We start from the raw sequence: 54979 nt of genomic DNA, 5'->3' as shown, positions 1-54979 counted from the left end.
TGGCCAGCACGACGCAGGAGACCGCTCCCAGCACGGGCAGGGCGGTCGGTGTGCGGAAGTGGTCCGCGGTACCGGGGTCGTGGCGCAGGGCGAGCACGGCGACGTTGACCATGAGGAAGACGACGAGCAGCAGCAACACCAGGGTCGAGGCCAGGGTGGCGACACTTCCGGTGAGTGCCAGGACCAACGACAGGGCCGTGGTGACCGCGATCGCGACCCAGGGGGTGCGGCGCCCCGGCAGCACGGTGGTCAGTGCGGAGGGCAGCAGTCCGTCGCGGGCCATGCCGAAGGCGAGGCGCGAGGACATGATGCCGGTGAGGAGGGCGCCGTTGGCGACGGCGACGAGGGCGATGGCGCTGAACAGGCGGGGAGGCACCTGGCCCGCTGCCTTGACCACCTCCAGCAGGGGCCCGCTCGACGCGGCCAGACGGTCGGTCGGTACGGCGGCGGAGGCGGCGATGCCGACCAGTACGTAGACGGCTCCGGCGGTGGCGAGCGCGCCGAACAGCGCGCGCGGATAGGAGCGCCGGGGGTCGCGGGTCTCCTCGGCGACGTTCACGGACGTCTCGAAGCCGACGAACGAGTAGTAGGCGAGGACGGAGCCGCTGAGCACCGCGCCTGCGGCACTCTTCCCGGGCGTGCCGAGCTGGATGAGCCGCCCGGGGCCGCCGTCCCCCCGCAGCAGCAGCCACGCGCCGAGTACGACGATGACCAGCAGGCCGCTGACCTCGATCACGGTGGCGACCACGTTGGCGCGCGTCGACTCCTCGATGCCCCGTGCGTTCAGCACGGCGAGCAGCAGCAGGAAGACCACGACCACGGCGCCCACGGGCAGGGTGACGAAGGCCGACAGGTAGTCGCCGCCGAACCCGCGGGCGAGCGCGGCGACGGAGACGATGCCGGCCGCGAGCATGCAGGAGCCGGCGATGAAACCCGCGAACGGGCCGAACGCCTTGGTCGTGTAGTGGTTTCCTCGGCTGACGGCATGCACTGTGTGTCCCCCACCTGCCGGGAACCACGCGCCGTCCCGGACGGGCCCCCGTCCGGCTTCGCGGGCCGGCTTCACGGGCCGGCTTCGGGGTAGCCGCTGTGTGAGCGGACGAGGCGCTCGGGGAATGCCCTTGGGGGGAGAGGAGAGAGGCGCATGACTGCCGACGCGAACTCGGCCAGGATCACCGCAAAGGTCCAGGGCAGGGACATCGTCCTGGACGGCCCCCTGACGAAGGACGAGATCCGGGGAAGGGTGTGGTGGTGGCAGGTATCCGGCTCCGGGACGTCCGAGGAACGGTCGGACCGTCACCACGAGTACGACGGCTCGCGGAAGGACGTCATCACCACCCTGGGCGGGTACTACGAGGTCCCCGGCGACTCCGGCACCCCCGCGGCCGAGGAGCTGGTGGACATGGTGCACGCGGAACTCAACCCGGACGGGTGACGCGGTTTGTGGCGAAGCGTCGGTCACGATTCGGCGGCTGGGCCACATGGGTGGCGGCAACGCGGGCAATCGGAGATCACGTCTCGGCGTATCGAGAGGAGATCACCGTGCACAAGGGTAAGTGGATCACAGGTGGCGCGCGGCGGGAGCTGGCGGAAGCCTTCGCCAGGGAGTACGGCGAAGGGCGGTCGATCCGCGCCATAGCCGAGTCCCACGGCCGGTCCTACGGCTTCGTGCACCGCGTGCTCAGCGAAGCGGGTGTGCCTTTCAGGGCGCGGGGCGGTGATGCCCGTACGGGCACCGCTCAGCCGGCCCGTTGACGGTCGCGCGGGAGCCCATGCCCGCGCCGGAACGTTGTCATGGGACCCCGGCCCGGTCTTCGGTACGGCGGTGCGCGGGTACACCGGTACACCGGTACACCGGCATGTGGACACACCAGCGCACCGTGGGTGCGGCGGACGACCAGCCGTACGGTCTCGTCCTCCGGCGCGGCAGGAACCGTGCATAGGGTGATCCATTGCGGGCAGACGACCCGCTGGAAGACGTATTCCACTGCTTCCGGTCGTGGTGCCACCCGGCGGGTGCGCGCTCGCGGACGCCACGGGCCCGGTGAAACGGTCCGCCTTTCGAGAGAGGTTGTCGCTGTGTTGCTGCCTGCGGAGAAGGAACTGCGCGCGGTACTGGCCCGCTTCGCCGACGCCCGCATCCGTCACGACCTGCGGCCCACCGGCCGCTCCGGCCGCGAACTGGAGGACGCCTCCCGCACCCTGTGCGTGGTGACCGGCACCCGGTCGGTGGAGGAGGCCCTCCGCGCCGCCGACGCGCTCCTGGAACAGCTGCGAGCGGACCGCCGTACGGCCACCGGGACAACCCAGCCCCTGGCTGCCTGACCCGGAGCAGGCGTCGGTTCAGGGCTGTCTGGTCCGGCAGCGCTGTTGTTGAATCGCTGTATGAGCGTGCTGGATTCGCCTTCCGGGTGGCTGATCTCGTAGACGATCCGTTCGGCGATCCGCCGCAGCTCGTCCGTGCTCGGCAGTGTCATGGTGTACGCCGCGATCGATGTCGTGAGCGCGCCTCAGTCGGGGTTGAGCCTGAAGGCGTACACGCCGGTGATGTTCGTGCAGCGGGATGGCCGCCGAGCCCGGCCGCAGCATGCCCCTTCAGCGGACCGCGGACCGGGGGCCGGCCTGGGAGGGGGTGCGCATGGCCCGTGCGGGTGTCCGCGCGGCCGGCCGCTTGGAGGCCCAGCCGGTGATCTCCGGGTCCGCCAGGGTTTCGGCCCACAGGTCGACCAGGGAGGCGGTCTCCTCGCCCGGCCAGGGGCCCACGCCCACCACGCGCAGACCCGCCCTTACGGCGGCGAGGATTCCGCAGTGCGTGTCCTCGATCGCCATGGTCTCGCCCGGAAACGCTTCGCAGTACTTGGCGGCCGTCAGATAGACGTCCGGGTACGGCTTGGGCCGGAGCGAGTCGTCCGGGACGACGACCGTGCGGAAGAAGCGCAGGAGGCCCGCGCTGTCCAGGCAGGACTCCACCACTTCACGGGGGCAGTTGCTGGCGACGGCGAGGGGGGCGAAGGCCGCTGCCGCCTCCACCATCTCCCGGGCGCCGGGCATGGTCACAGGACGCTCCTGCACCAGTGTCCGGAAGCGCTTGAGCAGTGTGTCGGCGAGGTCGGGGCCCAGCTCGGGGTGGCCCGTCTCGTCGGCCATGAGCTGCCCGCACTCCGTGTAGTGCAGGCCCTTCGCGCGTTCGGCGAAGCCGGCGGGGGCGTCCAGCCCGGCCGTGTCGAAGGTGTACTGGCGGGCTTCCATCCAGTGGCGTTCGGTGTCCATCAGGGTGCCGTCGCAGTCGAAGACGACGGCGGTCGGAGTCCAGGACAGGATGCGATGGAGCGTCATGGGCGTGCTCTCCGTTGGCGTGGGGCTGCGCGTCACGCGCGTCCGCTGTGTGCCGGGGCGGTGGGCGCCACGGGGGCCGGGCAGCGCCGTCGGGGGGCTGCGGACCGGTCGGCGATCGCGGTTTCGGGCAGGGCGGACTCGGTCGTGCGGTCGCCGTGAGTCTCCGCACGAACCCGTCCACCAGGGAACATAACGATCGTTACGCTAGTTTTCATTACTCGAGAGAGTCAACAGGTGACGAGCAGTTACACCCGGTGGAGTGAGTGATAGCGCAGAACACCGAAAGCGCGTCGTTCGCCCAGTTGGTCGAAGTGGAATACACATGTGCGATGGTGCGGAACGCAGACGATTCGCGCGGCCGGGGTGAACTCGGTGAAACGCAGTGCCGTCAGCCGGGCGCCGGTCGGCCACAGGAGTGTTCCGCCGCTCGCCAGCGCCGCGGCCTGTCGCGCCGCCTCCAGCAGGACCATGCCGGGTACGTGGTCGGTCGGGTGGTCGAAGAAGAACGGGTGCCGGAGGTCGGCCGAGTCCAGCACCATCCCGCGGTGCTGCCGCCTCGGACCACCGCTCCCCCGACGCGGATGGCCGGTGCCGCTCGACGGGGCGTGACCGTCTCCGTCGGCGAACCCGACGACCACGTCCCGGGTGTGCGACACGCCGAGCGCCGCCGGATCGGGCCGGAGCAGTCCCGCCGGCCGCTTCCCCGGGCCGGCCGACGGTCCGCGCAGGGCGGCGTACCGGCCGGAGGAGAGGAACCGGGCACCGCCCCCGGCCTCGGCGAACACCACCCCGTCCGCGAGGAATTGCGCCCGGAGCCGCAGCGCCGTGGCGGCGCCGTCCGCGTCGGTCCGCAATCCGGTGACCCGCACCCGGCAGGTGACGTCGGTGGCCCCGTGGCCGACGCTGGGCTGGGCCTCCGGCTCGATGGCGAAGAAGAGATCGGTGATGAGCAAGCGGGCGTCGACCGGCACGCCGAAGTAGCGCAGCGGAATGAAAATACCGAGTTGGCGCAATGTCTCCGCCACCATGAGCGGGTGGTGCGAGGCCGGACGGTCGACCGGGAAAGTCGGATGCGACCGGGGCCAGCACGCGGCCGCCGCGAAAGTCACCTCGTCGATGCGGAGCACATCGGTGAGCAGGACCTCCGCCACCGAGACACGGTGCACCAGTTCCCGGGGGACCGTACGCGACCAGCTCAGAGCCCGCGGCTGCCCGGCGGTGCCACCGTTTCGAGCGACCATGCCCTCAGCACACCGCAGTTCAATGCGTCCCGCACATCGAAGCGGCTCCGCGGACGGGGACGAGGCGTTACATTGCGTGCGAGCAAAAGGGACACGACAATCTCGGAACGGATTGCGACGCGTGCAGGCGAAATTGACACGGCAAACCTTGTTGGAAACCGCGGCACATTTGTTCGATGAGCGCGGTTATGCCGGAACGAGCATCAGCGACATCAGCGCACTGGCCGGACGCACCAGCGGGGCCATCTACTTCCACTACACCAGCAAGGAAAAGCTCGCGCTCGCGGTCATCGAAGAGCATTTCGCGTCATGGCCGCGCATGATCGATCGCCATCGGTCCGCCGGTCGTCCGGCCCTGGAAAAGCTGGTCGCGCTCAGTTTCACGGTCGCCCGCGCCTTCCGCGACGATGTCGTCGTCCGGGCCGGCTCCCGCCTCTGGATGGAACGCAAAGCCATCCCGGCGCCCCTTCCCGCCCCGTTCGTGGGCTGGATCGAGGTGGTCACCGAACTCCTCACGGAGGCGCGCTCCCAGGGCGAACTGGCCCCCCGTGTCGTGCCGGCCACCGCCGCGCACAGCATCGTCTGCGCCTTCTTCGGCCTGCACACCGTCTCCGACGCCCTGGACGGCCGTGCCGACATCGAAGAGCGGCTGCGCGAACTGTGGCTGCTGCTGCTCGAAAGCCTCCAGGCCCAGCCGGACGCGGCCGGTCTGCTCGCCCGCGTGTGCGCCGACGACTCCCCCGCCACCGTGCCGAACGGGAGTGTGCCCCCGCCCAGTCCCACTCCGGACGAACCCGAGAGGATCGACACGTAGCGCTCCCGCCGCCCGCGTCGTGCACGCTTCGCCGGACGAGGCGGTCGCAGCCGGTACGGGCGTGACGCTTCGTGTGGTGGGCCCTGGGCCGGTACGGCGCGTGACGCTTCGAGTGGTGGGCCCGGACGGGACGGGTGATGCTGCCGTACAGGGGCTGAACTCAGGCGGCAAAGCTGCGGGCGTTCGACGTGCCCGGCGTCCCCCCGGCGCGTGCGCCGCCATCCACCGGAAGGACCGAGCATGCCCGTATGCACGACCCGTGACGGCGTGGACATCTTCTACAAGGACTGGGGTCAAGGACGCCCCGTCGTGTTCATCCACGGCTGGCCGCTCAACGGCGACGCGTGGCAGGACCAGCTCAAGGCCGTGGCGGACGCCGGCTTCCGCGGCATCGCCCATGACCGCCGCGGACACGGGCGCTCCACGCCGGTCTGGCACGGTTACGACTTCGACACCTTCGCCGACGACCTCAACGACCTGCTGACCCACCTCGACCTGCACGACGTCACCCTGGTGGCGCACTCGATGGGCGGCGGCGAACTGGCCCGCTACATCGGCCGGCACGGCACCGGGCGGCTGCGCTCGGCGGTACTGCTCTCGGCCGTTCCCCCGGTGATGGTCAAGTCCGACACCAACCCCGAGGGGGTGCCGGACGACGTGTTCGACTCGATCAAGAACGGCATCCTGCACGAGCGCTCGCAGTTCTGGAAGGACACCGCGGAGGGCTTCTTCTCGGCCAACCGCCCCGGCGACAAGGTCACCCAGGGCAACAAGGACGCCTTCTGGTACATGGCCATGGCGCAGACCATCGAGGGCGGCGTGCGCTGTGTGGACGCCTTCGCCTACACGGACTTCACCGAGGACCTGAAGAAGTTCGACATCCCCACCCTGGTCGTCCACGGTGACGACGACCAGGTCGTCCCCATCGACGCCACCGGCCGCAAGTCGGCCGAGATCATCGCGGACGCCGAGCTGAAGGTGTACGAGGGCGGCTCCCACGGCATCGCGATGGTCTCCGGCGACAAGGAGAGGTTCAACAAGGACCTGATCGAGTTCCTGCGCAGGTGACGATCACGGCGTCCGCGACACCACCGTGGCCTCCACCGCCCGTCGACGGGCGGTGGAGGCCACGGTGGTGATCAGCCGGGTGCGGGGCCGGCACACTCGTGGTGCCGGAGTCGCCGGGCGAGGTCGCCGGGCGAAGTCGCGAGGCGAGGGAAGTGCGCGCCGGGCGCCGGCGCGCGGGGAGCGGGTGGGCGGCGACGGGTGCGAGTAGCGACGGGAGCGGCGGGCGGCTCACGCCTGCCGTTCGGACTCCGCGGCGGCCGGTTCCCCGTCGGGTCCCTTGAGAAGTCCTTCGCTGGTGGCGAAGTAGAAGACGGGAAGGATGACGAAGACGGCGATGGCCAGTACGGGTGCGACGAACGCGCCGAGGAGCCCGGCGGCGCCGTAGGCGAGGGCGCCGGCCCAGGAACGCAGCCGCCCGTGCCGTACGTAGGACTCCTCCACGTCCGGTTGCAGCACCTCGGGTCGCCGGGCGAGCTGGTGGTAGAAGGCGACCCAGCTCAGGCACATGGCGGCGGCCAGCCCGGCGTAGAGCGCGACGGCGACCCGCGCGTCCGCCCCCTCGGGGTCGGCCTGGAGCGCGTCCGCGACCACCGCCGTGGGGAACGACAGCGCCGCCGTGGTGAACAGCAACAGCAGGTTGGCGGCGTGCAGTCCCCGGTCCATGACCTTGATCCGGACGAAGGCCTGGTGGTGGTTGAGCCAGATCACCGAGACGTAGCCGAAGGACGCGAGGTAGCCGAGGTAGGAGGGCCACTGGACCAGCAGGGCGTGGCCGAGACCGCCCGGGCGGTGTGGTGGGTCGGCCAGACCGAGGGCCAGCAGCGTGACCGCGATGGCCAGCACGCCGTCGCTGAACGCCTCGGCGCGGGAGGTGTCGGAGCGGGAGAATCGGTGGAGGCGGGTGCGGGACACGCTGGCTCCTCAAGTGCTTGCCGGTACCGGGGAACAAGTGGGCCGCCGAGCTGTCGCCGGTACGCCGGGCCGGCATCGGGGCGGAGGTGTTCCGCCCGGCCACCACCCGGTGCGGCCGTCCCGGCCGCCGCGAGCGTGCGCGCGGCGGCGTCGGGTGCCGCTCACTGGCCGGTTCGTCCGCCCCGGGACGGGACGGCCGCCCCCGGGGTACGCCGTCCCGTCGAAGGTACGGCAGCGTCGCGGCGTCGCCGGTGCGTGTGCCGTGGGGAAACCGCCGGCCCGCACGCGAGGTTAGAGCCCGACGGGCGGGGCGGCTTGCCTCTCCGTGCCCCGGGCGTGGTCTGTCCGCGCCCACACCCCTGCCGCCCGGGGCCCCGGGACCACAGGACCACAGGACCACAGGACCACAGGACCACAGGACCACAGGACCACAGGCACCGGGCGGGACCGTAGCTCACCGCGTGGGGTTCTGCTCCCGCGCCTTGTCCCGCTCCCGCTCATCGAAACGGCGCCGCGCGGCCTCGATCTCGTCCAGGTGGCGGCGGGTCCAGGCGCACATGCCGTTGACCGTCTCGCGCAGGGCCCGGCCCGCCTCGGTGAGCCGGTAGTCCACCCGGGGCGGCACCGTCGCGTACACCGTCCGGTGCACCACTCCGTCCCTCTCCAGCCCTCGCAGGGTCTGCGTGAGCATCTTGTGGCTGATGCCCTCCACCTCGGTCCGCACCTCGGTGAACCGCAGCGTCCGCGATCCCAGGACGTTGATGATCAGCAGAGCCCACTTGTTGGCCACCCCCGCGAAGATCTCGCGTGCCAGGGAGTCGGCGCGCGTCACGTCCGTGTCCTCGGGCGCGCGCCCGGTCCGCTCGGTTTCCATCAGGTGCCTCTCTCACCGAGAAGTGCGTTCTTCCAGGTCGGAGCATACTCACCTACGGTTTCCCAGTAACCGGAAGAGACCGTGGGGAGTTCCGTCATGACCATCCTGAAGACATACGCCCGCCTGTGGACCGACGACCTCGACGGTGCGCTCCCCCTGCTGGAACGGCTCACCGGCGAACAGCCTCATCTGCGGCTGGCGTTCCACAAGGTCGGCCTCGCCGCCATCGGTGACTTCCTGGTCATCGGCGGACCGGCCGAGGAACGCGCGAAATACGGTCATGCCTCGGCCACCGTCGTCGTCGACGACCTCGGCGCCCTGCGCGCCACGCTGGAGTCCGCCGGAGCCGTCCTCACCACCCCGGTGACCGGCGGCCCGACGGGACGGTTCCTCTACGCCCGGCACGCGGACGGCGCGAGCATCGAGTACGTGGAGTGGGACCAGGAACTGGTTCGCAGGCTCCTCCCCGCGTCACCGTGACCGGGCGAGGCGGCCGGCCGCCACGGGACCGTGTGTTCCGTGCCGCGCGGTTCGCCGGACCCGCGGAGCGCACCGCCGGGCCCCCTCGCCCGTTCGGGGCCGTGCGGGCCCCCTCGCCCGTTCGGGGCCGTGCGGGCCCCCTCGCCCGTTCGGGGCCGTGCGGGCCCTCTCGCCCGTCGGGGCCGACGGGTGCCTTCCCTGTTACCCGTCGGGGCCGTGCGGGCGCCTCCCGCGTCACCTGTCTCGGGCCGTGACGGGCGCCTTCCGGCCGTCACTGTGCGGCGGCGCGTACGGCCGCGTGGACCGCACGGGCCAGACGGGCGCCCCACAGCGAGCGAGGGCCCGCGAAGGAGTGTGTCTCGCCGCCGGCCACCGGAGTGCGAGCCGCGACGCAGACGGCGTCGGTGGGGGTGCCGGAGCAGTCGTACCCCGCGTCGAGCAGCGCCTGCACCTTGGCCTCCGTGGCGGTGGTCACCGCGTTCACCAGCGCGGCGTCGGTCAGCGCCACGGGGAGCGCGACGACGATGTTGACCGTGCCCGGCTCGGCCGGCCCGGCCGTGCCCGGCGCCGGGGAGGCGGCCCAGCCGCGCACCCCCAGCCCCGCGGTGACGACCGCCTCGACACCGCCGTCGTGCGCGTGGCCGTACGCCTGGACGTCGGCGGCCGTCATCAGGCCGACTCCCGGCCCGTGCGCCCCGGCGCCGTGGGCCAGGTCGGCCAGGTGCCGCTCGGGGTCGGTACGGCGGTAGCCGTGGGCGACCTGGGCGTTCAGCACCCAGGTCCGCTCGCCGATGCCTCCGCCGAGGACGGCACTGCTGATCATCCGCCAGCCGGCGCCGGCCCGCCAGAGCAGGGCGTGCAGCTGCCGGCCGTCCTCGGCGCGGGTCAGCCGCCGTACCGACAGCGCGCTGTCGACGGGGCGGGGCGGCGGGATGACGGTCACCGGGCTGGACTCCTCGTGGTGCGGGAACCCGGTGATCGTACGCACACGCACCCGGGCTTCAGTGCCGCCGGGTCCTCTGCGCGGCCGGGCCGGCTGCGACCCCGGGACCGGGGACCGGGGACTGGGCTGATTGCGCCCTGAACGCGCCCCGGACGGCTGACCGCAGGTCCGCCGCGCACCCCGTTGTCAGTGCCTCCTGCGACCGTGGGCATATGACGACGACCCCGCTGGAAGCCCCTCCCGACGCACTGGTCGCGGCGCTGCGCCTGCCGGTGCGCAAGACCCTCGCCGCACGGGCCGACGGCATCCGCCGGGACCTGCCCCCGCGACCGGGAACGGCCGCGGACCGCTTGGCCTGGCTGCGGTCACTGAGCCCGGAACAGGCGCGCCGCGCCGCCCTGATGGACCGCCTGGACGCCCTGTGCGAGCACATCACCGGACACCCCGCACCCGGATACTCCGACGACGACCCGATGCCGGACGCGGCCCTGCAGGAGGCCGAGGGATTCAACCGCCAGCTCACGGCGCTGATCGCCGCCTACCGCGCCACCCGGCAGCGGGCCTGACCGGGACCGCGGGACCCTGTCGTGTGCTGTTCGAGGGCCACAGGGACACGGCCCTCGCCGTCGCGTGATCATCCACCCGGCGAGGACTGGGCCCGATCACAGCCGGGTGGCCGGCCAGATGGTCACGGCCGCGGTGACGGTGAGCCCGGCGTTGAGTGCGATCCGGCGGTCTTCTCCCCTCGGGTGGACGGCGATCGCGCCGGTCTGCAGGAGTACGAAGCCGATGGCCGCGGCGGGCACCAGCGAGGGAGCGATGCCGGTCAGCGGCGGGAGGACCAGGCCGGTCGCGCCGAGCATCTCGACCGTCCCCAGCGCTCTGAGGGCAGGCAAGGGTATGTGGTCTACCCAGGCCATCATCGGTCGGAGTTGATCTCGGCTGCGGATCACCTTCAGCGTGCCCGCGTAGACGTAGAAGGTGGCGAGTGGTCCCGCGACGATCCAATAGGCGATGTCCATGGTTCCCGTTCATGGGCCTGCCGGTTGACGAGGGCCCGCTGGTTGCGTTGCCTGCCGGGCCGTGCGGTCCCGTCGGCTTCAGGTGAGATCGGTGGCGGGCTCGGTCGCGTAGCGGCTCATCGCGTCGACGTTGGCCTGTGGCGTCAGCGGCCGGCCGTCGGCGAGTAGTTCCCGGAGGTCCCGGAAGTACTGCACGTACCGGTCGGGGGTGAATGTGCTGAGCATGACGGCGGGTTGGTCGGTCAGGTTGGCGAAGGTGTGCGGGGTACCGGGCGGAACCATCACGAGGGTGCCCGTGACGGCGTCGTAGTCCTCGTCTGCGACGGTGAATCGCACGGTTCCGGACAGGACGTAGAAGCCCTCGTCGTGTCGGGCGTGGCGGTGCTGCGGCGGTCCCTGGGTGTGCGGGGCGAGAACGGACTCGGCGATCGCGAGGCGGTGCCCGGTGTGGCTGCCGTCCTCCAGGACCCGCATGCGCGTGCTGCCCAGAATGATCATCTCGCCATCGCCGGGACCCGTCAGCGATACAGCGGGGTGGGCCTGCGGCTCGCCGGTCTTCGCTTCTTCGGTCATGCTCACGAGTTCACCGCCGGAGCCCCGGGGCTGTCCAAGACCTGTCCCGCGGCGCCGATACCTCATGGGTATCGTTGCGGCGTGGAGCTACGGACGTTGCGCTACTTCGTGGCGGTCGCCGAGGAACTCCACTTCGGCCGGGCCGCCGCCCGACTGCACATGAGTCAGCCGCCGCTGAGCCGGGCGATCAAGCAGTTGGAGGCCGATGTCGGGGCCCTGCTCTTCGCCCGCTCGCCTGCCGGCGTCACGCTCACTCCGGTGGGCACGGTGCTGTTCGACGAGGCGCGGGCCCTCCTCGACCATGCCGACCGCGTCCGGCTACGCGTGAGCGCTGCGGCCGGCGTCGCGACCATCACCATCGGCATCCTGGGCGACGGTACCGACCCGGGCGTGGCCAGGCTGGCCGCCGCCTACCGCCGACACCACCCCGGCATCGACATCCGCGTCCGCGAAACCGACCTGACCGACCCGACCTGCGGGCTGCGCGCCGGACTGGTTGACGTCGCGCTGACTCGGGCGCCGTTCGACGAGACCGCCCTGACGGTGCGTGCGCTGCGAAGCGATCCGGTGGGCGTGGTCCTGCGCGCCGACGATCCGCTGGCCCGCCGCGAGCGGCTGCGGCTGGCCGAACTGGACGACCGCCACTGGTTCCGGTTCCCGCGAGGCACCGATCCCGTGTGGCAGTCGTACTGGAACGGCGGCAGGCCGCGCGAGGGCCCGGTGGTGCGCGCCGTCCAGGAGTGCCGGCAGGCCGTGCTGTGGAACGGCACGGTCGGCCTGGCCCCGCTCGGACACGGCCTCCCCGCGGAACTGACGGTGGTACCACTGATCGACATGCCGCCGAGCCGAGTGGTGGCGGTGTGGAACGAGGGTGACACCAACCCGCTGATCCGCTCCTTCGTCCAGATCGCGACCACGGCGTTCGGTCGCTGAGCACTGGCGACCGGTGCTGCCGCGGCTCGTGAGCGATCCGAACGCCGCGGTGCCATGGCATCCCGCCCCGCACTGGATCCCAGACGCTATAGCCTCCGCCTGTGATCAACAGCCGCAGCCGGATCGACAAGTCCCGCCCCCACGAGCTGCCCCACTATCAAGCGCTCCTGGACAGCACAGATTGGGCGTCGCTCACCACCGCACGCGGGACAGGCGAATCCCTGCCGACTGCGCTGGCGCGGATCCTCAGCCACGACCCGGTCGCCAGAGCCGCCGCCACCGATAACGCGCTCAGGGAAGTGACCCACCAGAACACCATCTACGAAGCCACCGTGCCCGTAGCCCTCTACCTCGCCGCCATCCTCAACCACCCGGCCATCGCGACAGACCACTTCGGCCGCGATGCCGGCATTCCTCCCCACCATCCCACCCTCGTGAGACTGCTTGAGTGGCTCAGGGGCACCGCCTACGACGCCGACGACGAGTGCGTCGCCCTCGGCGAACGCCATTTCGGCAAGGGATTCCTCGACGAGTACGGGGAGATGCGGGAGTTCCGAAACCTGCGCCCGGCGATCTTCTCCGCTGTCCATCCCCTTCTCGGCCACGGCAACGCGGAGGTACGCGACGCGGCCCTCGTCGCTGCGATCCCCCTCTCAGAGCATCCCGTTCTCACCACGCACCGGGGCGAGCTGGTCACCCACGCCCGGCGTCTGCTGGCCACCAGCACCGACCGCTACAACCGAGACCGCGTCCTGGACGCGATGAAGGCATGGGGTCACGACACCAGCGACCTGGAGAACGCGGACGACATGGCAGCCCGCGAGCGTTACGCCCGTCTCAAGGCCGAACGTGAATCCGGGTGGGCGGCCGAAGGGACAGGCGGCTCCTTCGAAGACCCACCGTTCTGACGCAGGGACGCCCGGCACCCTTTCGACGAGCACAGCCGGTGGGGAGCCTCGCCGACAACTCAGTGCGTCGCCCGACGCCGCCGGGCGAGGTGGGGCATCGCGGGCGTACCCGTTCGGGTGGGTGCGCGTGCGGGGTGTCGGTGGCGTTCATAGCCTGGTGGTGCTCGGGGTGAGTGCGAAAGGTGTGCCATGCCCCGAACGATCTGGTCCGGCGCGATCACGTTTGGCCTGGTCACGGTGCCGATCCAGGTGGTCAGCGCCTCCGAGGACCACAGCATCCGCTTCCACCAGTACCACCTGGCCGATCAGGGGCGGGTGCGCTACCGCAAGGTGTGCGAGCTGGAGGACCGGGAGGTCTCCCAGGACGAGATCGGCAAGGGCTATGAGCTGACCCGGACACAGGTCATCCCGATCACGGACGAGGATCTGAGCAACCTGCCCCTGCCCACCGCCAAGGCGATCGAGATCGACGCGTTCGTGCCGCTGGAGTCGGTCGACCCGATCCGGATCGCCGAGGGCTACTACCTCCAGCCAGCCGGCCAGGTCGCGGCGAAGCCGTACAAGCTGTTGGCCAAGGCGCTGGCGCGGTCCTCGAAGGTGGCGGTCGCCAAGTACGCCTGGTCCGGCCGCGAGCGGCTGGGGCTCCTGCGCGTACGCGACGACGTCCTGGTGCTGCACGCCATGCGCTGGCCGGACGAGATCCGCGATCCCTCCGAACTGTTGCCGGCGCCGGCCGAGGTGTCGGAGCAGGAGATCGACGGCGCGCTCGCCCTCATGGAGACGATGACCGTCGACGCGCTGGAGGGTCCCGATTTCACCGACCGGTACACCGAGGCGATCGCGCGGATCATCGAAGCCAAGCGGGAGGAGAAGCCGCTGCCGGAGGCGCCCGCGCCGGAGGAACCCGCGCAGGTGCTGGACCTGATGGCGGCGTTGCAGCAGTCGGTGCAGAAGGCCAAGGCGTCCCGGACCGGGGACACCGGCCCCGCGGAGGTGCGCGAGCTGCCGAAGCCGGCGAAGAAGGCGGCAGCGAAGAAGCAGCCGGCCGAGAAGACCGCGGCGAAGCGGACGGCCGCCCGGAAGACGGCCGAGAAGAAGACTCCGGGCCGTCGGCCCCGTACGGCGTGAGCGGACATCGGCCGGCACCGTGACATCGGAGGCGGGCGGGAACGGCTCCGGCTGCCCCATGGTGCGCGGTCCGATGAGCGCGCGACCGGCTGGGCTTGCCCTCCCCCGGCCGGTGGCACCAGCACTCGCGTGTTCGATTTTGTGTTCGATAACGTGGATGGTGGGAGGTGAAGACGATGCACAAGGACGCGTCGCGGGTTGGGCAGTCGGTGGTGATGCACGTGTGCTGCCCCGACCGGCTGCCGGAGGATGTCTACCGGGAGGTGCTGGAGCTACTGGCCGGGCTGTCCCCGGTCGTCCAGGCCCTGCCCCCGGGCTGCGCCCTCGTGGACCTGAAAGGCGCCCTGCACTACCACGGCACCGACGCCGCCCACCTGGGTGAGATGCTCCGCGTCCGGACCGTCTCGCGGCTCGGCGTCGACGTCCGGGTCGGTATAGGACCGACGATCACGGTCGCCGCGACCGCCTCCGCCCAGGTCGAAGGGACCGGTGGCGTGCTCGCCGTCGCACCGCGGCGGGTCGCGGACTGGCTCGGGCCGCTGCCGGTGCGGGCCCTGCACGGCATCGGCCCCCGTCAGGCCGCGGCGCTCCGCGACTACGGCATGCACTCCGTCGGGCGGCTCGCCGCCGTCTCCCCGGCGACCGTGCAACGCCTGCTGGGCAGGAGGGCCGGCCGCCTCGCCGCCGACCGGGCCCGCGGCGTCGATCCCCGCCCCGTCGTTCCCCAGACACTGCCGGCCTCCGCCGCCGTACGAGCGGACCGAGCCGGACGACGAGGTCGAGCAGGGCGGCGCGGACCGTGGCGCCGTCCAGGGCCGGAGCCCTCGGCCCATGACCAGGACCTGCGTGCCGTCGCCTACCGGCTGATGGACGCGGCGGGCCTCCAGCGCGCCCGGCTGACCGGCATCGCGCTGAGGGCCGAGGACCTCGTCGACGCCGGTCGGGTCACCGAGCAGATCAGCCTGGACACCACGCGAGAATCCCGTCTCATGGCCGAACAGGCCATGGACCGCGTCCGCGACCGGTTCGGCCCCGCCTCGATCGGTCCGGCCGCGGTCCTGCCCTTCCGCCGTGCCTCATGAGGAGCCTTCCGGCGCGGCCCGCTCCCGCGAGGGCGGCCGCGACCGTCCGCACGCGCGGGCCGGACCGGAAGAGCCGCCCGGCAGGACCGGCCGAGGCCGTTACCACCTGCTGCTCTCCGCCGACGGCCGGCCGGTTCAGCACGGGTGGTGGGGCCGTGAGGAGGTCGCACGGGACAAGTTCCGGCGCTGGGTCGGCGAGTACGGCGGTCTGCCCGGCGCCCGCGTCACCCTGACCGACGAGCGGACCGCCGACGTGCTGGCCACCTGGCCCGACCAGCGGTAGGCAGGCCACCGGCCCGGTCATCGGCTCGTCGCGCAGACGGGCCGCCCCGCCCTCACCGGTCCCGACGCTCCGCCCCGCCCCGGCGCCCGGTTCCCGCTCGCACGAACTCGTGGCAAGGGTGCCCGGAAGAGGCGGTCCCGCCGGGTCAACGTGCGCGCGGCCGTGGGCTGTTCTAGCGTCGAAGACGGAGGAGGCGGCCGTGCCGAGCCGGCGGCCGGCGGGGGCCTCGGTCCGCGGTCGCGCACCGGCCGCGTCCGTTGCCCGGCGTGTCGCAGCCGCCCATGCCCACCCGCGGAACCAGGTGTTTGCCATGCGCATACCGACACATGTCCTCGGTGTCCTCACCGGTGTGACGCTCGCCCTGGGCTGCGCGGCCCTCGTCGCTCCCACCGCCCAGGCGGACATCCCCGCCTGCACGAACATGGTCCGGCAGACGGGCGTCGGTGTCTCGGACGCCGTCACGGCGGCGTGCACCCGAGGGGTGCACAACGATCTGCGGGGGTGTGTGAGCGCCCTGACGGAGGCCGGGGTGCCCGGCGGCGCCGCGACCGGTGCCTGTCGTATGGCGGCCAACCCGCCGTGACGCGGCGGGCGGCCGAGGACGGCGACCGCCGACATGTCCACGCCGGCACCGGCAGGAGACCGCAGACCACTTGTCAAGAACCGGCCCGCCGACCGCGCTCCCCGCATGGGCCGAGGGGCCGGCCGGCCGTCATGGAGGTCACCCGTGTGCCGTCTTTTCGGCCTCAGCAGCGCCCCGCGACGTACGTACGCCACCTTCTGGCTGCTCGACGCCCCGGACAGCCTCAGCCTGCAAAGCCACCGCGACCCCGACGGCACGGGCCTGGGCTGGTTCGACGCGGCCGGTACGCCACACATCGACAAGGCGCCGATCGCCGCCTATGACGACCGCGCCTTCGCCCGGGAGGCCCGGCGGAAGGAGTCGGCGACCTTCGTCGCCCATGTGCGCTTCGCCTCCACGGGCAGCCTCGACATGCGCAACACCCACCCCTTCGAGCAGGACGGGCGTCTCTTCGCCCACAACGGGGTCATCGAGGGCCTCGACCGGCTCGACGATCACCTGGGCGCCGACCGGTCACTGGTGGAGGGCGACACCGACTCCGAACGGTTCTTCGCCCTGATCACCCGGGAGACCCGGCGGCACGACGGGGACGTCACCGCCGGCCTGACGCAGGCCGCCCGCTGGATCGCCGCCGAGCTGCCCGTCTACGCCCTGAACCTGATCCTCGTCACCCCGCGGGAGCTGTGGGCGCTGCGCTATCCGGACACCCACGACCTGTGGGTCCTTCGGCGCCGGGCCGGTGGCCAGCACGGCAGCCGGCACCTCGACCACAGCGGCAGCCACGGCCGCATGCGCGTCCACTCGGCGCCCCTGGCCGACCACCCCGCCGTCGTCGTCGCGAGCGAGCGCATGGACGACGCGCCCGACTGGCGCCGGATGAAGCCCGGCGAGTTGCTGCACGTCGGCCCCGATCTGCGCGTCGTCCACCGGGTCGTCCTACCGGACCCGCCGGCGCACCGGCTCACCCTCGACGATCTGCACCCCGACGCGGCCGCCTCCCAGAAGGCCGCCTGACGTACGTACGGGGTCGCCCGGGCCCGCGTACGCGAGACCGCCGAGGCCGGGCCGTCGCGCTCGCCCAGGGGACGACCCGGGGCTCGGCCCGAGGGACGGCCCGGACACAACCGTGCGGCCCGCCACGGGGACGGGCCGCACACGTTTTCGTCGGTCGTCCGGCTGGTCAGCCGCCCACGTGCCAGCTGAAACCGCCGCTCTGCGTGGCGACGGCCAGGAGGATCAGCCACAGGACGACGCCGACTATGCCGAGGACGATGCCGGCTTTCGCCATTCCGGCACCGCCCTTGGCAGCCGACTGACGCAGACCTACCGCGCCGAAGACGACTGCCAGCGGCCCCAGGACTATGTTGAGTATGAACAGTCCGACGATGCCGCAGCACAAACCTGCGATCGCCAGGCCGTTGGTGCGAGAACGAGTGGATGCGGTAGAAGATCCGCCGTAACTTGTCATCGGTACTCCCGCGCTGACGACGATCGGGCTCAACAACCCTTAAGCCTCTTTGGCTTCCCCTTGACCCCCCGTATGCCCTTCACCGCATCCTCCATGTCAACGAAAACGGCGCTCGGCATCGAGGATCAGCCCGTCGGACCGTCGCCCGCGGACTCGTCCGGGAGGAGCGGGGCCGACGCCTGTCCGGCGATGACGGTGACGCCCATGATCTGCTCGAGCCGGTTGAGGAGTGCCGCGGACAGCTCCCCGCGGGCCTCGTCCGCCGCGTCGAGTGCCCGCTTGAGGGCCTCGGCCCGGTCGTCGTCCAGCGGTTCCCGCCTGATCACCGCCGCCCGGGTCACATGCGTCAGCCGGCCGAGCGCCGTGAGGACCCGGAGCTGGTCGGGGCCGAAGGGGCCGGAAGGCGCGGCGGGGTAGCCGTAGCCGGTCTGCTGGATCCAGATGCCGTCGTGCAGCGCGTGGTCGAGGGCGGACTGCGCGCTGTTCCGGGCGGTGGTCACCGCCTCGTCGAACGCCGCGATGTCCACGAGGAGACCGAGTTCGAGGTCCTGGATGGTCCGTGCCAGGAGATCACGCCAGGTGCGCGTCGTGGTGCGCATGAGGATGATCCGTGTCGTCTCGGCCTCCCTGCGTGCCCGGCCCTCCGCCTTCGCCGCCGCCCTCCGCGCGGCCGCCGACACGCGCAGGGGGCCCCAGTAGGCGCCGGCGGCGGTGATGAGCGCCCCGCCCAGCGCGCCCAGTAAGCCGTAGACCGTCTCGGACATGGCCTGGTTCCTTCCCCGGGGAGGGAGAGCCCATGCGAACGCGCGAATCCTCCCGGTCCCTCATCCGTTCGGAGGTCTCCGCGCGGCGCGCACGAGTGGCTTCGGATGCGCGGTCCGCGCCACACGGGGACGCTCGGAACCACGGGCTTCGGGACTGACGGTGAGGGGCGATGATCGTAACGGTGGTGTCGATGCCGGAGGCAGCCGGTGTGCGTACGGACGTCACGGAGGCCCGCCGTCGGCTCGGCACCGCCCGGTTCCTCGTGGTCGACGTGGAGCTGACGGCGCAGGAGCGAGCGGAGGAGGCCGAGCCGGTGGCCCGGCTCCTCGGGCTGGGGGCCGAGGAGCTCGACTGGTTCGGCCGCGCGGACGAGCCCGTGCGCGCGGACTTCGTGGGCAGTCTCCTCGGTCTGGTCGTGCCGGTGGTCCATGACGAGCGGATCAGGCACGTCCACGCGGTGGCGAACGACCGCTTCCTGGTCACCGCGCACCAGGAACCGGCGGTCCTGGCGCCGCACATGATGGGACACCTCCGGCGGGAGCGGCCGCACGACGCCGTCGCCGTCCTCTTCCTCATGCTCCAGGAGGCCCTGACGACCTTCCGGCGCGCCGCGGTCGCGGCGCTGCTGGAGGTGGAGGAGCTCGAGGACGACATGTTCCGGCAGCGGGGCCCCCAGCAGGTGTACCGGCTGGCGCAGCTGCGCCGCCGCTCGGCCGAGCTGCACCACGCGCTGCTGCCGTACGCCCAGGTCGTGGACGAGGTCATCGGTCGCCGGCTGACGAGCCGCGACTTCCCGGAGGACCGGCAACGCCTCGCCCGTGAGTTCCAGCACGCGGCGCGTACGGTCCTCACGACCATCGAGACCTTGCAGGACGCCGCCCGGCGGGCGTTCGCCAGTTACTCGTCCCTCGTCGCGGGTGAGCAGAACGGGGTGATCAACCGGCTGGCCATCGTGTCGGTGATCTTCCTGCCGCTGTCGTTCCTGACCGGGTTCTTCGGTATGAACTTCACCTTCCTGACGAACAGGCTGGAGACGAGGGACGAGTTCTGGCTGATCGCGGTGGGGCTCCAGGCGGTCGTCCTGCTCGGCTCCCTCTACGTGCTGCACCGCACCCGCATCTGGCGCCGGCTGCGGGACGACGACTAGCCGGGCGGCGGTTCGGGCCGTCGTCCGGTCGCGGCCGGCCCCGGGTCCCGCGGCTCCGTCCGCCCGGCCGGTCAGGCGCGGCAGCGCAGCATCTGTAGTGGCGGGTTCGCGAGGAGGTCCGCTCGGAAGTCTCGCCGAACTCGTGGATGCCGGTGGCGCCGGTGGACGTAGCGGCACATCCGCTCCATCGCCGCGGTGTCCTCGGCGTGGTCGAGGCACCGCACTCCCACGGCGATCTCGAACGCGTCACATATCCCGTCGTACTGTGTCATCGCCCGACAGCGGTGTAAGGGACGTCTCGGTGCTTCGGCCGGGCCCCGCCCGGCCGTCCGCCGTCCGGGGCGGGGCGCCGGACACTGAGAGGGCGGACGGGGCGGACGGGTGCGCCGCGTCGCTACTGCTGCTCGGAGCAGGGGCCGCAGCAGGCGGGGGCCGGTTCGACGCAGACGGTGACGGAGTCGGAGTTGTTCGTGGGGTCGGGGTCCTTCTCGTTGGCGGTGACGGTGGCGGTGTTGCCGATCCGGCCGGCCTGTAGGGCCTTGGCCCGCAGGACGAGGGTCGTGGTGGCGCCGTCGGCCAGGTCGCCCACGGACCACAGTCCGGTGGCCGGGTCGTAGGAGCCGGACGTGCTGTCGGCGGACAGGAAGGTGAGGCCGTCCGGCACCTGGTCGTCGACGACGACGCCGGTGGCGTCGTTCGGGCCGGTGTTGCGGACGGTGACGCGGTACGTCACGGTCTGTCCGACGGTCACCGTGGTCGCGTCGGCCGCCTTCACCACCGTCAGGTCGGCCGCCGGCCTGACCTCCGTGACCTGTTCGTCGGAGGTGGCCGTCAGCGGTTCCGGCGTGTCCCCGAGCCTGTTCTCGTAGGACGCGGTGGCGGTGTTGCTGATCAGCTTGCCGCCGCCGGACCGCTCGATGACCACCCGGTACTCCACCGTGGTGCCCGCCGGCAGGGTCTCGGTGCTGGGCAGCCTGCCTCCTTGCGCGGCGGACGCGTCGTTGCCCAGGTGGAACACGACCTTGCCCGCCGCGGCGTCGTAGTACGCCTGGTCGTCGCCCCGCGCGTCGCTCTTCACACCGGCGTTGGGGCCGTCGACGACCCGTAGGGAGCCGGGTACGTACGCGGTGCCCTCCGGGATGCCGTCGGTCAGGACGAGGTTCTCCGCGGCGCCGCCGCCCTCGTTCCGGGCGGTGATGCGGTACGTGATGACGTCGCCCACCTCCAACGGCCCCGCCGGGATCGCGGACTTGGTCAGCTCCACATAGGCGGCGGTGCCGAAGAAGACACCGTCGAGGAAGTTGCCCACGCCGCGGTTGCCGCCGGCGGCGGAGACGGACCGGAAGGAGAAGCGGGTCGTCGTCTGCCCGGCCGGGACGGTGTAGGTGCCGGTGTAGTAACCCCACGCGGTGTTGCCGTCGGTGAAACGCCGCTGCTCCACCGGGGACCCCGGGGAGCCGATGTCCAGGGCCATCGTGTCCTGTCCCAGCCGGCCCCGGTGGTAGAGCCGCCAGTACAGCTTGGTCCCCGGCGTGGTCGGCAGGTCCTGGTAGAGGGTGGCCACCTCGTTGGCGTTGAGTTCCGCGAACTGGGCGCCCTCCGCCGACGGCACGCCGTTGAACCCCGACCGCCACAGCTCGATCATGTGGTCGGAGGCGGTGGTGAGCCAGCCCGGGACGCGCTTGGCCGCCTGGGTCTGCGAGGCGTCCGGCAGGATCTCGAAGGCGGTGACGGCCGGCTGCTCGAAACTGCCGTTGACCAGGGTGACCCGGAGCGGAGCGGCGGAAGGTGTGGTCACTGTTGTTCCCTTGCGTCGACATTGCTGGAGTGCGCCGCCGACCGGCGCGCTTCGCGCCCGCTGACGGAGCCGGAACACCGCACAGCGCACCGCATGCCGACGGGTACGCAAAGTGATCGCCGGACGAGTCCGGCCAACTCCGGCGTGCGGGTTTCACCGGTCCTGTCCGGGGATTTCGTGTCCCACGGTCACGCGGACCGGCGGTGATACGCCTCCGGTGTCACACAAGTGCTCTCCGGTCCCTCCGGCAACCCCAGCAGCGGCCGAAAGCAACCGGCCACCGCTCCCCCGCTCACCCATGTGCGGGCTGAACCGGCGGGCGCCTGGTTGACGCCCGAGGCCGTGTTCCCGTCGGGCCTCCCGTGTTCCGTACCCTTGCGGCATGCGCATGCGCCCCACTCTGAGCTGGACCCCCTCCGAGGACCTGCCTCCCGGCACCACGGACCTCGGCCCCGTCACCGACGCGCTGAGCGCCGGAGGTGTCGTGGTGCTCAGCGGAGCGGGTATCTCGACGGAGTCGGGCATCCCCGACTACCGGGGCGAGGGCGGCAGCCTGAGCCGGCACACCCCGATGACCTACCAGGACTTCAGCGCCAGCGGCCAGGCGCGGCGCCGGTACTGGGCGCGCAGCCACCTCGGCTGGCGCACCTTCGGCCGCGCCCTGCCCAACGCCGGGCACCGGGCCGTGGCCGCGTTCGGGCGGCGCGGCCTGCTCTCCGGCGTGATCACCCAGAACGTCGACGGCCTCCACCAGGCCGCCGGCAGCGAGGGCGTGGTGGAACTCCACGGCAGCCTGGGCCGGGTGGTCTGCCTTTCCTGCGGTGCCCTCAGCCCGCGCCACGAACTCGCGCGGCGGCTGGAGGAGGCCAACGCGGGCTTCGAACCGGTGGCCGCGGGCATCAACCCGGACGGTGACGCCGACCTCACCGACGAGCAGGTCGGGGACTTCCGCGTGGTGCCGTGCGCGGTCTGCGGCGGCATCCTCAAGCCGGACGTGGTGTTCTTCGGCGAAACGGTTCCGCCGCGGCGGGTCGAGCACTGCCGCACGCTGGTCCGTGAGGCGGCCTCGCTGCTGGTCCTGGGTTCCTCACTGACGGTGATGTCCGGGCTTCGGTTCGTCCGTCAGGCGGCCCAGGCCGGCAAGCCGGTGCTGATCGTCAACCGGGACCCGACCCGGGGCGACCGGCACGCCGCGACCCGGGTGGCGCTCCCGCTGGGAACAGCCCTCACCAGGGTCGCCGACCGGTTGGGCATCCCTGCCGACGGGGAGGCGGCGGCCTGACGGCGTGCCCGGCACGGGCCCGGCCCGCCCTCGTACGGCGAGCCCGCTCCGCTCCGCCTGGCGCGCGTCCATCATGGCGTCCGCGACGGCGGGTGGGCTCCGGGCGCCGGGTCCCGGCCGCCGCGCCGTACGCGGGTCGGCTGGCGCCCCGTGCGGCCGGGGTGGCTACCTGCGAGTGGGTTCCGGGCCGGTCCAGCCGGCGGTTCCGACGCAGGCTTCGTTGCCCTCGGGGTCGGCCAGCACCCAGTGCGACGGGGCGTGGGCGTCGCTCACCAGTCGGCCGCCGGCGGCGACGGCCGCCGCTATGCGCGCTTCCGCCTGGTCGTACGGCACCCAGACGTCGACGTGCATCCGGTTGCGCTGCGGGCGCGGCGTGTCCATCCGCTGGAAATAGAAAGGCGCTCCGCGGCGGTGCGGGTCGATCAGGTCCTCCGGGCTCTTCGCCCGGTCGGCGTAGCCGAGCAGCGCTCGCCAGAACCGCACCACCTCCGGTCCCTCGAGGGCGTCGACGGTGACCTGGACGGTCTGCACGGCGGACGGGTCCGCCGTGAGCCCGAGCGCGCGTGCCACCTCGGAGATGCGCCGGGCCAGTTCGACGTCCCGCTCGCTCAGTCCGTAGAAGTCGTCGGTGAGCGTGATCAGGCGCACGGTCACGCCGTCGTGCCGGACGTCGATGTCGGGGTGGCCGGCCCCTGCGCCGGGCAGTTCGCTGATCGCCCGCACGAGCCCGGCGCCGGCGGCCAGCGACCCGGTGCGGAAGTGGGCGCAGGCTCCTTCTCCCAGCACGCGCCAGTCCTCCAGGCCGGCGGTCTCGTGGAACTGCCGCGGCGGGATCCGCTCGGTCGTGCCCTGTGTGTACGTCATGTGAGCAAGGTAGTGGGTGGGTCTGACAACGCCGTCAGGCCGGTGGCGGACCGTCGTGCAGGATCCGCTGGAACAGGCGGTGGTCCCGCCAACGCCCGTTGATGTGCAGGTACCTCGGGGCGGTGCCGATCAGCTCGAACCCGTTCTTCTCCAGCACGCGTTGGGAGGGAGCGTTGTCGAGCAGCGTGGTGGCCTCGAGGCGGTGCAGTCCGATGGTGTCGCGGGCCACGTGGCAGACGCGCGCCACGCTCGCGCCGGCCAGCCCCCTGCCCTGCCGGTCCGCTGCCACCCAGTAGCCCAGATAGGCGCTGCAGAAGGGGCCGAACGTCATCCCGGAGAGCGTGACGGTGCCGACGATCGTGCCGGCGCTGTCCAACACCCAGGGCACGGACCGCCGTTGCGCGCATTCCCGCAGCCGCTCGGTGATGCGTTCGGCCTGGCCGTCGGCGGTGAAGAAGCTGTCCGGGCGGTGAGGTTCCCACGGGGCCAGGTACTCCCGGTTGGCCCTGTAGGCGAAGCACAGCGCTTCGGCGTCGTCGACGGAGACGAGCCGCAACAGGACGCCACCGGGCAGCGCTTCGGGAGGGATGAGCACCGGATGACTGTAGCGCGCGGGAACGGACGGTGACGGCGCGCCGGGGCGGCGTACGCCGACGCGGTGTCGGGGTACGCCGCCCCGGGGTGGGGGTGGGGGCCGGTCCGGTGGTCCGGAGCCTCGTGGCCGTTACGTCGGATCGCGGTCGAACCGAGCCCTGGACCAGAGGTAGCCGAGTGCGGCCAGCCCCAGGCACCAGACGACGGCCAGCCATCCGTTGTCGCCGATCCGGGTGCCGAGCAGCAGCCCGCGCAGCGTTTCGATCGCCGGGGTGAACGGCTGGTACTCGGCGATCGGCCGGAACCAGCCCGGCATCGCGTCGACCGGTACGAAGGCGCTGGACAGCAGCGGCAGGACCATCAGCGGCAGGGCGTTGTTGCTGGCCGCCTCGGCGTTCGGGCTGGACAGGCCCATGCCGACGGCGATCCAGGTGAGCGCCAGGGCGACGAGCGCCAGCAGGCCCAGGGCCAGGAGCCATTCCAGGGCGCCGGCGTGGACGGCCCGGAATCCGATGGCCACCGCCACGGCCCCGACGAGGACCACGCTCAGCACGCACTGGAGCACGCTGCCCACCACGTGTCCGATGAGCACCGACCCGCGGTGGATCGCCATCGTGCGGAAGCGGGCGATGATGCCCTCGTTCATGTCCATGGCGACGGACACGGCGGTGCCGATCGTGGTGCCGCCGATGGTCAGCATCAGGATGCCCGGGACGAGATACGCGAGGTACGCGGACCGGTCCCCTCCGCCGCCCCCGATGCCGGCACTCATCACATCGCCGAAGATGTAGACGAAGAGCAGCAGCAACATGACCGGCGTGAGCAGCAGGTTGAGCGTCATGGACGGGTAGCGCCGCGCGTGCAGCAGGTTCCGCCGCAGCATCGTGGTCGAGTCGCGTACGGCGAGGGCGAGGGAGCTCATCGGGCGTCCTCCTCGATCCGGTGGGCCCGGCTCGGCGCGGCGCCGCCGGTCAGGGCGAAGAAGACGTCGTCGAGGTCGGGGGTGTGCACGGTCAGCTCGTCCGCCTCGACGCCGGCCGAGTCGAGCCGGTCGAGGACGGTGCGCAGCTCGCGCTGGCTGCCGTCGCTGGGGATGCGCAGCGCCAGGGATTCGTCGTCCCGGGTGGCCTCGCGGAGCGCGGTGGCGGCGTCGCGGTAGGCGGCCGGGTCGGTGAAGCGGAGCCGGACGTGTCCGCCGGGGATGAGCCGCTTCAGTTCCTCCGCGGTGCCCTCGGCGGCGATCCGGCCGCCGTCGAGCACGGCGATGCGGTCGGCGAGCTGGTCGGCCTCCTCCAGGTACTGGGTGGTGAGGAGGACGGTGACGCCGCCGGTGACCAGTTCCCGGATGATCTGCCACATGGTGTGCCGGGAGCGCGGGTCGAGTCCGGTGGTCGGCTCGTCGAGGAAGATGACGCGTGGGCCGCCGACCAGGGTCATGGCGATGTCGAGGCGGCGCTTCATGCCTCCGGAGTAGGTGGAGGCGGGCTTCTTCGCGGCCTCGGCGAGGTCGAAGCGCTCCAGCAGTTCGGTGGCGACCCGTTGTCCCTCCCGTCGGGGAAGGTGGTGCAGGTCCGCCATGAGGAGCATGTTCTCCTCGCCGGTGATCAGTCCGTCGACGGCGGAGAACTGTCCGGTGACGCCGATGGCGGCGCGTACGGCGTGCGGGGCGGTGGCGAGGTCGTGGCCCGCGACCTGGGCCTGGCCGCCGTCGGCGGTGATGAGCGTGGACAGGATCCTGACGACGGTGGTCTTGCCGGCGCCGTTCGGGCCGAGCAGCGCGAAGACGGAACCGGCGGGGATGCGCAGGTCGACGCCGTCGAGCACGGTCTTGTCGCCGTACGACTTGCGCAGACCGACGGCGGAGACGGCGGCGGGTGGCCGCCCACCGCCCATTCTGGGCGTGGGCATGACAGATGAAGACATGGAGCCCTCCGTTCGAAGGCTGAAGTGACCGGGGTGAAGTGACCGGGGTGAGGGGCGGGGCGAGGGAGCGGGTCGGCGGGGCCGGCGCTCAGGGGCGGGCGCGGCGGACGTCGATGTTGCCGTACCGGGTGCGGGCGCGGACCATGACGGTGCCCTCGGTCTCCTGCGGGGTCTCGGACGCGGTGAGCGCGTTGCGCACCTGGCCGGAACCCGAACTGACGTCGAGCCAGGCCGCCGTGCCCTCGCGGACGCCGACCTCGATGGCGCCGTAGGAGGTCTCCAACTGGACGTTCCCGGCGGCCACCTCGCCCACCCGCAGGGTGCCGTGGGCGGTGGTGGCGGTGACCGAGCCCTCGGCCCGCGCGATGTCGATGTCGCCGTTGGCACCGCTCACCCGCAGCTCGCCGGTCGCGGCGCCGACGGTCGTGCCGCCGTGCGAGTTCTTCAGGACGGCGGGGCCGTCGACCAGGCCGACGCGCAGACTGCCCGAGCTGGTGGTGATCTCGGCCGCGCCCTCGATCCGGTCCACGGTGATCGAGCCGTGGGAGGCGGTCAGCCGGAGCGGCCCGGTCGCGTCGAGCCGTACGTCGCCGGACGAGGTCTTGACGTGGACCTCGCCGAGCCGGCCCTCGCCGAGGACCTGGGCCCAGGCCCCGGTCATGTCGACGTGCGAGCCCGTGGGCAGTTCGACCGTCACGTCGACGGTGCCGGTGCGTCCGAGCAGGTAGCGCTGCTTGGGCGTCGTGACGGTCAGGACGCCGCTCGCGTACGTGACCTCGGTCTGGTCGGCCGCCCGTACGTCCTGGTCCTTCTTCGGATCGCGGGGCCGCACCACGACGACGGTGTCGGGACGGTCGCCCGCGGTGAACTGGATGGAACCGGCCTCCACGCGCGCGGTGACCGAGATCGGTTCAGGGGTGTCGAAAGAAGGCATGACTGTCCCGTCCTCTTGGGTCTTCAGGGCGTCCCCGCTGGTGGGACGTGGTGTAGGTGGGTAATGCGGGCTACGGGCGCGGTCAGCGCACCCAGCCCGTGAAGCTCTGTCCGACGGTCCGGCTCCGCTCCGTCACGCGCGGCCGGGCGCCGCCGTCCTCGACCGCGGCGGACACGGCTCGCACCAGCCACGCGTTGACCGACAGGCCCTCGCGGTTCGCCGCCTCCTCGGCACGCGCCTTGAGGGGGGCCGGCAGGCGGAGGTTGACGCGTGCGGTGCCGCCCTCCTCGCCCGCGGCGGGCGGCTGTGCCGCGGGCGGTCCGCCGGGCGTCACGGCCGCTTCGGCGGGGCCGTGCTCGGCGGGCGGCGGCGTGACCACGAAGTCGGGGTCCAGCCCGCGCAGTCGTACGTCGACCGAGCCGGGGGCGAGCTCGCGGGTGATCTCGTCCATCGCGGCGGAGAGCACGTGGAGCATCGTCAGACGGGCCGCCGACTCCAGCGGGGCGGTCAGCCGCCCGGCCAGCTCGCGGGCTTCGTCCCCGCCGGCCTCGGCGGCCACCGCGAGTTCACGGCGAAGGGTGTCGACATACGGGGTCAGGTCCATAACGCCATCATGGCACCACTATGGCGCCACACGCAAGCCCGAACGGCATCCGGACAGCGTTCGGGCGGTGCCGGACGGGCGAAGGGAGTGGTAGCGAGCACGCTGACCTGCACAGACGGACAGCGGGACGACTTTGACGACCGTGACATCACGTCTCCTTCCATCCGCCCTCCGCAACGAAGGTGCCACCACATGGCATCGCATGGCACCACCTGATGCCACGCAGTGCGAAGGTGGCGCCATCTTCGCCTCGGCGGGGGGTAACCCCCGGCGGACGGTGGGGGTGGGCGTGGGGTGCCGAGGGTGGCTGGCAGGCTTCTTCCGGGCACACCCCCGTCACCAGAATCCCGGGTATGACGATCTCTCCCAGCGCCTCCGCCCCACCCACCGGCTCCGGAGTCGACGAGGGCACCGCCGGCCCCGGTGCCGGCAGCGACTTCGCCAGGCTGTCCCGGCGGATCGCCGCCGCGGGCCTGCTCGAGCGGCGCCCCGGCTACTACGCGGTGCGGCTCGGTCTGGTGACCGGGTCGTTCGCCGCCGGCTGGACCGCCTTCCTCGCCCTCGGGGACACCTGGTGGCAGCTGGCCGTGGCGGCCTTCCTGGCCCTGGTCTTCGGGCAGGTCGCCCTGGTGGCGCACGACCTGGCCCACCGGCAGGTCTTCCGGCGGCGCCGGCCCAGCGAGATATCAGGACGGCTGTTCGGCAACCTCGGCATCGGCATGAGCTACGGCTGGTGGATGAACAAGCACACCCGGCACCACGCCCATCCCAACCACGAGGAGCTGGACCCCGATGTCGCCCCGGACATCCTGGTGTGGTCCGCCGGACAGGCCCGCGCCAGCCGGGGGCTGCCGCGTCTGCTCGGGGGGCACCAAGCCCTGCTGTTCTTCCCGTTGCTCACCCTGGAAGGCTTCAACCTGCACGTGGCGAGCCTGCGGGCGCTGTGCCGGCCCGGCATGAGGAACCGGCCGCTGGAGGGGGCGCTGCTCCTGTTGCACATCGCCGCCCTGCTCTCCGCCCTGTTCCTGGTACTTCCCCCGGGCAAGGCGGTGGCGTTCCTCGCCGTGAACCAGTGTCTGTTCGGCGTCTATCTGGGGTGCACCTTCGCCCCCAACCACAAGGGCATGCCGACGATCACCGGTGACCAGCGGCTCGACTTCCTGCGGCGCCAGGTGCTCACCTCCCGCAATGTGCGCGGCGGCCGGTTCACCGACGTGATGCTCGGCGGGCTCAACTACCAGATCGAGCACCACCTGTTCCCGAGCATGCCCACGCCCCATCTGCGCCGGGCCCGGGTGATCGTGCGGCAGTACTGCGCCGAGATCGGAGTCCCGTACCACGAGACCGGACTGATCCGGTCCTACCGTGAGGCGCTGGCGCACCTGCACCGCGTGGGCGAGCCGATCAGGCGGCGGCGCGCGGCCTGAGGGGCGGGAGGCAGCGGGTGTGCGGGCCGTGAGGCACGAGTTCCCCTCCGCGCCGTCGCGCGGAGGGGAACCGGCCGGACGGGCGGGCGGCGGGCGCCCGGCGCGAGCGGTGTCTCAGCTCGTCGGAGCCGAGGCCCGGCGCGGCAGCTTCCAGTTGGGACGCGGGAAGTGGCAGGTGTAGCCGTTCGGGTAGCGCTCGAGGTAGTCCTGGTGCTCGGGCTCGGCCTCCCAGAAGTCGCCCACGGGCTCGACCTCGGTGACCACCTTGCCCGGCCACAGGCCGCTCGCCTCGACGTCCGCGATGGTGTCCAGGGCGACGCGGTGCTGCTCCTCGTCGGTGTAGAACAGGGCGGACCGGTAACTGCGGCCGATGTCGTTGCCCTGGCGGTCCCTCGTGGTCGGGTCGTGGATCTGGAAGAAGAACTCCAGGATGTCGCGGTAGGAGGTGACCGAGGGATCGAACAGGATCTCGATGGCCTCGGCGTGGTCGCCGTGGTTGCGGTAGGTGGCGTTCGGGGTGTCACCACCGCTGTACCCGACGCGGGTGGACTCCACGCCCGGCTGCTTGCGGATCAGGTCCTGCATGCCCCAGAAGCAGCCGCCCGCCAGGACTGCTCGCTCGGTTTCCGATGTCATCGGTCGCTCCCTCTTGTTCGAGCCGCGGTCCGGTGCGGTCGTTGGCGTTCGGTTCTCACGTGCACCCAGCTTATTACGGGTCGTACGGTTCCTACCCGCTAGTAGGCGACGGGCGGGGGCCGACCGCGTCCGGCCGGGGCCCGGACCGGTCCGCAGGCCGGGGCTACGCGGGGCGGTACAGGCGCCAGACCACCTCGCCGCCGCTGTCCGAGGGGCTCGCGGGAGGTGACGCCGGCTCGTCGTGGACCCGGGTGAACCCCAGCCGGCGCGGAACGGCGCCGCTCGCGGTGTTGGCGGGATCGTGCGCGATCTCCAGGTACTCCACGTCCGGCAGGGCGAACATCTCGGCGGCCAGGGCCGCCGTCGCCCTGGTGGCGATGCCGCGACCGGTGGCGGCGGGGTGCAGCCAGTACCCCATCCTGCGCCCTCGGGGATCGGTCCAGCGGTAGGTCTGGCACATGCCGATGAGCGAGCCGTCCGCGCTGATGGCGTAGTTGTACGTCTCGCCGGTCGCCCAGTTCGCCTCGGACCTGTCGAGGAAGTCCCGGGTGCGCTCCTCGCTGTACTGCTCGACCCACGACATCCACGGGCGCAGGTGGTCCACGGACTCCTCGATCAGCCTGAACGCCGCGGCCACGTCGCTCCGTCCCCGCCAGCGGCGCAGGACGAAGTCCCCGCACCCGATGACCCGCCCCGGTCGCTCCATGGCGGCCATGATTGTTTCGCGGGGCGGGTCACCGCAATGGGCCGTGCGGAACCGGCCGGTGTCTACGCGGAGCCCCGGCAGACCTTCCGGTAGGGGACGTCCGCCAGGTACATCCGCCACTGCGCGCGGGACAGTCCGCCCCCGGCGCGGCGGCACACCGTGTCGGTCAGGCGCTCGGGGTCCAGGACGACGTGCTGGAGTGTGACGTGTTCGCCCGCCGCGTACAGGTCGCCGGCGTCGGCGGTGAAGGCCAGGGACAGGACGCGGTCGCCGGCCGTGGGCAGGTCGGTGCCGAGCAGCTGGCGGGATTCGACGTCCCAGAGCCGCACCGTGCCCTGCGAGCCGGCCGCGGCGAGCACGGTGCCGTCCGGGGAGAACGCCAGCGCGGTCGGCTCCTCCTGCCCGCCCGTGGCGCCCCGGAAGAAGCCGCCGGGCAGCACGCCCAGCGAGGTGGCGCGCTCGGTGTCCCACAGCGTGATGCCCCCGTCGGTGGCGGCGAGGGCGACACGGCCGCCGTCGGGGCTCAGGGCGCTGACGCACAGGCAGTCCCCCGTCATCCGCTGCGGGCCGTGGCCGTTGGTCGGCAGCAGGGCTCCGCTGCTGGTCAGCAGGACGCCGCCGTCTGCGGAGAGGGAGCTGATGGAGTCGCCGGTCCCGTCGTCACCCTTCGCGCCACGGCGGGTCACGGTTCTCAGCTTCCGTCCGCTGCCGGCGTCCCAGACGGTCACCGTGGCGTCGTCGCTGTCGGTGGTCAGCAGTTCCCGGCCGTCCGGGCCGAGGGCCAGCCCGGTCGGGAACGCGTCGCCGCGGTAGGGCCTGAACTCGGTGAGCCTCCGGTCGCGCACGGTGTCCCAGACCGTGATCCGCGTCGGTTCGTCCATCAGGTCGGCCGGGCCCGAGCCGAAGGCGAGGCGACGGCCGTCGGCGCTGAGCGCCATGATCGCGGGATCGGGTCCGAGCGCGTTGCCGGCGGCCTTGGGTGGTCCGGCCGTGATCGTGTACCGCGGCCGGCCGGTGTGCCCGTCGAGGATGCGGGGCCGGGGGGAGCCCTGGTCGCGGCTGTCCAGGACGGCCAGCACCGAGCCGTCCGCGCTGAGGGCCGCCTCGGCGACGGCTCGCGGGTTCCAGCGCGGCCGGAGCACGCTGTCGATGTCGAGGCTGTGGACGACGGTCCCGCCGTCCGAGGCGTCGGCGGTGTAGCGCAGCACGCGGCCGGCGGTGTCGATACGGACGTCGCGCGGCTGGATGTCGGTCAAGGGGTGGCGCAGCACGGGGGCTTCGGGGCGGTCCAGCCGCCACAGCAGGATGTCGTTGCCGCCCACCCCGGCCAGCAGCCTGCCGTCGGTGCTGAAGACGGCGCTGGTCGGCGCGGTTTGCGCGAGTTTCGGCAGCGCGGTTCCGGTGCGGACCGTGACGCGTCGCACTCCGGTCGTGTCCACCATCGCCAGGGTGCGGCTGTCGGGCGAGAACTGGAGCCCGGCGTCCGGGCCGCAGGCGGGCCGCTTGCGCCAGGCCGTGTCGACGCGGCGTCGCGTCCGCATGTCCCAGACGTTGACGCCGCCCTGGACGCAGACCGCCACCAGGCGGTTGTCCGGGCTGACGTCGCCGCTCTCGGACTCCTCCAGCGCGGCGGAGGAGTGGGCGAACAGGCGACGCCCGCCCGCCGCGTCCCACACCTCCAGGCGGTCGCCGGTGACGAACAGCAGGGCGTGTCCGGCGGCGCTGAAGCCGGACCAGGACCCGACGCCGATCGCCGCGGTCACCCAGGGTCCGCCGGACCCGTCCGGGCGCGCGGCGACCCCGTCGCCCGGCGGGCGTTCCCAGGACAGGTCGGGCATGTCGCCGGAGGGTCCCACGGCACCGGACCGGAACCGGCCGGCGCGGGTGTCCCACAGCCGGACGCGCGTCCCCTCCTGTCCGGCCGGCAGGGCCAGGTAGCGCCCGTCAGGGCTGACCTGGGCCATGGCGACGTCGTCCGGGTCACCGGGTATCCGCCGGCTGTCGAGCACCCGGTGCGTGCGCAGGTCCCGGCGGACGAACCTGCCGTCGCCGACGCTGACGAGGGTCCGTCCGTCCGGGGCGAACTGTTCGACGTCGGCGGCGGGCACCGTGAACGTGGGCAGGTCGTGCTGGGCGAGTGCGCCGACGAGCTCGGAGCGTGTCTCCGGGGTCCGGCTGAGCCGCCAGGCGGCGACGCTCAGCCGCAGCGCCGTGCGCGGGTCGGTGGTGCGCAGACCGGCGGCCGTGGTGGCCGCGCGACGGGCGGCGGCGGCGAGCTGCCGGCGCTCGCTCGTGCCGTGCTGCTGCCAGGCCATGGCTCCGGCCACCAGGGCCAGCACCAGCAGCACGGAGACCGAGCCGACCAGTCCGCGCAGCCGTCTGCGTTCGCGGGAGCGCGTGGCCGTGCCGGCGGCGAGGAAGTCCCGTTCGGTCGCGGTCAGTTCCCGGTCGCGGTCGGCCGGCACGAACGCCTCGGCGGCCTCGGCCAGCCGCGTGCCCCGGTACAACGCCCCGGGCTCCCGGCCCAGTTCGTGCCACGCCTCGGCCGCCTCGGTGAGCCGGCGCAGGATCCGCAGCCGGTGCCGGTCCTCCTCGATCCAGCCGCGCAGCCGGGGCCAGGCGGTGATGAGTGCCTCGTGGGCGAGGTGGACGGTGTCCCCGTCGAGGGTGACCAGCCGGGCGCGGGCGAGGCGTTCGAGGACGGTGTCGACGGCATCCGCGGAGTGCGGGCCGTGGGTGCGCAGTTCGGCGCGCTCCACCGGCCGGCAGGTGTCGGCGGTGCCCTCGCCGGGCGCGATCAGGCGCAGCAGCACCCGTCGTACCAGCCGGGCCTGGCCGTCGGAGAGCCCCGCGTACAGGTCCTCCGCCGTCTGGGCGATGGCGCCGCGTACTCCGCCGGCCGCCTCGTAGGCGCGCAGGGTCAGGGTGCGGCCGGAGCGCCGCCGCCAGGTCTCCAGCAGGGCGTGCGACAGCAGGGGCAGGCCGCCCGGCTCGCCGGCCACCTCCTCCACCAGCTGTGCGGTCAGCACCCGTTCGACGGTGAGGCCGCGTGCCACGGCCGGCTTGACGACCGCCTCGCGCAGCTCCTCGCGGTCCATGACCGGCACCGGGACCGCCGCGTCCCGCAGCACCCGGGCCAGTTCGGGGTGTTCCAGGCAGCGGCCGTAGAAGTCGGCCCGCACGCCCAGCACCACGCGCAGCCGGCTGCCCGGCTCCCGGGCCGCCAGCAGCAGGTCGATGAACCGGGCGCGTTCCCGCGGGTCCGGGCAGAGGGTGAAGACCTCCTCGAACTGGTCGACCAGCACGAGGGTGTCGCCCGGGTCCCCGGTGGGCCGCAGTCTGTCCGCGTGGGTGCGCACCGGGTGCGCGCCGGGGGTGAGGACGCGCAGGGCGGCGGGGCGCAGGGCGGTGTCGGTCGTGGTGCGCAGCCGGGGTATCAGCCCGGCCCGCAGCAGGGAGGACTTGCCGCTGCCCGACGGTCCCAGCACCACCGCGCACCGGTGTCCGCGCACCAGCTCGACCAGATCGTCCACGAGCTGGTCCCGGCCGAAGAAGACCGCCGCGTCGTCCGGTTCGAACCGGGCCAGACCCCGGTACGGCGACTCCCGCACGTCCTGGTCCTCCCGGGGGAGGGCGGCCAGCTCGTCGGCCACGGCCCGCCGGCGCCCCTCCCACTCGTCGGGATCCCCGCCGCACGCGATGACGTACGCCCGCGTCACCTCCGGCGTCGGCAGCCGTTCGCCCGCCGCCGCCTGGGAGAGGGCCGCGGCCGAGTACGGCGTCCGCTGCGCCATCGCGCGGTACGTCGGTCCGCCGGCCCGCGCCCGCAGGTCCCGCAACCCGACCGCGAACCGCTGAAGAGGCCCCGACTCCGGGTCGAGCGGGTTCTCCGGACGTCCCATTTCCTGTTCTCCCCCCTGCCCGCACCGGCGCCGTCCCCCGCGCCGCGCTTGTCACGGTAGGGCGCGGCCTGTGGGGCGGCCAGGCGGCGCGGCGGGTCCGGCGCGTTGATTACGCGCACGAACAGGGGCTGCCAACCAACTCCGCGGCCGCTGGACTCGATGTCGCAGCGGCACCGCAACGGCGGGCCGGGCAGCGCCGGCCGGCTCTCGTGCGGACCGGACCGGCGTTCATTTCCCTCCGCACACCCGAGTCCGTACGTGAAGGAGCGCTCGTGACCGAGCCCGAGGAGAAGCCGCCCTATCCGGTGGGCGGCGCGGGGATCTTCGACGTCGATCCCGACCAGGACGGCGTCAGCCAGAACCCCGACGACGCGGTGACCGGAGACGTCCAGGCCCTTCCCGAAGACGTGGAGTTCTGACATGGGGAACGTACAAGGCATGCTCACCGCGGCCCGCAGGCTGCTGGGCACCACCGAGCACCCTCCCGGTTCCAACCGCAACCTGGTCACCCGGTGGTACGGCTTCACCGGGCCGTGGTGCGACATGGCCGTCTGCTACGCGGCCGCCCACTCCGACAACCTCTCGGCGATAGGCGGCAAGTACGCGCTGACCACCGCCCACGCCCGCGCCTTCCAGAACAAGGGCCGCTGGCACTACGGCATCGGCGGGATCCGCCCGGGTGACATCGTCTTCTTCGACTGGTCCGGCTCCCGCTCCATCGGTGCCATCGACCACGTCGGCATCGTCGAGGCGGTCCACTCCAACCGCACCATCACCACCCTGGAGGGCAACACCTCCGACGCGTTCCGCCGCAGGCGGCGCAGCTCGGCCTGTGTCGTGGGCTACGGCCGCCCCGCCTACGGGAGCGGCGGTGCACCGATGCCCTCCGGTGACGGCATCCTGCGGCTCGGCTCGAAGGGCCAGGCCGTCAAGACCCTCCAGAAGAACCTCAACACGGTGCAGAAGGCCGGTCTCACCGTGGACGGCGCGTTCGGGCCGGCCACGCAGAAGGCGGTCAGGGCCTTCCAGGCCGACCATCACCTGCACGTGGACGGCGAGTACGGCCCGCAGTCCGCGGCGATGATGAAGGCCGCCCTGGCGGGCAGGAAGGCACCGATCCGGCCGAAGGCCCGCCTCGCCGCCCCCGCGGTGCTGGAGGTCGACGGCGAGTTCGGACCGGCCACCTGCGCGGCGCTCCAGCGCGCCCTCAACACCCGCGCCCAGGCGCGGCTGGAGGTCGACGGGGCCTTCGGGCCGCTCACCGTCACCGCCCTCCAGCAGTACCTGAAGGTCACCGCGGACGGCGTGGTCGGCCCGAAGACGGTCAGCGCCCTCCAGAGCCATCTGGCCGCGCCGGCCGGCGGCGAGTGGGACGCGGCGACCACCCGCGCCCTGCAGAAGGCCCTGAACGCGGGCTCGTTCTGAACCGCTGACCCACGGTCCGGAAGACCGCCACGGGGGGCGGCCTTCCGGACCGGCACGCCGGTGACCGGCGTGCGGGTCCGGGTCCGGGCCCGGCCGGCATCCGTCGGCCCGGCCCGGACCGGGCACGTCCCCGTCACCCGCCCCCGTCACACACCCCGCCCGCACACCTCACCCAGCACGGATCAGGAGAACGGCAGATGGGCACCTCGAACGACACATCCGGTGCGGCCGCGCCGACGGCCTACAAGGTGGCGATCACCGAACAGCACACCGGACGGATCCTCCTGTTCGACCGGGCCGCTCAGTGGACCGACGCCAACGTCCGGTGGAGCTTCAGCACGGGCAACGCCCCCGGCTGGGACCACCCCTTCGAGATCCGCTTCCGGGACACCCAGCGCTACGGCATGATCGCGCTGATGACCTTCGGCAGCCCCGGCGAGGGCCGGGCCGCGATCGTCGACGTGACCGGCAAGGCGCACCTGACCCGGGCCGACCTGCTGTGGTCGGCCCGGATCACCAGCTATCCGCACTGCATCGAGCGGGTGCCCGGGGCCGGCACGGTCGTGGTCGCCGGCTCACGCGACCGGCTGCACGTCTTCGGGCCGTCCAGCAGCGATCCGGCCACCCTGAAGGAGGTGCAGACCCTCACGTTCCCGAAGGCCCACGCCGTCCTGTGGGACGACCAGAACGAGCTGCTCTGGGTGACCGGCGGCACCGTCGTCCGCAGCTACCGCGTCACCGGGTCGATGCGCGCTTCCCGGCTCGTCAAACACGGTCCGGACATCACCATCCCCGGCAACGGCCATGACCTCCAGCCGGACTACCACCGGCCCGGCACGCTGCTGGTCGCCGACAGCCACCACGTCCACGTCCTCGACAAGAGGACCCGCGCCCTCACCCCTCTAATCTCGCTGCCCTACCCGAAGTCCTACGTACGCCACGCGGGCGGCCAGAGCATGTGGACCACCGACCCCGACGCGGAGGACTCCGTCTGGGGCGGGCCCACCGTGCACTTCTCCGAGGGCGGCGAGCGCACCCGCCCCGGCGCCCGGATCTACAAGGCCCGTCTGTACACGACCCTGTTCCACTGAGCCCGCCACGCGAAAGGGCGCTCGCGCCTCAGTCGAAGCGCAGGTCGGAGAGCTGCCGTTCGAGCGCGGTGACGTCGTCCTCCGGTGTCTCGTCGGCCGGGCGGGCGGCCATCAGCGCGGACAGCTCGGCGGCGGCCCGCCGGATGCGCCCGGGCAGGCCCTCGGTGTACTCGTCGCCGCCGGAGCCCCAGTCCTCGGACGCCGCGTACACCGCGGTGGGGACGACGGTGGCGCGCAGATAGGCGAAGAGCGGGCGCAGCGCGTGCTCCAGCACCAGGGAGTGGCGGGCCGTGCCGCCGGTCGCCGCGATCAGGACCGGCTTCCCCGTGAGGGCGTCCGGGTCGATCAGGTCGAAGAAGGACTTGAACAGCCCGCTGTAGGAGGCGGTGAACACGGGGGTGACGACGATCACGCCCTGGGCGCTGGTCACCGCGTCGATGGCGGCGGCCAGCGGGGCGGACGGGAAGCCGGTGACGAAGTTGTTGGCGACGGCGACGGCCAGTTCGCGCAGCTCGATGACGTCGACCTGTACCTCGTGGCCCTGGGCGGCGAGGTCGCCGCGCGCCGCCTCGGCGAGGCGGTCGGCGAGCAGGCGGGTGGAGGACGGGGTGCTCAGACCCGCGGACACGGCGACGATCCTCATGCGGCGGACACCTCCTGGGCCGCTCGCAGGGACGCGTGCGTGGGGGCGTCCGGCACGTCGGCCGGGCGGCCGATCGCGAACTCCTTGCGCAGCACCGGCACGACCTCCTCGCCGAGCAGGTCGAGCTGCTCCAGGACCGTCTTCAGCGGCAGTCCCGCGTGGTCCATCAGGAACAGCTGGCGCTGGTAGTCGCCGACGCTCTCGCGGAAGGCCAGCGTCCGTTCGATGACCTGCTGGGGGGAGCCCACCGTCAGCGGGGTCTGCTCGGTGAACTCCTCCAGCGACGGGCCGTGCCCGTAGACGGGCGCGTTGTCGAAGTAGGGGCGGAACTCGCGCACCGCGTCCTGGGAGTTCTTCCGCATGAACGCCTGTCCGCCGAGGCCGACGATGGCCTGCTCGGGCCGGCCGTGACCGTGGTAGGCGTACCGCCGCCGGTAGAGCTGGACCATCCGCTTGGTGTGGTCGGCGGGCCAGAAGATGTTGTTGTGGAAGAAGCCGTCACCGTAGTACGCGGCCTGCTCGGCGATCTCCGGGGAGCGGATCGAGCCGTGCCAGACGAACGGCGGTACGTCGTCCAGCGGACGGGGGGTGGAGGTGAAGCCCTGGAGCGGGGTGCGGAACTTGCCTTCCCAGTTCACCACGTCCTCGCGCCACAGGCGGCGCAGCAGGGCGTAGTTCTCCTTGGCCAGGTTGATGCCCTGGCGGATGTCCTGCCCGAACCACGGGTAGACCGGGCCGGTGTTGCCGCGCCCCATCATCAGGTCGACCCGGCCCTCGGCCAGGTGCTGGAGCATCGCGTAGTCCTCCGCGATCTTCACCGGGTCGTTGGTGGTGATCAGCGTGGTGGAGGTGGAGAGGACCAGGTTCTTGGTGCGGGCCGCGATGTAGCCGAGCATCGTGGTGGGCGACGACGGCACGAACGGCGGGTTGTGGTGCTCGCCCATCGCGAAGACGTCCAGCCCGACCTCCTCCGCCTTGAGCGCGATGGCGACCATCGCCTTGATGCGCTCGTTCTCCGACGGAGTATGGCCGGTGGTCGGATCGGGGGTGACGTCCCCGACCGAGAATATTCCGAACTGCATTGGGCCTCTTCGTTCCAGCAACTGATATGAGTACCGGAAATGTAGGCATGCTCCGGGCGGCCGGCATGTCTGTGCGTGCAGGAACGCTTGTCCCACAAGGCCCTGTCCCGTCCGGCCGGACGCGGGCGGCCGGGGCGCCGTCTCCACCGCTCCGACCTGCTGTGCCCGGGTCACGGTCCCGGCCCGCCGGGTGCCCCCGGCGGGCGGCCGGCGGGCGCGTCGGTCGCCTCCGTGTCCCGTCTCGTTCCGGGCAGCACGTCCCGCTCGTGCGGGCCGCCGTCGGCCGTCGCGGGTCCCGGCGGCAGCACGACGATCTCGTCCTCGGCCGCCCACTGCCGTCGTTCGGACTTCGCCGGGCGGAGCCGGATGCCCTCGTGGCGGCGCGCGGCGCCCGGGGTGTGCGCGCGGTAGCCGATCGCGCACTCGCCCCGCTGCCGCGCGGCCGCCACGACCGTCGCGAAGGAGGCCACGCGGCCGGGCCGGACGTACCGGTCGGCCGGGCGCAGGTCGCGTCCATCGCCCCCGGACGGCGCCGTGCTCGCGACACGCCGCCGTCCGTGGCTGTTCACCCTTCGGGATGCGGTCTGCGGTCCGCCCGCCCGGCGGCGAGCGGACCGTCCCGGATCGGGGGCCGACGCCGGGCGGCCGGCGGCCCGCGTCCGACCGGGAGGCAAGGGGCGGTGAGCGTACCCCCGGCCCTCGCGGGCCGCGCCCTCGGTCCGGCAGGAGGCGGTGGCGGGGCCCAGGGTCACTTCACGGAGCCGCCGGTGATGCCCGCGGCGATGTACTTCTGCGCCAGGACGAGCAGGACCGCGGCGGGGGCCGCGGACAGCACGGACGCGGCCATCACCGAACCCCAGTCGCCCACGTGCGCGCCGATGTACTGGTAGATGCCCAGGGTGATCGGCTTGACGTCGTCGGTGGTGTTGAGGGTGAGCGCGAACATGAAGTCGCTCCAGGAGAACAGGAACGCGAACAGGCCCGAGGTGATCAGGGAGTTGCGGCTCATCGGCAGCACCACGCGGAGGAAGGTGCGCAGCCGGCCGGCGCCGTCCAGCTGCGCGGCCTCCAGCACCTCGCCGGGCAGGGACACCATGAACGACCGCATCAGCACGATGGAGAAGGGGATGCCGAGCGAGGCGTCGGCGAGCATCAGTCCGAGGTAGGAGTTGACGAGGCCGAGGTCGACGTACGAGGTGTAGAGCGCGTTGGCGATGACGATCCCGGGGACCATCTGCGTGATGAGCGTGCCGAACACGAGGGTGCGCGTGCCGCGGAGCCGGAACCGGGCCAGGCCGTACGCCGCCGGGGCGGCGATCACCAGGCAGACGGCGACCGCGCCGAGCGAGACCACCAGGGACGTCAGCAGGTGCCCGCCCTGGTCGCCGAGCGCCTTGGCGAAGCCGGACAGGTCCAGGCGGTGCGGCACCGGATCGACCTCCAGCAGCCCGGCCTCGGGCTGGAGGGCGGTGTCGAGCATCCAGTACAGCGGGAAGAGCATCACGCACAGCACCAGCACGCCCGCCACGGTGGAGCCCCAGCGGCGCTTTTCCGTGCGTGGCCCCGGGTTCTCGGCTGCCATCGCGATCACTTCCCCTCGGTGCGGTTGGCCCGCAGGTAGAACACCGCGAACACCGCGGAGATCAGGATGAGTACGTTGCCGATGACGGCGCCCGCCCCGAAGTCCAGCCGGACGAAGGAGTTCTGGTAGGTGAGCGTGCCCAGGGTCTGGGTGGCGTCGGCGGGGCCGCCGTCGGTGAGGGCCAGGATCAGGTCGAGGATCTTGACCGTCGACATGAAGCCCAGGACGAGGACGACCGTGATGACGGGGCGGAGCACCGGCAGGGTGACGGAGCGGAAGGCGCGCCAGGCGGAGGCGCCGTCCAGGGCCGCAGCCTCGTACAGCTCGCGGGGGACTTCCTGCAGGCCGCCGTACAGGATGACCAGGTTGAACGGTATGCCGATCCAGATGTTGACCAGGATGACCGACAGCAGGGCCATATGTGGACTGGTCAACCATGGAGTGTGGCCGCCCAGGCCGAGGGTGTCGAGGAAGGAGTTCAGCACCCCCGTGTCCTGGTCGAGGATGCGCCGCCACACGATGCCGGAGACCACCATGGGCACCAGCCAGGGCAGCAGGATCAGCGACCGCAGGACACCGTTCAGCGGAAAGCCGCGGCTGAAGAAGACGGCGAGGGCGAGGCCGACGCAGAACTGGCCGAGGAGCGAGCCCGCGGTGAAGACGAGCGTGTGCCACAGGGCCTTGCCGAACAGGGCGTCCTGGAAGACCTTCGACCAGTTGTCGAGGCCGTTGAGGGGCGCATCGCCGGTGAAGAACGTCTCCGGCGTGTAGTGCTGGAAGCTCATCACGACGTTGCGGACGAGCGGGTAGCCGAAGAAGAGCAGCATGAAGAGGACCGCGGGGGCGACGAATCCCCACTGGGACAGCCGGTGCCGGCGCCGCGGCCGGCCGGTGTCCGGTCCGGCGGGCCGGGCGGCCCCGGTGGGCGCGGACGCGGTGACGGTGGACGTGGTCATCTGCGCGTACCTCAGTTCCCGCTCGTGGCCCGCTGCTGGGCGTGCTGGAGGGCGGTCCGGCTGGACTGGCCGGTCAGGGCGGACTGGAAGGCGCTCTGGAGGGCGAGCGACACCCCGGACCAGCCGGCGCCGAGCCTGGCCGTGCGGGAGCGGGCCGTGGCCACCTGGTCGGCCAGCGCGTCCAGTTCCGGCACCTGCCTGCGCCACACGGCGGCGGCCTTCTCGTTGGCGGGGACCATCCAGCTGTTGCGCGCGTAGGTCAGCTGCTCGCGCTCGCTGGACAGACAGGCGACGATCCTGCCCGCCGTCCGTTCCCGGTGCTCGTCACCGGTGCGGGGCACGGTGAGCACCGCGCCGCCCAGCGGGCCGACGGACTTCTCCCCCGCCCTCGGCACCGGGATCCGCGCGATCCCCCAGTGCAGTGACTTCTTGGTGTTCAGGGTCTCCACCTGCCACGGGCCGTTGATCATCATCGCCGCGTTGCCCGCCATGAACTGGTCGTTGACGTCGGCCTGCGTCCAGCCCACCGTGGCCTTCGACAGCGAGCCGTCCTTCAGCAGTGCCTTCCAGTAGTCCAGCGCCGCCACGACGCGCGGCCCGTCGAGCCGCGTCTCGTCGCCCCCGTTGGACCACATGAACGGCGTGAACTGGAAGACGCCGTCCTCGGCGCCGCCCGCGCTGAGCGCCAGGCCGTACGTCCTGCCGTGCGTCAGCCGCTTCGCGGTGTCGCGCAGTTCCGCCCAGGTGGTGGGCACCTTCAGGCCCGCCCGGCCGAGGACGTCCTTGTTGTAGAAGAGCGCGAGCGTGTTCACCGACCGGGCGGCTCCGTAGTACGTCCCCTTGTACGAGCCGAAGTCGACGATGCCCTGCGGGACGTCCCGGGTGCCCAGGCCGAGCTTCCCGAGGTCGACCAGCCCGCCGGCCTCGGCGAACGTCGGCATCTCCGAGGCGTCGAACTGCACGATGTCGGGCAGTGACTTCGAGGACGCCATGCGCAGTGCCTTCGTCATCACCTGCGCCGCCGGGACGCTCTGCTGCTCGACGGTGACGCCCAGCTCCCGGCCGCAGCGGGTCATCGCCTGCGCGTCCCAGCGGTGGTACGTCTCGTCGGTCGACGAGTTCAGCACGGTGTAGACCGAGTGGTCGCGCTGCTGGCCGCAGCCGGTCAGTGCGGCCCCGGCGGTCAACGCGGAGACGGCTGCGAGGGGTATCACGGCCCTGTGGGAGCGTCTGTTGAAGCGCTTCGACATAGGTGGCCCTTGCTGTCGTACCGTCCGGCGACGATGCCGGACGCGTTTGTTTATTGTGATGACTAATACGCCATGCACAGCCCCGGGCGCCAGACCCGAGCACCTGCCCTTTCTCGCGCCACGGACCGTGACAAGAACGTATACCTCCGTAATCGCTGCTGCTCAGCCTGGAAATTAAGCTACCGGGACGGTTCCGTGCGGGCACGCCCTGTGTACGATCGGCGAGCCGGGCGACGCCTCCGCACCGCACTCGCACCCCTCTCCCCCGCCCCTCCACCTCCCCTGAGGAAGAACATGAAGTTCACCGACGGCTTCTGGCGCATCCGCGACGGCGTACAGATCGCGTACGCCACCGAGGCCCGTGACATACGCTTGGAATCGAAGCGCTTCACCGCCTATGCCGCCGTACAGAAGGTGACGCGGAGGGGGGACACGCTCAACGCGCCGCTCCTCACGGTCGACTGCTTCTCGCCCGCCGAGGGCGTCATCGGTGTCCGGATCACGCACCACGCCGGCCGGGGCCGCCCCGGCCCGGACTTCGCCCTCACCGGCGAGGCCGGCGGCGCGGGCGCGGTGCGCCGCGACGGCACCGTCACGGAGCTGACCAGCGGACCGCTGACCCTCCGCCTGGACGAGGCCGCGCCGTGGACCCTGGCGTTCCACGGCGCGGACGGACGGGAGCTGACCCGGGCCGGCGCCAAGGGCACCGCCTTCGCCACCACCGGCGACGGAGCGCACCACGTCCTCGCCCAGCTCGCGCTCGGGGTGGGCGAGCAGGTCTACGGCCTCGGCGAGCGTTTCACCCCGTTCGTCAAGAACGGCCAGGTCGTCGACGTCTGGCAGGCCGACGGCGGAACCAGCAGCGAACAGGCGTACAAGAACGTCCCGTTCTACCTCTCCTCACGCGGCTACGGCGTCTTCGTCAACCACCCCGGCGCGGTCTCCTTCGAGGTCGGCTCCGAGTCGGTCGGCCAGGTGCAGTTCAGCGTGGAGGACCAGAGCATCGAGTACTACGTGATCGCCGGTCCCACGCCGAAGGAGGTCCTCGGCCGCTACACCGCGCTGACCGGCCGCCCGGCCCTGCCGCCCGCCTGGTCGTTCGGCCTGTGGCTGACCACGTCGTTCACCACCGACTACGACGAGGCGACGGTGACGTCCTTCGTCGACGGCATGGCGGAGCGGGGCATCCCGCTGTCGGTCTTCCACTTCGACTGCTTCTGGATGCGGGAGTACCAGTGGTGCGACTTCGCCTGGGACCCCGCCGTCTTCCCCGACCCGGAGGGCATGCTGGCCCGGCTCAAGGAGAAGGGGCTGAAGGTCAGCGTGTGGATCAACCCGTACATCGCCCAGAAGTCGCCCCTCTTCGAGGAGGCGGCCGCCCTCGGCCACCTCGTGCGCCGCCCGGACGGCGACGTCTGGCAGTGGGACCTGTGGCAGGCCGGCATGGGTCTGGTCGACTTCACCGGCCCCGACGCCCGCGCCTGGTTCCAGGCCAAGCTCAAGGCACTGCTCGACCAGGGCGTGGACTGCTTCAAGACCGACTTCGGCGAGCGCGTCCCCACCGACGTCGTCTGGCACGACGGCTCCGACCCGGAGCGGATGCACAACTACTACACCCACCTGTACAACCGGACCGTCTTCGAACTCCTGGAGGAGGAGCGCGGCCGGGGCGAGGCCGTCGTCTTCGCCCGCTCCGCCACCGCGGGCGGCCAGCAGTACCCGGTGCACTGGGGCGGTGACTGCTGGTCGTCCTTCGAGGCCATGGCCGAGTCCCTGCGCGGCGGGCTGTCCCTGTCGCTGAGCGGTTTCGGCTTCTGGAGCCATGACATCGGCGGATTCGAGGGCACGCCCGACCCCGCGGTGTTCACCCGCTGGCTCGCCTTCGGGCTGCTCTCCTCGCACAGCCGTCTGCACGGTTCCACGTCGTACCGGGTGCCGTGGAACTTCGGCGAGGAGGCCGTGGCGGTCGCCCGGCGGTTCACGCTGCTCAAGCACCGTCTCATGCCCTACCTCTACGGTGCCGCGGCCGAGGCCCACCGCACCGGCGTCCCGGTGATGCGCCCGATGCTCCTGGAGTTCCCGCACGACCCGGCGTGCCGCCCGCTGGACCGCCAGTACATGCTCGGCCCCGACCTGCTGGTCGCCCCGGTGTTCACAGCGGACGGCGAGGTCGAGGTGTACCTCCCCGAGGGCACCTGGACGCACCTGCTGACCGGCGAACGGGTCACCGGCCCGGCGTGGCGCACCGAGCGGCACGCCTACGACAGCCTGCCGCTGTACGTCCGCGAGGGCGCCGTCCTGCCGCTCGCCGCCGACGACAGCCGTCCGGACGGCGACTGGCTGGACACCCCGACCCTGCTGGTCCACCCCACGGGCGCGCCCGGCTACACCGCCGAAACCACGGTGCCCGACCTGACGGGCGCTCCGGCCGCCGCGTTCACCGTGCGGCGCGAGGGCACCCGACTCCGTGTCACCGCACGCGGCACCGACCGCCCGTTCACCGTCCGTGTCCCCGGCGGCGCCGGCGCGACCGGTACGGGTGAGGTGGTCGTGCCCCTGGACTGAGCCGAGGCCGTCGGGGCAGCGCGTACGGCCGCGTCGGTCCGCCGCCCGCGCGGGGCCGGGTCCACGCCGTGAACGGGACGACAGCGGGGACCACGGGCCGGGCCCCGGCGGGGGGCGGCCGGGTTGCCGGGTGTCCGGGGAGAGCGGGGAACTCAGCTGGTGGCGGCGGCCCTGACCACCGTCATGTCCTCGCCGGTCAGTTCGGCGACGCGGTCGGGGCTGACCCCCGCGGCCAGCGCCCGGGCGAGCAGTTCGTCGCGGCCGTCGGCGCAGTCCCGGTAGGCCAGGAGTTCCGACTCGATCGTCGCCAGCGGCTCCGGGCCGGTCCGGCCGCGCAGCCGGCTGAGTTCCTCGTCGCTCAGCGGGACCGGCAGGCGCTCCTCCTCCTCGGCGATCAGCCCGGTCTGCCCGGGGGGCAGCAGACGCAGCCGCGGGGACGTGGCCGGCACGCCGTGGGCGTCCAGCCAGGCGCGGACCGCGGGTGTCTCCAGGCAGGCGAGCGGCCCGACCGCCGTGAGCGGCGTACCGACTGGCGCGGCCGGATCGTCGACGAGAAACAGGTACGCGTCATCGGTCATGAGCAACTCCTCGAGACAGGTTCCTCGACTGTTCGCCGTCCCCCTACCCCGTTCCGGCCCGCATAGCGCAGCGATGCGGGGACCGGGGGCCGGGTGACGCCGGATGCTCCTCACGGCCAGGCCCGTACGGGGGGTCCGCGGGGGTGTGGCCGTGCGCCTGCGGGTACTCGTGCACAGGCCGTGGCGACGCTTGTCGTACCACCCTTCGCTTCGAGAGGTCCAGATCGTGACGGACGCAGCAGGCACCGGACCCGGCAACGGGGACGACCGGGGCATCCTGACCAACCGGCAGGGTCATCCCGTCTACGACAACCAGAACCAGCGCACCGTGGGCGCCCGGGGCCCAGCCACGCTGGAGAACTACCAGTTCCTGGAGAAGATCAGCCACTTCGACCGGGAGCGCATCCCCGAGCGGGTGGTGCACGCCCGCGGCGTGACCGCGTACGGCTACTTCGAGGCGTACGGTGCCTGGGGCGACGAGCCGATCAGCCGGTACACCCGCGCCAGGCTGTTCCAGGAGCGCGGCAAACGCACCGACGTCGCGCTCCGCTTCTCCACCGTGATCGGCGGCCGGGACTCCTCCGAGGCCGCGCGCGACCCCCGCGGGTTCGCCGTGAAGTTCTACACCGAGGACGGCAACTGGGACCTGGTCGGCAACAACCTGGGCGTCTTCTTCATCCGGGACGCCGTCAAGTTCCCGGACGTGATCCACGCGCTCAAACCGGACCCGGTGGACTTCCGGCAGAAGCCGAACCGGATCTTCGACTTCATGTCGCAGACGCCCGAGGCCATGCACATGCTGGTCAACCTGTTCAGCCCGCGCGGCATCCCCGCCGACTACCGCCACATGCAGGGCTTCGGCGTGAACACGTACAAGTGGGTGAACGCCGAGGGCAACACCGTACTCGTCAAGTACCACTGGATGCCGAAACAGGGCGTGCGCTCCATGACCGAGGAGGACGCCGCGAACGTGCAGGCCGGCTCCCTCGGTCACGCCACCGAGGACCTGTACGAGGCGGTCGCGCGCGGCGACTGCCCCGAGTGGGAACTGCTGGTGCAGGTCATGGACGACGGGGAGCACCCGGAACTCGACTTCGACCCGCTGGACGACACCAAGACCTGGCCCGAGCAGGACTTCCCGCCGAAGCCGGTGGGCAGGATGGTGCTGGACCGGATGCCGGACGACTTCTTCGCGGAGAACGAGCAGATCTCCTTCGGCACGGGCGTCCTGGTGGACGGCCTGGACTTCTCCGACGACAAGATGCTCGTCGGCCGGACCTTCTCCTACAGTGACACGCAGCGGTACCGGGTCGGTCCCAACTACCTCCAGCTGCCCGTCAACCAGGCGCGGAACGCCAAGGTGCGCACCAACCAGCGCGACGGCCAGATGACGTACCACATCGACGGCGGCGCGGAGAACCCGAGCGTCAACTACGAGCCGTCGATCCGGGGCGGCCTGCGTGAGGCGCAGTACCCGACGCACGACGAGCAGGGACCCGAAATCCGCGGCCGTCTCACCCGCGCGCGGATCCCCCGCACCAACGACTACCTGCAAGCGGGACAGCGGTACCTGCTCATGGAGGAGTGGGAGCGCGACGACCTGGTGCGGAACCTGGTGGGTCAGCTCTCCCGGTGCGACCGGCCCATCCAGGAGCGGATGGTGTGGCACTTCCTGCTGGTGGAGAACGACCTCGGGCTCCGGGTCGGTGAAGGGCTCGGCATCCGTCCGGAGGACGTCGCGGACCTGGAGCCGCTGGCGAGCCAGGACCTCACCGAGGAGGACAAGCAGCGACTGTCGAACCTGGGCAAGAACCCGCCGCGGGACGTCGAGGGCCTCACCATGACGCACTGCGTCCCGGACGAGCGGCACGAAGTCTCCCGCTGAGTGACCGCCGGCCGGTCTCGTCCTCGCCGTCCGGACCACCCGTTCGGCCCCGTATGCACCCGCCGGGGCAGGGCACTCGTCGGATGCGTGGTGAGTGCCCCTGGGTGGTGGTGCCGCGGCCGATCCCCGAGTCCGGCCGCGGCACCGCCTTGTGGGTCACCGGGCGCCGCGCGTCATGTGGTTTTCCGCGCCCCCGGGGTCCCGTCCGGTCCGGTGCGGTCATGGCCGGCCAGGCGGCGGGCGACGCAGGCCGTGATGGCGGGGACGACCGCGGTCAGTTCCGGGCGCCAGCCGGGGACGGCGTTGACCTCGCAGATGGTGTAGGTGTCCCGGGAGGTGAACAACAGGTCCACCCCGGCGATGTCCAGGCCCAGGGCGCGCGCGGCCCGCACCGCCAGTTCCTCCGCCCGCGGGTGGCGGCCCGGGCACGGGGTGGCCGAGCCGCCCCGGGCGATGTTGGCGGCGAGGGCGCCGTCGGGGGCGGTGTGCAGTACGGCGCCCACCGGCTCGCCGTCGACGACGAGCACGCGCAGGGTACGGCCGTGCGAGGGCGCCACGTGTTCCTGGAAGAGGAACGGTGTCTCGCGGGTGAGGCTGCCCGCCACCTCGCGCAGCAGGCGCGGATCGCGGACGAGGAAGACCTGTCCGCCCTTGGCGCCGCTGACCGACTTCACCACGCACGGGGTGTCCAGGCCGGGACTGCGCACCACGCCCTCCAGAGGGGCGGTGGCGTAGGAGAGGGTGTCGGGCACCGGCAGTCCGGCGAGGGCGAGTTCCTGCGACTGCCAGATCTTGTTGCGGGACGCGAGCTGGGCGTCGAGCGGGTTGACGAGGGTGCTGCCCATGCGGGCGAGGTGCCGTAGCAGGGTGATCTCGCGGTCGTCGCGCATGGGGCCGGGCACCTGACGTACGCACACCACCCGGGGGGCGTGGAGTTCCACACCGCCCAGGGTCCGGAGCGTCAGCCGGCCGCCCCGGACGCCGAAGAGCAGCTCGTCGGTGTGCCAGAGGGCGAAGCGGGGGCCGTGGGCGGCGGCGAGCGCCGCCGCCAGTTCGCGGGTGGACCGGCGCAGCGCGCACGGCCGGTGCCGCACCAGCATCCACACGTCGGCCAAGGCGGGTGGGATGTCCGGCTCGACAGGGTGCTGCTCGACCACTCCGGCTCCTCCACCGCTCAGCCGCCCACCGCCCGCGGGCCGTCGACGGGCCAGTCTCGCATTTCCGTGATCGCGGTGTCACGGGCTGTGCCGATGGAGGAGCGGGGGCTCAGTCCGTCGCCGTGCTCGCGGTCAGGGCCTCGCGGAGCCAGGCGTCGGCCGCGCCGAGCGTCGGGGCGTCGGCCAGTTCCCCCGCCAGTCGCCAGTAGCGGCGCATCACCGGGTGGTCCTCCGCGGCGAGCCGGACCGTGAGGGCCCGGCGGAAGGCGGGGGTGTCCCGGGTGCCGGCGGCACGCGCGTGAGCGGCGACGTAGCAGTCCAGCGCCTCTCCCGGGGCCGGCGGCGTGCCGGCCCGGACGGCGGCGTCCACCAGGTCGTGGGCTTCGCGCAGCCCGTCGTAGAGCAGGTCCGGGTGCGCGACGGTGACGGGCCGGTGGGAGGCGAGGCAGTGGTCGGTGGCGGCCGTGGCCAGCGCGTGCAGGCGGGCGAAGGCGAGGACCTGGTCCGTGCCGGGGTCGGCGGGCAGCGGCGGTACGGCCGCCTCGGTGATCCGGGAGCGGAGCCGGGCGGAGAGCCGGACGGGCAGCAGCCGGCGCCAGTACCGGTCGAGGGCGGCCGTGCTGGGCGGGACGCCGACCGCTCCGATCAGCTCCAGGCGCTCCGCCACCTGGTCGGGGTCGCTCTCCTGGAGCGCCCGCAGCGCGGCCTCGCGCCAGCGCAGGGCGGCGAGCTGGGTGCCGAGGTCGTCCAGCCGGCGCGCGACGACGGCTTCCAGGCCGTCCCCGGAGTCGAGGACGCGCTTGATCTCGGGAACGGGAACGTCGAGGGAGCGCAGCGAGCGGATCGTGCGCAGCCGGGCCAGGGCGTCGGGCCCGTAGCGCCGGTGGCCGCCGCCGCTGCGCGCCGTCTCGGGCAGCAGGCCCTGGTCGGAGTAGAAGCGGATGGTCTTGACCGTGGTTCCCGCGCGCGCGGCGAGCTCACCGATGCTCAGGGTGCCGTCCGATGGCAAGGGTTGAACCTCCCTCAGGGGGAGTTCCTACGTTACCGGTGACGACACTACTGTCTGGAGGCGCTGATGTCTGTGTTCGTCCTGGTCTCCGGCCCGTTCACCGACGGGCGGATCTGGCACGCGGTGGCCGGCCGGCTCCGGGAGGCGGGTGCCGCGGCGCACCCGGTGACCCTGGGCATGCGGCCCGAGGCGGATCTTCAGACGCACATCGGGGACGTGGTCCGCCTGGTGGACTCCCTCGACGTGCCGCAGGTCGTGCTGGTCGGCCATGACTACGCCATCCACCCGGTGCTGGGCGCGGCCGACCGCCGCCCGGAGCGGGTCGCCCGCGTCGTGCACCTGGACGCCGGGCTGCCGCGGGACGGCGATCCGGCGCTGGCCCTGGTCCCGGATCCGGCGGTGCACCAGCTGCTGGGCTCCGGTGGCAGCCCCCGGCCGGTACCGGCGCCGCAGCCGTCCGACTGGCACCGCTGGGGCAGCACGGAGGGCCTCACGGCGGACCGGTTGGAGCTGCTGAGCCGCTCGGCCCGCCCCCAGCCGCCGCGTACGCTGACCCAGCCGCTGCGGCTGACGGGCGCGGTGGACGCCGTACCGTCCAGCGCGGTCCTGTGCACCGCGGGCGGCATGACCATCGCGGGCATCCAGGCACTGGTGGACTCCGGCCCGCCGCAGCTGAGGAAGCTGGCCGATCCGCGGGTGGGCTTCTTCGAACTGGACACCGGTCACTGGCCGATGCTCTCCTGCCCGGACCTGCTGGCCGAAGTGCTGGTGCGCGCGGCCGCGGGCGAGGGACGACGGCTGACGGCGCCCGAGGGTGAACCGGCGTTCCTGCGGCCCTTCCCACTGGACGCCCCGGAACGGCCCCGCGTGCGGAACGGGCGTGTGGACCTGCACCTGCCGGAGCCGGAGGAGGAGCGGGGGCCGAGGCCGGCGGTGCTGTTCGTGCACGGCGGCCCGGTACCAGCCGACTTCGTGCCCGCGCCGCGCGACTGGCCGTTCTACCTCGGGTACGCCCGCTACGTGGCGAGTCTGGGGGCCGTGGGCGCCGTCGTGGAGCACCGGCTGCACGGCATCACCGACTACGCGCGGTCCGCCGACGACGTGGCCGAGGCGGTCGAGCTGCTGCGGGCCGATCCACGGGTGGACCGGGAGCGTGTCGCCCTGTGGTTCTTCTCCGGCGCGGGGCTGCTCGCCGCGGACTGGATCGCCGCCCCGCCGCGGTGGCTGCGCTGCGTCGCCCTGAACTATCCGATCCTGGCCCCGCTGCCCGGCTGGGGCGCCGTCCCCGAGCGGTTCGGTCCGGCCGGCGCGCTCCGGGCCGGCGGGAGCGGAGCGCCGCCCCTGGTGCTCACCCGGGCGGGGCTGGAGACGCCGGACATCGCCGCCACCGTGGACCGGTTCCTGACCGCGGCGGAGGCGGCCGGGGCCCCGGTCGAGATCATCGACGTCCCGCACGGCGTCCACGGCTTCGAGGTGCACGAGCCGGCGGCCGAGTCACGCGAGGCGGTGACCCGCGCCGTGCGCACGGTGCTCGCCCACCTGGCGCCCTGACGCCCTGACGCTTCTGGGTTCGCGGTCCGGTGCCACGGTGCCGGTCCGGCGGACCCGTGCCGGTTCCGGGGGATGCCCGGCGGGCGGCGGGCGGCGGGCGGCGGGCGGCGGGGCCTGGGATAGCGTCCCCCTGACGGTGGGTGAGGGCGAGACGGGTGAGAGGGGCATCGTGCGGGTCGAGGTGCGTATGCGGGGGCGGCGGGCCCCACGGTGGTTCGCCTTCGGGGCGATCGCGTTCGGGGCGCTGTTCCTGACCGTCGGTCTGGTCCTCGCGGGACTGACGGTCTCGTTCCTGGCGGACGCCCGGCACGCCCAGGGCACGGTGGTGGACCTCGAGTGGCGCGGCGACCACAGCGGTACGTCCGGCAGGAGGCGGGGGAACGACGCTCCCGTGGCGTACCCGGTGGTCGAGTTCACCCCGGCGGACGGCACACACCGGACGTTCGAGGGCTCCACGGGGTCCAACCCGCCGGCGTACGAAAGGGGTGAGCGGGTGGAGGTGCTCTACCGCGCGGACTCCCCCGGGGACGCGCGCATCGACGGGTTCGCCTCGCTGTGGCTCCTGCCGCTGGTCTTCGGCGGGATCGGGCTCGTCATCGGAGGCGTCGGGACGGTCGCCGCCGTGGTGACGCGGAGGCGTTCCGGCGCCGCGCCCCCGAAGCGCGTGGTGCCGGCGCCCGCGGCACCGCGTCGGTGAGCACAGCACGGCTTCGCTCGCGCGCGGATGCGTCGTGAGCGCCCGGCATGCGTCGTGGTCACGCGGTATGCGTCGTGGTCGCGCGGTATGCGTCGTGGTCGCGCGGTATGCGTCGTGGTCGCGCGGCGGGCGGGGCCGGCCCGGACCGGTGCCGTGGGGGCGGGAATCGGCAGCGGACCGAGCCGTTCGGCGCCGCCGCGCCTCACACCGGTTCGGGCTGGGGTTCCGGTTGCGCGGCCGGTACGGCCTTCGGTTCCCACAGTGCGGTGGTCCGCAGGTAGCCGTAGATCACCGAGAGCATCGCCAGGATCAGCAGGGGGCCGAACAGCCAGGGACGTTCGGCCATCTCCACGGACAGATAGCGGTACGCCAGCAGGAGGGCGGCGAAGACCGCCACGCCGTAGCCGGCCAGTTGGAGTCCCGCCCGGTCCCAGCCCCGTTCGAGCGCGCGCAGCGCGGCCTCGATCGTGAGCGTGAACACCACGCCGGCGATGATGTCCGCGCCGTAGTGATAGCCGAATCCCAGCGTCGCGCAGAGCGTGGCGATCAGCCAGAACGTGCCCGCGTACCGCAGGAAGCGCGTGCCCTTGCGGGAGTGGATGAAGATGGCGGTGGCCCATGCCGTGTGCAGGCTGGGCATGCAGTTGCGCGGGGTGATCCCGTCGTACAGCACCGAGTGCGGGGCGGTGATCGGCGGTGGCGTGTTCGGCCACAGGTTGGCCACCGCCCATTCCACGCCGCCGGTGCCGGACGCGCCCGGGCCATAGGCGAAGACCGGCCCGACCACCGGGAAGATCATGTAGATGCCCGGTCCGAGGAGGCCGATCACCAGGAAGGTGCGCACCAGGTGGTGGCTCGGGAAGCGACGCTCCGCCGCCACGTTGCGCAGCTGGTACAGCGCGACGACGACCGCGGCCACCGCGAGCTGGCCGTAGACGACGTCGAGGATGTGGGTGCCGACCGGGCCGCTGGCCTCGACGGCCCGGCCCATCAGCCACGACGGGTTGCCCAGCGCGTGGTCGGCCGTGGCCACGTAGGTGTCGAGCACCATCGGGCGGCTCTTGGAGGTGATGAGCAGCCAGGCGTCGCCGGTCTTGCGGCCCGCCACCAGCAGCAGCCCCAGCCCGACGCCCTTGAGCAGCAGCACGCGTTCCCGGCCGGTGCGGCGTGTGACGGCGATGACCGCGTACCCCAGAACCACCCACAGCGCGCCGTTGCCGAAGGGGTGGCCCTCGCCCAGCTCGATGCCGAACGCCCACCGGACCAGCAGGAAGACGATGTCGATGCCGACCGCGATGGCGGCGGCGACGGCCCGTTGCCGCCAGGTGAGCACCACCATCATCAATCCCATGCCGGCATACAGCAGGAATCCCGATTTGGGTGGATATATCACCTCTCGAATCTGAGTGGTGAGCGGCCCCGGCAAGTCATAGTGCCGCGCGACGATTTCCAGCGCGACGAGGAATCCGAGGGTCACCGCGGCTGCCGCGCCGTAGAACATCACCCGCGGGTGACGCCACAGGGGCGGCTCGTCTCTTCGGTCTATTCGGGGAGGCACCCGGGATGCTATAGGCTTCAATTGTTTGGCCGATTTGGTAGATTCCGTGTGAATATATAACTCTTCCGCCGGATACCACGCTTTTCCGGTGAACGACAGGCGTCGGGGCGCTCGTCCTGAGTTCGGATCATGCTAGCCGAGAGCCCCGAGGCAGAATCTTCATCCCTCGCACGGACGCCGACAAGGTGCCGGTCGGCCACCGGCAACCGTCTCGGTGCACCCCCGGGCGCCCGGGGGGGGTGCTATGACCCGCCGGACGTCCCGGGGGGCTATGACCCGCCGCCGCTCACCCCCCGGGGCACGGCCCGGCCCCGAGCGGTGTCCGGCCCGGTCAGCGCGAGCCGCCAGTCGTTGGAGCGCATGAGGTGTCCCGGCGGGTACTCGAACTCGCACTCCCCCGCCCATTCGAACCCCGCCTTGCGGCAGACCGCGTTGGACGCGTCGTGGTGGACCGAGGGGAACGCGTGCAGCCACGGGCTCGCGCCGTCCCGGCCGGCCTGCGCCGCGCACAGGCGCACCGCATCGACCGCGAGGCCCCGGCCCTGGTGCTCGGGGAGTATGCCGTAGCCCGTCTCGTAGACCCGCTGCCCGCCCCACTCCCGGGGCCAGTACCCGACCGACCCGACCACCCGGCCGTCCAGGACGGCGAGGAACATCCGGCCCTCGTCCAGGCCGAGGTACTTCTCGTGACGGCGCCGGACCTGTTCGGCGGTCTCGGGACCTCCGATGTGTTCGGTCAGCTCGGTCGTGTTCTGCCGGTGGAGCAGGTCGAGCCCCTGCTCGGACCAGGGCGCGAGAGTGAGAGATGTCATGGGCCCACGCTAGTGCCCGGGTCTGACAACGCGTGCGGCCGACGGCGGCGACGCCGTCCGGGGACACGGCCGGGGCATGGACCCGGCGCCGCGGGGACCGGGGTGGCCGCCCGTCTCGCCCCGGACCACCCGGAGGCCGTGTCGGTCGTCACCGTGCTGGACGCCGTCCCCATCGGGGAGGCACTGCGCCGCTGCGACGCGACGTTCGCCGCGAGCTGGTGGCACCGGTGCCTCCTCGGCCGGACCGACAAACCGGCCGAGCGCGTCATCAACGCGGACCCCGACGCGTGGTACCGGGCGGGGCTCGGTATCGACAGGAGCACGACGACGCCGGCCGGCGCATCGGCCGTCCGCTCCAGGTACTGCGGGCCGCCCGCGACGACCTCGCCGGCCTCTACGGGCGCGACTGGGCCGGCGACCGGGTGGACGGCGGCCCGGTCGGCTCCGGGCACCACATCGCCGAGGAGGCGCCGGGGGCGCTCGTCACCGCCCTGCTCGCGCACGGGCGCCGGTGAGGAGCCGCCGGTGGTCCGTCAGCGGTCCGCCGGCAGGACCTGGACGGTGTCGCCGACGGCGCGTTCACCGGCGGCGTCGGACGGCTGGTTGACCAGCGTCCCGTTGACGGCCATCGCGGTGGAACCGCCGCCGTCGAGGTTCATCGCCCGCACGGCGCCGAGCGACTTCATGAACGCGGCGGCCTCGTAGAGGGTGAACCCCTCGCTGCCGTTCTTCAGCCGTCCGTCCACCGTCGCGAGGATCAGCCGGCCCCGCCGGTCGATGCCCGCCATGGTGCGCGGCTGACGGACGTTGGCCCACGCGTAGCCGAAGGAGGTGTACTCCGGGTCGACCACGCCTTCGGCGGCGGCGTCGATGTCGATGCGGCCGTCCTTCACCAGCGTCGGTGCGGC

General features: G+C 72.4%; 57 protein-coding genes and 1 pseudogene (2 of these 58 only partly in view). 25 read left to right on the top strand and 33 right to left on the bottom strand.

Features of this window, described 5'->3' with window-relative positions; translation table 11 throughout:
* Positions 1 to 991 carry the 5' portion of an APC family permease gene (locus tag IF37_RS0108010; protein WP_253915686.1) on the bottom strand. It extends 113 nt beyond the left edge of the window, so 991 of the gene's 1104 nt are visible here — the first part of the coding sequence; its start codon is at positions 989 to 991; the stop codon falls past the left edge of the window.
* 153 nt (positions 992 to 1144) lie between these two features.
* Here IF37_RS0108010 and IF37_RS0108005 point away from each other — a divergent pair, with 153 nt between their 5' ends.
* The 3 genes from IF37_RS0108005 to IF37_RS0107995 all read left to right on the top strand — a co-directional run bounded on the left by IF37_RS0108005 (position 1145) and on the right by IF37_RS0107995 (position 2325).
* Positions 1145 to 1435, top strand: a complete 291-nt coding sequence (locus IF37_RS0108005; RefSeq protein ID WP_030738400.1) for a hypothetical protein — start codon at positions 1145 to 1147, stop codon at positions 1433 to 1435.
* Between the two features lie 107 nt (positions 1436 to 1542).
* The gene (locus IF37_RS0108000) at positions 1543 to 1755 is read left to right on the top strand and encodes a helix-turn-helix domain-containing protein (RefSeq protein ID WP_030738396.1); all 213 of its coding nucleotides are present in this window, start codon (positions 1543 to 1545) and stop codon (positions 1753 to 1755) included.
* A gap of 324 nt (positions 1756 to 2079) precedes the next feature.
* On the top strand, positions 2080 to 2325 hold the full coding sequence (locus IF37_RS0107995) for a DUF5133 domain-containing protein (protein WP_030738393.1): 246 nt from the start codon (positions 2080 to 2082) through the stop codon (positions 2323 to 2325).
* Between the two features lie 270 nt (positions 2326 to 2595).
* Here IF37_RS0107995 and IF37_RS0107990 read toward each other — a convergent pair whose 3' ends face one another.
* On the bottom strand, positions 2596 to 3336 hold the full coding sequence (locus IF37_RS0107990) for an HAD family phosphatase (protein WP_052845030.1): 741 nt from the start codon (positions 3334 to 3336) through the stop codon (positions 2596 to 2598).
* A 245-nt stretch (positions 3337 to 3581) separates the two neighbouring features.
* Entirely contained in the window at positions 3582 to 4577 is a 996-nt protein-coding gene (locus tag IF37_RS0107985; RefSeq protein ID WP_030738387.1) for a ScbA/BarX family gamma-butyrolactone biosynthesis protein, read from the bottom strand.
* 121 nt (positions 4578 to 4698) lie between these two features.
* On the opposite strand from IF37_RS0107985, the gene IF37_RS0107980 reads away from it, so the two are divergent.
* Both IF37_RS0107980 and IF37_RS0107975 read left to right on the top strand, forming a co-directional pair.
* Positions 4699 to 5391 carry a ScbR family autoregulator-binding transcription factor gene (locus tag IF37_RS0107980; RefSeq protein WP_367647054.1) on the top strand — a complete coding sequence of 231 codons (693 nt, stop codon included), beginning with the start codon at positions 4699 to 4701 and terminating at the stop codon, positions 5389 to 5391.
* A gap of 240 nt (positions 5392 to 5631) precedes the next feature.
* Entirely contained in the window at positions 5632 to 6459 is an 828-nt protein-coding gene (locus IF37_RS0107975) for an alpha/beta fold hydrolase (protein ID WP_030738382.1), read from the top strand.
* A 228-nt stretch (positions 6460 to 6687) separates the two neighbouring features.
* Here the strand turns inward: IF37_RS0107975 and IF37_RS0107970 are convergent, their stop codons facing one another.
* Together IF37_RS0107970 and IF37_RS0107965 are read right to left on the bottom strand one after the other, a co-directional pair.
* Entirely contained in the window at positions 6688 to 7371 is a 684-nt protein-coding gene (locus IF37_RS0107970; RefSeq protein WP_052845028.1) for a TMEM175 family protein, read from the bottom strand.
* A 454-nt stretch (positions 7372 to 7825) separates the two neighbouring features.
* The gene (locus IF37_RS0107965) at positions 7826 to 8245 is read right to left on the bottom strand and encodes a helix-turn-helix domain-containing protein (RefSeq protein ID WP_037855949.1); all 420 of its coding nucleotides are present in this window, start codon (positions 8243 to 8245) and stop codon (positions 7826 to 7828) included.
* Positions 8246 to 8341: 96 nt separating this feature from the next.
* Here IF37_RS0107965 and IF37_RS0107960 point away from each other — a divergent pair, with 96 nt between their 5' ends.
* Positions 8342 to 8725 carry a VOC family protein gene (locus tag IF37_RS0107960; RefSeq protein ID WP_030738373.1) on the top strand — a complete coding sequence of 128 codons (384 nt, stop codon included), beginning with the start codon at positions 8342 to 8344 and terminating at the stop codon, positions 8723 to 8725.
* A gap of 271 nt (positions 8726 to 8996) precedes the next feature.
* On the opposite strand, the gene IF37_RS0107955 is transcribed toward IF37_RS0107960, so the two are convergent.
* Positions 8997 to 9668 carry an adenosylcobinamide amidohydrolase gene (locus IF37_RS0107955; RefSeq protein ID WP_030738369.1) on the bottom strand — a complete coding sequence of 224 codons (672 nt, stop codon included), beginning with the start codon at positions 9666 to 9668 and terminating at the stop codon, positions 8997 to 8999.
* A 212-nt stretch (positions 9669 to 9880) separates the two neighbouring features.
* Between IF37_RS0107955 and IF37_RS0107950 the strand changes: the two genes are divergently transcribed.
* Positions 9881 to 10234, top strand: coding sequence for a hypothetical protein (locus IF37_RS0107950; protein ID WP_030738366.1), 354 nt, complete (start codon positions 9881 to 9883; stop codon positions 10232 to 10234).
* Between the two features lie 96 nt (positions 10235 to 10330).
* Here IF37_RS0107950 and IF37_RS0107945 read toward each other — a convergent pair whose 3' ends face one another.
* Together IF37_RS0107945 and IF37_RS0107940 are read right to left on the bottom strand one after the other, a co-directional pair.
* Complete coding sequence (locus tag IF37_RS0107945) at positions 10331 to 10690, bottom strand: DoxX family protein (protein ID WP_030738363.1); 360 nt, start codon at positions 10688 to 10690, stop codon at positions 10331 to 10333.
* Between the two features lie 78 nt (positions 10691 to 10768).
* Entirely contained in the window at positions 10769 to 11263 is a 495-nt protein-coding gene (locus tag IF37_RS0107940) for a cupin domain-containing protein (protein WP_030738361.1), read from the bottom strand.
* Positions 11264 to 11344: 81 nt separating this feature from the next.
* Between IF37_RS0107940 and IF37_RS0107935 the strand changes: the two genes are divergently transcribed.
* The 7 genes from IF37_RS0107935 (at position 11345) to IF37_RS0107905 (ending at position 17194) form a co-directional block, all read left to right on the top strand.
* Complete coding sequence (locus IF37_RS0107935; protein WP_253915685.1) at positions 11345 to 12196, top strand: LysR family transcriptional regulator; 852 nt, start codon at positions 11345 to 11347, stop codon at positions 12194 to 12196.
* Positions 12197 to 12297: 101 nt separating this feature from the next.
* Positions 12298 to 13104 (top strand): hypothetical protein, encoded by an 807-nt coding sequence (locus tag IF37_RS0107930; RefSeq protein ID WP_253915684.1) that lies wholly within the window; start codon positions 12298 to 12300, stop codon positions 13102 to 13104.
* Positions 13105 to 13293: 189 nt separating this feature from the next.
* Complete coding sequence (locus tag IF37_RS0107925; protein ID WP_030738354.1) at positions 13294 to 14232, top strand: Ku protein; 939 nt, start codon at positions 13294 to 13296, stop codon at positions 14230 to 14232.
* Between the two features lie 176 nt (positions 14233 to 14408).
* A complete protein-coding gene (locus IF37_RS46340) occupies positions 14409 to 15314 on the top strand; it encodes a hypothetical protein (RefSeq protein WP_030738353.1) in 906 nt (301 codons plus the stop codon).
* Positions 15304 to 15597 (top strand): hypothetical protein, encoded by a 294-nt coding sequence (locus IF37_RS0107915; RefSeq protein WP_030738351.1) that lies wholly within the window; start codon positions 15304 to 15306, stop codon positions 15595 to 15597. The genes IF37_RS46340 and IF37_RS0107915 overlap by 11 nt, the downstream gene beginning before the upstream one ends.
* Positions 15598 to 15907: 310 nt before the next feature.
* The gene (locus IF37_RS0107910) at positions 15908 to 16180 is read left to right on the top strand and encodes a hypothetical protein (RefSeq protein ID WP_030738349.1); all 273 of its coding nucleotides are present in this window, start codon (positions 15908 to 15910) and stop codon (positions 16178 to 16180) included.
* 144 nt (positions 16181 to 16324) lie between these two features.
* Positions 16325 to 17194, top strand: coding sequence for a class II glutamine amidotransferase (locus IF37_RS0107905; protein WP_030738347.1), 870 nt, complete (start codon positions 16325 to 16327; stop codon positions 17192 to 17194).
* Between the two features lie 166 nt (positions 17195 to 17360).
* Here IF37_RS0107905 and IF37_RS0107900 read toward each other — a convergent pair whose 3' ends face one another.
* Both IF37_RS0107900 and IF37_RS0107895 read right to left on the bottom strand, forming a co-directional pair.
* Positions 17361 to 17648, bottom strand: a complete 288-nt coding sequence (locus IF37_RS0107900; protein ID WP_030738345.1) for a DUF4190 domain-containing protein — start codon at positions 17646 to 17648, stop codon at positions 17361 to 17363.
* 125 nt (positions 17649 to 17773) lie between these two features.
* Positions 17774 to 18412, bottom strand: a complete 639-nt coding sequence (locus tag IF37_RS0107895; RefSeq protein ID WP_030738342.1) for a hypothetical protein — start codon at positions 18410 to 18412, stop codon at positions 17774 to 17776.
* A gap of 170 nt (positions 18413 to 18582) precedes the next feature.
* Between IF37_RS0107895 and IF37_RS0107890 the strand changes: the two genes are divergently transcribed.
* Positions 18583 to 19560, top strand: coding sequence for a CorA family divalent cation transporter (locus IF37_RS0107890; RefSeq protein WP_253915683.1), 978 nt, complete (start codon positions 18583 to 18585; stop codon positions 19558 to 19560).
* A gap of 71 nt (positions 19561 to 19631) precedes the next feature.
* Here the strand turns inward: IF37_RS0107890 and IF37_RS0107885 are convergent, their stop codons facing one another.
* Positions 19632 to 19832 carry a hypothetical protein gene (locus tag IF37_RS0107885; RefSeq protein ID WP_030738336.1) on the bottom strand — a complete coding sequence of 67 codons (201 nt, stop codon included), beginning with the start codon at positions 19830 to 19832 and terminating at the stop codon, positions 19632 to 19634.
* Between the two features lie 122 nt (positions 19833 to 19954).
* Positions 19955 to 21358, bottom strand: a complete 1404-nt coding sequence (locus tag IF37_RS0107880; protein WP_030738333.1) for a DUF11 domain-containing protein — start codon at positions 21356 to 21358, stop codon at positions 19955 to 19957.
* Between the two features lie 382 nt (positions 21359 to 21740).
* Between IF37_RS0107880 and IF37_RS0107875 the strand changes: the two genes are divergently transcribed.
* On the top strand, positions 21741 to 22640 hold the full coding sequence (locus IF37_RS0107875) for an NAD-dependent protein deacetylase (RefSeq protein ID WP_030738330.1): 900 nt from the start codon (positions 21741 to 21743) through the stop codon (positions 22638 to 22640).
* A gap of 165 nt (positions 22641 to 22805) precedes the next feature.
* Here the strand turns inward: IF37_RS0107875 and IF37_RS0107870 are convergent, their stop codons facing one another.
* The 6 genes from IF37_RS0107870 to IF37_RS0107845 form a co-directional block, all read right to left on the bottom strand.
* On the bottom strand, positions 22806 to 23504 hold the full coding sequence (locus tag IF37_RS0107870) for a VOC family protein (RefSeq protein WP_030738326.1): 699 nt from the start codon (positions 23502 to 23504) through the stop codon (positions 22806 to 22808).
* Positions 23505 to 23538: 34 nt separating this feature from the next.
* A complete protein-coding gene (locus IF37_RS0107865) occupies positions 23539 to 24099 on the bottom strand; it encodes a GNAT family N-acetyltransferase (protein ID WP_030738323.1) in 561 nt (186 codons plus the stop codon).
* Between the two features lie 129 nt (positions 24100 to 24228).
* The gene (locus IF37_RS0107860; RefSeq protein ID WP_030738320.1) at positions 24229 to 25020 is read right to left on the bottom strand and encodes an ABC transporter permease; all 792 of its coding nucleotides are present in this window, start codon (positions 25018 to 25020) and stop codon (positions 24229 to 24231) included.
* The gene (locus IF37_RS0107855; protein WP_030738317.1) at positions 25017 to 26006 is read right to left on the bottom strand and encodes a daunorubicin resistance protein DrrA family ABC transporter ATP-binding protein; all 990 of its coding nucleotides are present in this window, start codon (positions 26004 to 26006) and stop codon (positions 25017 to 25019) included. The genes IF37_RS0107860 and IF37_RS0107855 overlap by 4 nt, the downstream gene beginning before the upstream one ends.
* A 103-nt stretch (positions 26007 to 26109) precedes the next feature.
* Positions 26110 to 26955, bottom strand: a complete 846-nt coding sequence (locus IF37_RS0107850; RefSeq protein ID WP_030738315.1) for a DUF4097 family beta strand repeat-containing protein — start codon at positions 26953 to 26955, stop codon at positions 26110 to 26112.
* Positions 26956 to 27037: 82 nt separating this feature from the next.
* A complete protein-coding gene (locus IF37_RS0107845) occupies positions 27038 to 27559 on the bottom strand; it encodes a toxin-antitoxin system HicB family antitoxin (protein ID WP_030738312.1) in 522 nt (173 codons plus the stop codon).
* Between the two features lie 353 nt (positions 27560 to 27912).
* Between IF37_RS0107845 and IF37_RS0107840 the strand changes: the two genes are divergently transcribed.
* Positions 27913 to 28986 carry an acyl-CoA desaturase gene (locus tag IF37_RS0107840; protein WP_030738311.1) on the top strand — a complete coding sequence of 358 codons (1074 nt, stop codon included), beginning with the start codon at positions 27913 to 27915 and terminating at the stop codon, positions 28984 to 28986.
* Between the two features lie 114 nt (positions 28987 to 29100).
* Here IF37_RS0107840 and msrA read toward each other — a convergent pair whose 3' ends face one another.
* The 3 genes from msrA to IF37_RS0107825 all read right to left on the bottom strand — a co-directional run bounded on the left by msrA (position 29101) and on the right by IF37_RS0107825 (position 34230).
* Positions 29101 to 29622: a peptide-methionine (S)-S-oxide reductase MsrA gene (msrA, locus tag IF37_RS0107835; protein WP_030738309.1), complete on the bottom strand. Its 522-nt coding sequence runs from the start codon at positions 29620 to 29622 to the stop codon at positions 29101 to 29103.
* 163 nt (positions 29623 to 29785) lie between these two features.
* On the bottom strand, positions 29786 to 30328 hold the full coding sequence (locus tag IF37_RS0107830; protein WP_030738307.1) for a GNAT family N-acetyltransferase: 543 nt from the start codon (positions 30326 to 30328) through the stop codon (positions 29786 to 29788).
* Between the two features lie 62 nt (positions 30329 to 30390).
* A complete protein-coding gene (locus IF37_RS0107825) occupies positions 30391 to 34230 on the bottom strand; it encodes an AAA family ATPase (protein ID WP_030738304.1) in 3840 nt (1279 codons plus the stop codon).
* Between the two features lie 272 nt (positions 34231 to 34502).
* On the opposite strand from IF37_RS0107825, the gene IF37_RS44375 reads away from it, so the two are divergent.
* The 3 genes from IF37_RS44375 to IF37_RS0107810 all read left to right on the top strand — a co-directional run bounded on the left by IF37_RS44375 (position 34503) and on the right by IF37_RS0107810 (position 36746).
* On the top strand, positions 34503 to 34649 hold the full coding sequence (locus IF37_RS44375) for a hypothetical protein (protein ID WP_158727306.1): 147 nt from the start codon (positions 34503 to 34505) through the stop codon (positions 34647 to 34649).
* 1 nt (position 34650) lies between these two features.
* Positions 34651 to 35655 (top strand): peptidoglycan-binding protein, encoded by a 1005-nt coding sequence (locus IF37_RS40745; protein ID WP_052845027.1) that lies wholly within the window; start codon positions 34651 to 34653, stop codon positions 35653 to 35655.
* Between the two features lie 197 nt (positions 35656 to 35852).
* On the top strand, positions 35853 to 36746 hold the full coding sequence (locus tag IF37_RS0107810; protein ID WP_052845026.1) for a hypothetical protein: 894 nt from the start codon (positions 35853 to 35855) through the stop codon (positions 36744 to 36746).
* Positions 36747 to 36774: 28 nt separating this feature from the next.
* On the opposite strand, the gene IF37_RS0107805 is transcribed toward IF37_RS0107810, so the two are convergent.
* The 6 genes from IF37_RS0107805 to IF37_RS0107780 all read right to left on the bottom strand — a co-directional run bounded on the left by IF37_RS0107805 (position 36775) and on the right by IF37_RS0107780 (position 42259).
* Positions 36775 to 37389: an FMN reductase gene (locus IF37_RS0107805; protein WP_030738294.1), complete on the bottom strand. Its 615-nt coding sequence runs from the start codon at positions 37387 to 37389 to the stop codon at positions 36775 to 36777.
* A complete protein-coding gene (locus tag IF37_RS0107800) occupies positions 37386 to 38471 on the bottom strand; it encodes an LLM class flavin-dependent oxidoreductase (protein ID WP_030738291.1) in 1086 nt (361 codons plus the stop codon). The genes IF37_RS0107805 and IF37_RS0107800 overlap by 4 nt, the downstream gene beginning before the upstream one ends.
* A 170-nt stretch (positions 38472 to 38641) precedes the next feature.
* Positions 38642 to 39040, bottom strand: a complete 399-nt coding sequence (locus tag IF37_RS43430) for a hypothetical protein (RefSeq protein ID WP_030738288.1) — start codon at positions 39038 to 39040, stop codon at positions 38642 to 38644.
* 179 nt (positions 39041 to 39219) lie between these two features.
* The gene (locus IF37_RS0107790) at positions 39220 to 40053 is read right to left on the bottom strand and encodes a carbohydrate ABC transporter permease (RefSeq protein WP_030738286.1); all 834 of its coding nucleotides are present in this window, start codon (positions 40051 to 40053) and stop codon (positions 39220 to 39222) included.
* Between the two features lie 5 nt (positions 40054 to 40058).
* Positions 40059 to 41009, bottom strand: a complete 951-nt coding sequence (locus tag IF37_RS0107785; protein ID WP_030738282.1) for a carbohydrate ABC transporter permease — start codon at positions 41007 to 41009, stop codon at positions 40059 to 40061.
* An 11-nt stretch (positions 41010 to 41020) separates the two neighbouring features.
* A complete protein-coding gene (locus IF37_RS0107780) occupies positions 41021 to 42259 on the bottom strand; it encodes a sugar ABC transporter substrate-binding protein (protein ID WP_030738279.1) in 1239 nt (412 codons plus the stop codon).
* Positions 42260 to 42553: 294 nt separating this feature from the next.
* Between IF37_RS0107780 and yicI the strand changes: the two genes are divergently transcribed.
* On the top strand, positions 42554 to 44824 hold the full coding sequence (gene yicI, locus IF37_RS0107775; protein WP_030738277.1) for an alpha-xylosidase: 2271 nt from the start codon (positions 42554 to 42556) through the stop codon (positions 44822 to 44824).
* A gap of 152 nt (positions 44825 to 44976) precedes the next feature.
* Here the strand turns inward: yicI and IF37_RS0107770 are convergent, their stop codons facing one another.
* Positions 44977 to 45402 carry a DUF6003 family protein gene (locus tag IF37_RS0107770; protein ID WP_030738275.1) on the bottom strand — a complete coding sequence of 142 codons (426 nt, stop codon included), beginning with the start codon at positions 45400 to 45402 and terminating at the stop codon, positions 44977 to 44979.
* A gap of 226 nt (positions 45403 to 45628) precedes the next feature.
* Between IF37_RS0107770 and IF37_RS0107765 the strand changes: the two genes are divergently transcribed.
* Positions 45629 to 47287: a catalase gene (locus tag IF37_RS0107765; protein WP_030738271.1), complete on the top strand. Its 1659-nt coding sequence runs from the start codon at positions 45629 to 45631 to the stop codon at positions 47285 to 47287.
* Between the two features lie 173 nt (positions 47288 to 47460).
* On the opposite strand, the gene IF37_RS0107760 is transcribed toward IF37_RS0107765, so the two are convergent.
* Positions 47461 to 48444, bottom strand: a complete 984-nt coding sequence (locus IF37_RS0107760; RefSeq protein ID WP_253915682.1) for a RimK family alpha-L-glutamate ligase — start codon at positions 48442 to 48444, stop codon at positions 47461 to 47463.
* Between the two features lie 109 nt (positions 48445 to 48553).
* A complete protein-coding gene (locus IF37_RS0107755; RefSeq protein WP_030738265.1) occupies positions 48554 to 49453 on the bottom strand; it encodes a MerR family transcriptional regulator in 900 nt (299 codons plus the stop codon).
* A 66-nt stretch (positions 49454 to 49519) separates the two neighbouring features.
* On the opposite strand from IF37_RS0107755, the gene IF37_RS0107750 reads away from it, so the two are divergent.
* Positions 49520 to 51004: an alpha/beta fold hydrolase gene (locus IF37_RS0107750; RefSeq protein WP_030738262.1), complete on the top strand. Its 1485-nt coding sequence runs from the start codon at positions 49520 to 49522 to the stop codon at positions 51002 to 51004.
* Positions 51005 to 51173: 169 nt separating this feature from the next.
* Positions 51174 to 51701: a DUF3592 domain-containing protein gene (locus tag IF37_RS0107745; protein WP_253915681.1), complete on the top strand. Its 528-nt coding sequence runs from the start codon at positions 51174 to 51176 to the stop codon at positions 51699 to 51701.
* A gap of 202 nt (positions 51702 to 51903) precedes the next feature.
* Here IF37_RS0107745 and IF37_RS0107740 read toward each other — a convergent pair whose 3' ends face one another.
* Both IF37_RS0107740 and IF37_RS0107735 read right to left on the bottom strand, forming a co-directional pair.
* Positions 51904 to 53202, bottom strand: coding sequence for a phosphatase PAP2 family protein (locus IF37_RS0107740; RefSeq protein WP_030738256.1), 1299 nt, complete (start codon positions 53200 to 53202; stop codon positions 51904 to 51906).
* 326 nt (positions 53203 to 53528) lie between these two features.
* Positions 53529 to 54071: a GNAT family N-acetyltransferase gene (locus IF37_RS0107735; RefSeq protein ID WP_037855940.1), complete on the bottom strand. Its 543-nt coding sequence runs from the start codon at positions 54069 to 54071 to the stop codon at positions 53529 to 53531.
* Between the two features lie 102 nt (positions 54072 to 54173).
* Here IF37_RS0107735 and IF37_RS41715 point away from each other — a divergent pair.
* A pseudogene (locus tag IF37_RS41715) lies at positions 54174 to 54586 on the top strand (alpha/beta hydrolase); the annotation flags it as partial.
* Between the two features lie 18 nt (positions 54587 to 54604).
* Here the strand turns inward: IF37_RS41715 and IF37_RS0107725 are convergent.
* Positions 54605 to 54979, bottom strand: partial view of a phosphodiester glycosidase family protein gene (locus tag IF37_RS0107725; protein ID WP_030738251.1) — the final stretch only. The gene runs 1314 nt beyond the window's last position; the window shows 375 of its 1689 coding nt (coding positions 1315-1689); the start codon falls outside the window, past its right edge; its stop codon occupies positions 54605 to 54607.

It is taken from the genome of Streptomyces sp. NRRL S-31, from assembly GCF_000718775.1.
Taxonomy (GTDB): domain Bacteria; phylum Actinomycetota; class Actinomycetes; order Streptomycetales; family Streptomycetaceae; genus Streptomyces.
This window is presented reverse-complemented; position numbering and strand designations above follow the sequence as displayed.

Coding starts and splice junctions, on each gene's coding strand:
- IF37_RS0108005 (WP_030738400.1), top strand. CDS start 1,145: ATGACTGCCGACGCGAACTCGGCCAGGATCACCGCAAAGGTCCAGGGC.
- IF37_RS0107990 (WP_052845030.1), bottom strand. CDS start 3,336: ATGACGCTCCATCGCATCCTGTCCTGGACTCCGACCGCCGTCGTCTTC.
- IF37_RS0107985 (WP_030738387.1), bottom strand. CDS start 4,577: ATGGTCGCTCGAAACGGTGGCACCGCCGGGCAGCCGCGGGCTCTGAGC.
- IF37_RS0107975 (WP_030738382.1), top strand. CDS start 5,632: ATGCCCGTATGCACGACCCGTGACGGCGTGGACATCTTCTACAAGGAC.
- IF37_RS0107965 (WP_037855949.1), bottom strand. CDS start 8,245: ATGGAAACCGAGCGGACCGGGCGCGCGCCCGAGGACACGGACGTGACG.
- IF37_RS0107960 (WP_030738373.1), top strand. CDS start 8,342: ATGACCATCCTGAAGACATACGCCCGCCTGTGGACCGACGACCTCGAC.
- IF37_RS0107950 (WP_030738366.1), top strand. CDS start 9,881: ATGACGACGACCCCGCTGGAAGCCCCTCCCGACGCACTGGTCGCGGCG.
- IF37_RS0107945 (WP_030738363.1), bottom strand. CDS start 10,690: ATGGACATCGCCTATTGGATCGTCGCGGGACCACTCGCCACCTTCTAC.
- IF37_RS0107940 (WP_030738361.1), bottom strand. CDS start 11,263: ATGACCGAAGAAGCGAAGACCGGCGAGCCGCAGGCCCACCCCGCTGTA.
- IF37_RS0107925 (WP_030738354.1), top strand. CDS start 13,294: ATGCCCCGAACGATCTGGTCCGGCGCGATCACGTTTGGCCTGGTCACG.
- IF37_RS46340 (WP_030738353.1), top strand. CDS start 14,409: ATGCACAAGGACGCGTCGCGGGTTGGGCAGTCGGTGGTGATGCACGTG.
- IF37_RS0107910 (WP_030738349.1), top strand. CDS start 15,908: ATGCGCATACCGACACATGTCCTCGGTGTCCTCACCGGTGTGACGCTC.
- IF37_RS0107900 (WP_030738345.1), bottom strand. CDS start 17,648: ATGACAAGTTACGGCGGATCTTCTACCGCATCCACTCGTTCTCGCACC.
- IF37_RS0107895 (WP_030738342.1), bottom strand. CDS start 18,412: ATGTCCGAGACGGTCTACGGCTTACTGGGCGCGCTGGGCGGGGCGCTC.
- IF37_RS0107890 (WP_253915683.1), top strand. CDS start 18,583: ATGATCGTAACGGTGGTGTCGATGCCGGAGGCAGCCGGTGTGCGTACG.
- IF37_RS0107885 (WP_030738336.1), bottom strand. CDS start 19,832: ATGACACAGTACGACGGGATATGTGACGCGTTCGAGATCGCCGTGGGA.
- IF37_RS0107875 (WP_030738330.1), top strand. CDS start 21,741: ATGCGCATGCGCCCCACTCTGAGCTGGACCCCCTCCGAGGACCTGCCT.
- IF37_RS0107870 (WP_030738326.1), bottom strand. CDS start 23,504: ATGACGTACACACAGGGCACGACCGAGCGGATCCCGCCGCGGCAGTTC.
- IF37_RS0107860 (WP_030738320.1), bottom strand. CDS start 25,020: ATGAGCTCCCTCGCCCTCGCCGTACGCGACTCGACCACGATGCTGCGG.
- IF37_RS0107855 (WP_030738317.1), bottom strand. CDS start 26,006: ATGCCCACGCCCAGAATGGGCGGTGGGCGGCCACCCGCCGCCGTCTCC.
- IF37_RS0107850 (WP_030738315.1), bottom strand. CDS start 26,955: ATGCCTTCTTTCGACACCCCTGAACCGATCTCGGTCACCGCGCGCGTG.
- IF37_RS0107845 (WP_030738312.1), bottom strand. CDS start 27,559: ATGGACCTGACCCCGTATGTCGACACCCTTCGCCGTGAACTCGCGGTG.
- IF37_RS0107840 (WP_030738311.1), top strand. CDS start 27,913: ATGACGATCTCTCCCAGCGCCTCCGCCCCACCCACCGGCTCCGGAGTC.
- msrA (WP_030738309.1), bottom strand. CDS start 29,622: ATGACATCGGAAACCGAGCGAGCAGTCCTGGCGGGCGGCTGCTTCTGG.
- IF37_RS0107830 (WP_030738307.1), bottom strand. CDS start 30,328: ATGGAGCGACCGGGGCGGGTCATCGGGTGCGGGGACTTCGTCCTGCGC.
- IF37_RS0107825 (WP_030738304.1), bottom strand. CDS start 34,230: ATGGGACGTCCGGAGAACCCGCTCGACCCGGAGTCGGGGCCTCTTCAG.
- IF37_RS40745 (WP_052845027.1), top strand. CDS start 34,651: ATGGGGAACGTACAAGGCATGCTCACCGCGGCCCGCAGGCTGCTGGGC.
- IF37_RS0107810 (WP_052845026.1), top strand. CDS start 35,853: ATGGGCACCTCGAACGACACATCCGGTGCGGCCGCGCCGACGGCCTAC.
- IF37_RS0107805 (WP_030738294.1), bottom strand. CDS start 37,389: ATGAGGATCGTCGCCGTGTCCGCGGGTCTGAGCACCCCGTCCTCCACC.
- IF37_RS0107800 (WP_030738291.1), bottom strand. CDS start 38,471: ATGCAGTTCGGAATATTCTCGGTCGGGGACGTCACCCCCGATCCGACC.
- IF37_RS0107790 (WP_030738286.1), bottom strand. CDS start 40,053: ATGGCAGCCGAGAACCCGGGGCCACGCACGGAAAAGCGCCGCTGGGGC.
- IF37_RS0107785 (WP_030738282.1), bottom strand. CDS start 41,009: ATGACCACGTCCACCGTCACCGCGTCCGCGCCCACCGGGGCCGCCCGG.
- IF37_RS0107780 (WP_030738279.1), bottom strand. CDS start 42,259: ATGTCGAAGCGCTTCAACAGACGCTCCCACAGGGCCGTGATACCCCTC.
- yicI (WP_030738277.1), top strand. CDS start 42,554: ATGAAGTTCACCGACGGCTTCTGGCGCATCCGCGACGGCGTACAGATC.
- IF37_RS0107770 (WP_030738275.1), bottom strand. CDS start 45,402: ATGACCGATGACGCGTACCTGTTTCTCGTCGACGATCCGGCCGCGCCA.
- IF37_RS0107750 (WP_030738262.1), top strand. CDS start 49,520: ATGTCTGTGTTCGTCCTGGTCTCCGGCCCGTTCACCGACGGGCGGATC.
- IF37_RS0107740 (WP_030738256.1), bottom strand. CDS start 53,202: ATGTTCTACGGCGCGGCAGCCGCGGTGACCCTCGGATTCCTCGTCGCG.
- IF37_RS0107735 (WP_037855940.1), bottom strand. CDS start 54,071: ATGACATCTCTCACTCTCGCGCCCTGGTCCGAGCAGGGGCTCGACCTG.